Below are 57,671 nucleotides of genomic sequence, written 5' to 3'. Positions count from 1 at the left end.
AGTCGGGGGTTGTCCGGGTGGGCGCATGGGCGGCCACCTCGGCAAAGTAGTCCAGGACCCGGGCCTGATTGACGATGAGGTGCGGGAACTCGCTGATGCCGGTGGCGTCGTCGACGGCGCGGCCGCCGCGGACAATATTGTGTGGATTTTCGGTGTCGGGGCGCCAGAAGGCCATTTCGGTGATCCGGTAGGCCTCGGCAATGATCCGCTCGGCAAAGCCGAAGGCCTGGAACGTTTCCACGCTGCGGGCCTGGATCCCGTCAGCCTGGCCGATCTCCAGCCGCCCGCCGCGGCGTTCGACGATGCGGGTGGTGATGTCTGGAAACTGGGCCAGCTGGGCGGCGGCCAGCATTCCCGCCGGGCCGGAACCCACGATGAGCACATCCACTTCATCCGGAAGCTGCTCGGGCCGGTCGATGCCGGTCCCCGCCGCGGGCTGGATACGCGGGTCACCGGAAACATAGCCGTGGTGGTGGAACTGCACAAGTATCTCCTCACTTCATCGTGGGCGGCGTGTTCACCACCATTCAAAATTCGTTATTTGAACACACGGTTCTAATAACGCACACTAAGCATAAGGCGAGTGCGCCAGCTCACGCAAGGCAGCGGCCACGCACACCGGGAAGGCCGCGGATGACGATTCGGACAATTGATCCCGATAAATCAGCCTCAAATGTCCGTTTCGTCATCCTGGCCGCTGCCCATGCCGGGGCCGCCGCCTGTAGGCTTCCATCATGTTTCGCTACACCTTGCGGCAGGTACTCCACTTTGTCGCGATCGCCGACCACGGATCCATCCGGGCTGCCGCAGAGGCCACGCATGTGTCGCAGGCCGGGATGTCACTGGCCCTGACGGAGTTGGAAAAGGCGCTGGGCGTGCAGCTGGCGGTCCGGCAAAAGGCGAAGGGCATCACGCTGACCAGTGCCGGGCGGCGGTTCCTTTCCGACGCACGGATGCTGTTGCGTCAGGCGGACGAGCTGCAGGCCACCACGGTGGAGGCGCCCGGCACCCTCGCCGGCTCCTTGGACATCGGCTGCTACAGCACCCTGGCCGCCTTCTGGGTGCCGCCCATCACCGCCGGATTCGCCGCAGCCCATCCGCACATCACCCTCGCCATCACCGAGGGTCCGCCGCGGAGGCTTCAGCAGGACATGCTCGAGGGCAGGCTCGACGCCGTCCTGACCCACACCAGGCACATCGTTGAGGGCGCCGAGTTCCAGGCTGTCCGCGCCGGCCGGCCCTACGTATTGGTCGGTCCGGGGCACCGTTTGGCCGGACGCAAGGGCGTGCGGCTGGCTGAACTGGCGGACGACGACATGGTCCTGCTGGACATTCCCACCGTCCGCGACAACCAGCTGCCCAATCTGCGCGCGTCCGGACTGGACCCCAAAATCGCCTGGCGGTCCACCAGCTTCGAGGCGGTGCGTGGCATGGTGGCGCGTGGATTGGGCTACACGGTCCTGGTCCAGCGCCCGCCCCACGACATCAGCTACGAGGGCCTGCCTGTGGTCGTCCTGCCCATCGAGGGCCCCATCGGCCACAGCGACATCTGCTTCGCCTACCCGGCCCGGCAAAAGCCCAGCCGCAAGCTGCAGGCGCTCATCGACTACTGCGCCGCGTATTCCCCACCGGCCGGCCCATAAAAGGCTGGCGCGTTTTACGTGAACCTGGCCGGCGTGACCTCACCCGCCGGGCGTCCCATGAGAGAGGCTCCCATAGCCCAAGCCGGGCTCGCGAGGCTTGCGAGGCCGCGAACGGGCGGGACGGCACGACGGCGGCCGGCCACGTTCCAGGGGAGAGGTGGCCGGCCGCCGTCGTACTTCATACCGCGGTCAGCGCATGTCCCCGCTGAGGTCGCTGTCCCGGCCTTCCTTGGTCGCCAGCACACAGACGGCGGCCACCACAAAGGCAAGCACCCACGCCAGGCCCACCAGCCAGAGCGAACCGCCTGCCAGCAGGACCAGGCTGCTGGCGATCAGGGGCGTAAAGCCGGCGCCCAAGGTGGAGGAGGACTGGTAGGTCAGCGAGGCGCCGGTGTAGCGGATGCGTGTGGGGAAGAGTTCGGCCACGTACGCACCGAACGGCCCGAAGATGACGCCCTGGATGATGCCGTTGGCGAGGAACAGGCCAATCGCGAAGCCCAGCAGGGTGTGGGTCTGCAGGAGCCAGAGGATCGGGTAGGCCAGCACCGCGCCGGCAATCATGCCCGCCAACATCACGGGCCGGCGGCCGTACTTGTCGCTGAGCCGGGCCGCAAACCAGATGCCCACGATGGTCAGCGTGGCGCCGATGGCCTTGACGTTGAGCACGCCGGTCTGGTTGACGCCGTGGTCCACGGCGTAGGAGATGGCCCAGACCGTCATCAGGCCCTGCACGGTGTAGGAGCTCATGCCGGCCAGGGTGCCAAGGATGAGGTTCTTGGGGTACTTGGTGAAGACCTCCAGCAGCGGCACGCGCTTCTTTTCGGCCTTTTCCTCCAGTTCCAGGAACAGCGGGGTCTCGGCGACTTTCAGGCGGATCACCAGGCCCACGCCCACCAGCGCCAGGCTGACCAGGAACGGCACGCGCCAGCCCCAGGCGAGGAATTGCGCCTTCGGCATCAGGCTGAACGCGGACACCATCAAGGTGGCCATGACCGCGCCGGCCGGCCCGCCCATGTTGGCAAAGCTGGCGGCAAATCCGCGCCGCTTGGCCGGCGAGTGTTCGAGGGCCACCAGCATGGCGCCGCCCCATTCGCCGCCGACGGCGATGCCCTGGACCAGCCGCAGCACCACCAGCAGCACCGGGGCGGTCAGGCCGATCTGGGCCGTGCCGGGGAGCAGGCCGATGGCCGTGGTGCCCACGCCCATCATGACCATGGAGACGATCAGGCAGCCTTTGCGGCCCAGCCGGTCGCCGAAGTGGCCAAAGATGGCGCCGCCGAGCGGGCGGGCGGCGTACCCCACCGCGAGCGTGCCGAAGGACGCGAACAGGCCCACGGCGGGCGGGACGTTGGCGAAGAAGACCTTGTTGAACACCAGGCTGGCGGCCGTTGCGTACAGCACAAAGTCATAGAACTCGATGGCGCTGCCGATGAAACTCGAGGCCAGGATCCGCCGCATGGCGGTGGTGTTGAGGCTGTCTTCCCTGGCGGGCCGTCGTGTCGGGGAGCTCTTTGTGTGGGTTTCCATTGTCATCTCGAGGACACCATTTCTTCCATTATCCGCGTCGTTGCGGTGGTCTGGCCAAAGGGGATTGATTGCAGGTCGTCGGGGACGTGGTAGTCCCCGGGGAAGGCCTCCCCCGCCGCCTGCCACACTGACAGCGGGGTGGTGCCTGGTACCAAATGGTGCAGCGCCAGGGCCTTGGCGCCGGCCCGCGTTGCCAGCGCCACGGCCTCGGCGGCGCTGGTGTGCGACTTGCGGTGGTGGTCTGCCGACGCGCGGCCGGTGCCGTTGGCGGAACTTCCGTACGTCCGGTTGACCCAGTCGAAGTCGATGGCCTCGTGGAGCAGCAGGTCGGTGCCGCGGGCCAGCCGGACCAGGTTTTCGCAGGGCGCGGTGTCGCCGGAGATGGTGACGGAGCCGGCGGCGGTGTCGAAGCGGAAGGCGAAGGCCGGGGCTATGGGAGGGTGCTCCACCAGCGTTGCCGTGACCGTCACCAGCTCGTCGGAGTAGATTTCAAACGGTTCCATGCCCGACGGCGTGGGGTTGCCGTTGGGCGAGTAGCCCGCCTCCTTCGGGATGGTGATGTCCCGCGGCACAAAGTAGTCAAAGGGCGACGGCCGCAGACTGTCCAGGATCCTGTCATTCAGGTCGGTCGCGTAGGCGGCCATCAGGTGGTGGAACATGCCGGTGATGCCGGGGGTCGGGTTGTCCGGGAACACGGGGGCCGGCGGCACGGTGGCGCGCGGGGAAACCGGGGGCAGTTCGCCGCGGTCGCCGGGGCCGACCAGGTGGATCGCGTGCTGGTCGGGCCCGAAGGTGAACATGCCGAAGATGGCCAGCGAGCCCAGGTCGATGGTGTGGTCCGAGTGCAGGTGCGTGACGAAGATCCCGCGCAGCGAATTGACGGGCAGACCGGCCAGCATCATCTGCCGGCCCACCCCGTGCCCCGCGTCCACCAGGTAGGTGGCACCGCCAACGACGACGGCGGTTGCGATCCCCGAGCGCTTCCCGGCGTTTTCGCCGGTCCACCACCGGGGCCCGCCGGCGGTGCCGAGGGTGACCACCCGCGGTGTGGTCTCTGTTGACTGCCCGTTCATGCGCTACTCCTGCAACTATGCCGTGGATCACTTCCAGCACCCATCGTGCGCCAATTCCCAGCAGTTGAAAAACGGTTATAACTAGGCAACAAAACCGGTTTTGCTTAAGTTCGGGCACGTGTTCCCGGAAACCTCCCAGCCGGCGGCTGGAGAATGCAACCATGCTTGAGGACTTTTCACCGGATAGGACCATGCCCGCCCCCGTTGACGCCCGGCCCCGCACCCTGGTGTCTAAGGTGCCGGAGATTACGGCGTTGTTTTGGATCATCAAGGTGCTGACCACCGGGATGGGCGAGACCACCAGCGACTACCTGGCCCACACCCTCGATCCCGTGATTGCCGTGGGCATCGGCGCACTGTGCTTTGCCGGAGCCCTTGCCCTGCAGTTCTGCGTGAAGCGGTACATACCGTGGGTGTACTGGCTGGCCGTGGCCATGGTCAGCGTCTTTGGCACCATGGCGGCCGACGTGCTGCATGTTGGCCTCGGCGTCCCCTACCTGGTGTCCACCATTTTCTATGCCGCGGTGCTGGCCGCAGTGTTCCTGCTGTGGCACCGCATGGAACGGAACCTGTCCATCCACAGCATCCACACGCCCCGGCGCGAAATGTTTTACTGGGCCGCCGTGCTGGCCACCTTTGCCTTGGGTACCGCGGCAGGGGACCTCACTGCCGTCACGCTGCACCTCGGATATCTCGGATCCGGCGTGCTGTTCGCGGTCGTCATTGCCATTCCGGCGCTCGCGTACTGGAAGTTTGGGCTGAGGGCCATCCCCGCGTTCTGGGCGGCCTACATCGTCACCCGCCCGTTGGGTGCGTCCTTCGCCGACTGGATGGGCGTCTCCCATGAGCGCGGCGGCCTGGATTGGGGCACCGCCCAGGTCAGCATCGGCTGGGCCGCGGCCATCGCGGTGCTCGTGGCGGTGCTGGCCGCCAAGCAGCGCAGGCGGGCCGGCGTCCAGGAGGCTTAGTCGAGCCGCTGCGCAAACCCCTCGGCGGCGTCCAAAAGCCGCGGCACACCGGACTCCAGCACGGCACCCAGCCCGGGGCCGCCATCGCGCCTTTCGCCCTGCTTCCAGCGCGTGTAGATCGCCTCGCTGAAAATCGCGGCCTTCCACAGCGCCAGCGCCTGGTACCAGGGCAGCGCCGACAGGTCCAGCCCGAACGACTGGTTGTACCGCAGCGCCAGTTCCTCCCGCGTCAGGTAGCCGGGCTGCGCCGTCACTGCGGTCAGTTCCATGAAGGTCCCGGCCGATCCCGCCTGGGCGTAGGTGGCCGTCAGGTACCCCAGGTCCGCCAGCGGGTCGCCCAGTGTCGCCATCTCCCAGTCCAGCACGGCCTGCACCCGCACAGGCCCGCAGCGCCGGAACATCAGGTTCCCCATCCGGTAGTCGCCGTGGATCAGGGAGGTCCGCTGCGTCGCGGGCCGGTTGGCCTCCAGCCACCGCGCCAGCTGCCCCACTTGCGGCAGCTCCCGCGTGGCGCCCTGCTCCCACAGGCCGGCAAACCGCCTCAGCTGCCGGCCCAGGTAGCCCTCCGGCCGCCCGATCTCGGCAATCCCGCCGCGGCTGACATCCAGCGAATGCAGCCGCACCAGCATGTCCGCCACGGCCTCGCTGGTTTCACGCCGCTGCCCGGGCGGGTCCAGATGCGCCGGGACGGTGTCGGTGACGACGTCGCCGTCCAGGAAGTTCATGAGGTAGAACGGCACGCCCAGCACGTGGGTGTCCGCGCAGACGGCGAGGATCTTGGGCACGGGGATGCCCAGCGGCGCCAGCAGGTGCTGGATGCGGGCCTCGCGGACCATGTCGTGCGTCGACGGCGGCAGCGGCGGCCGCGGTCCGCGCCGAAGGACGACGTCGGCACCCCGCCTTTTGATCCGGAACGTCACGTTGGACTGTCCCCCGCCTATGCGGTGCCAGTGCAGGGGCCCGGCGCCGACCCCGGCCGCGTCCAGGTATTCCTCCACCCGGTCCACCACCAGCAGCGGTGGGATGTCCATCCGCTCCGCCTCGGCCGCCGTCCGGGCCACGTCCTGGATGCCTGTCACTGCTGCTCCCCGTCGTCAACGCGGGCCGCGCCCTGGAAAGGTTCGCCGGCCTCCACCTCGCGGCGTCTGGCGGAGGAGGCGCGGCGGGCGATGGCCCACTTGTGGGTCTCGGTGGCGCCGTCGTAGATCCGGAACGGGCGCACCTCGTTCAGGTACTGCGCCAGCGGGAGCCCGTCGGAGACGCCGTCTCCCCCGCACAGCTGCACGGCCCGGTCGATGACACGGTAGACGGCCTCGGAACAGTGCACCTTCGCCACGGAGGACAGCGCGGAACCGGCCTTCGCGTCGATTCCGAGCAGCATGGCACACTTGCCGATGATGGCGTCGGAGGTCTCCAGGTCGATCACGGACGCGGCGATCATCTCCTGCGCAATGCCCAGCTGCGAGATGTGGGCGCCGAAGATTTCACGGGTGCTGCTGCGGTCCAGGGCAATGTCCAGGGCGCGGCGGGCCAGCCCCAGCCACCGCATGCAATGGGTCAGCCGCGCCGGGCCGAGCCGCGCCTGGGCGTGCGCGAAGCCCAGGCCGGCCTTGCCCAGCACGGCGTTCTCGGGCACCCGGACGCCGTCGAAGTGCACATGCGGGTGGCCGCCGGGCAGGTACTTGTCCGTGGTGTGGATGGACGCCCCGACATGGACCCCAGGCGTGTCCATGGGCACTAGGAACATGGTGGCCCCGGCCGTCGCACCGCCGGCGTCCTTCCCGGCCTGCGCACCCCCGGCCGGCGCCGGCGATTCGGGCGTGCGGGCCATGACGATGGCGAAGCCGGCGAAGGTGGCGCCGCTGGTGAAGCGCTTGTGGCCGGTGATGACCCAGTGGTGCCCGTCCCGGACGGCCGTTGTGGCCAGTGCCGCCGGGTCCGATCCCGCCCCGGGGTGCGGTTCCGTCATGGCGAAGCAGGAGCTGACCGTCCCCGCAGCCAGGGGTGCCAGGTAGCGCCGCTTTTGGTCCGGGGTGCCGAGCAGGTTGAGCAGGTGCATGTTGCCTTCGTCCGGTGCCATGCAGTTCAGCGCGGCCGGCCCGATCGGGGAATAGCCCGCCTCCTGGAACACCGGCGAGCAATGTTCCAGGGCCAGCCCCTGCCCGCCAAACTCGCGTGGCATGTGCGGTGCATAGACGCCGGCGGCCCTGGCGGCCTCGCCCAGTTCCCGCCGAACGGTCAGGTTCAGCGCCTGCCCGGGGCGCGGCTCCAACGGGATGACAGTGCCTCGGATGAACTCGCGGGTGCGCTGGCGCAGCTCCTCGACCTGCTCCGGATAAACACCGGGATACGTTGTGCTGGTCACGCGCTGCTCCTTAGGGTCTGGCCGGGTCCGCCGGGTCTAGCCGAGTCCGCCGGCGTTGAGCAGGCCCCCGTCGAGTGTGAGCACCTGTCCTGTCACCCAGCCGGCGTCCGGGGAGGCGAGGAAGGCGACGGCGGAGGCGACGTCGTCGGGCGTTCCGAGCCTCTTCAGGGGGTAGGCGGCGGCCACTTCATCCTCGCGTCCTTCATACAGGGCGCGGGCAAAGCTGGTCTTGACCACGGCCGGCGCCACGGCGTTGACGCGGATTTCCGGCGCCAGTTCAATGGCCAGCGTGTGGCTCAGGTGGGAGACGGCGGCCTTGCTGATGCCGTACAGGCCGATGCCCGGGGCCGGGACTTCGCCGCTGGCGGAGGACACATTCACCACAGTGCCGCGGCGCTCCCGGAACGCCAGCCCCGGATGTGCCAGCACGGCCTGCGTCCACGCGAGGGTGGCGAGGACGTTGACGTCGAAGATTTTCCGCGCCGCGCCCATGTCCGCGGCTTCCAGCGGGCCGTACGCGGGGTTGATGCCGGCGTTGTTGACCAGGATGTCCAGGCCGCCCCAGACACGGACGACGCCGTCCAGCACCTCCGCGCGGTGCGCCGGGTCATCGGCGTGCCCGGCAAAGGTGATCGCGGTGCCTGCGGCAAACGTTGACGCGGCTTCCTTGAGCCGTTCCGCCCCGCGTGCGGTGATGGCCACCTTGGCCCCTTCGTCGGCAAGCCGCCGGGCGATGGCCAGGCCGATCCCCCTGCTGGCGCCCGTGACGATGGCCGTCTTGCCTTCCAACCGCCGGCAGTTGCCGCCCATGCTGTCCTCTCCACCGCCCGGACAGCTGCCGGGACGGACACTTGCCAGCTTGCTTTGGATCGCGGCCAAGGTCAAGGGGCCTGCTGGCGCGTCACCGCCCGGCCGCCCTGTTATGCGCAGCGGACCGCAACGCCCGTGCGCACAACACTGCCCGGCGCGTGGTTCACTGCCGGCCGGGCGCGGGACGGGTCACAGGCCGGGCGCGGGACGGGTCACCGCCCCTGGTGCGCGGCCAGGAACGTGTACACCTCGGTTTCGTCCACGCCCGGGAAGGCGCCCTGCGGCATCGCGGCGAGCAGGTGCGAGTTCGCCCGGGTCGACGGCCAGGCGTGGCCGGCCCACTGCGCGGACAGCTCCGCGGGCGGCCGGCGGCAGCAGTCCGGGTCCGGACAGCGGGACTGCGAGCGCTCGGTGGTGTCCCGCCCGCGGAACCATTTCACGTGTTCGTAGGGCACGCCGATGCTCAGCGAGTACTCCCCCGAGGAATGCCGTTCCGTGCGGGCCGTGCACCAGTACGTGCCCGCGGCCGTGTCCGTGTACTGGTTGAAGGCGCGGAACTTGTCCGGCACGTCGAACACCGCGCGGGACGTCCAGAACCGGCACACGGCCTGCCCCTCGATGGCGCCCGTGTGGTCGGCGGGGAAGTTCACGCCGTCGTTCTCGTAGGCCTTGTGGATGATGCCGGATTCGTGCACCTTTTGGAAGTGCGTGGTGATGCCCAAGTGCTCGGTGGCGAGGTTGGTGAAGCGGTGCGCGGCCGTCTCGTAGGACACGGCAAACGCATCGCGGATGTCCTCGATGGCCAGCTCCTTGGCGGACTTCGCCTCCTTCAGGAAGTCCACCGTGGCGTGCTCGGGCATGAGCAGGGCAGCCGCAAAGTAGTTCGTGTAGACCCTCTGCCGGAGGAAATCCGCGTAGTCGCGCGGCGTCTGGTGCCCCAGGACGTAGTGCCCCAGCGCCTGGAGGAGCACGGAGCGCGGGTCGTGGTCGGAGCGCTGGCCGTGCGTGAGGTAAATTCGGTGATTCTTCAAATCCGTCACCGAGCGGGTGGAATGGGGCAGGTCGCCCACATAGTGCAGGTCAAATCCCAGGTGCTCGGCAATGTCCGCGGCCACGTGGTGGGACAGCGGGCCGCGGTCATGGCCCACCTTCTCCAGCAGCTCCTGGGCCTGGCGCTCGATCTCCGGGTAGTAGTTGTTCCGGGCCTTCATCTCGCCGCGCAGCTCGGAGTTGGCCCGCCGCGCCTCCTCGGGCGTGGCCGACTGCTCATCCAGGCGCCGCTCAAGCTCATGCTGCAGCCCCACGAGCGATTCCAGGATTTCCATGGAAAGCCGCGAGCTGACGCGGACCGTGGGCAGTCCCAGCGACTGGTACAGGGGCCCGCGCTGGGCCCGTTCCAGCTCGATTTCCAGGGCCGCCCGCCGGCTGGGCGGCTCGGAGCCGAGTAGCTGGTCAAGCCCGACGTGGAGTGCCCCGGCCAGGTGCTGAAGCAGCGTCAGCTTGGGCTCCCGCTTCCCGTTTTCAATCAAGGACAACTGCGACGGCGCCGAGCCCACCTTGGCGCTCAGGTCATCAAGCGTCATGCCCAGCTTCTTGCGCAGATGGCGCACCCTGCGGCCCAGCGCGATCAGGTCCACCTCGCCGTCCGGCTCGGCCCCGCGGCCGTTTCGCGGTGTGCCGTCGCCCAGGTTCCAGTTCGCATTGTTCATTTCTTGAGAATACGGGAAGAAGTGCGAATCTTTCCAGCACTTTCCCCTAGAAAGCCCTTGAAAAGCCCTGAATAGTTGGTTTCACGAAGAAGGAACGTGGATCTCGGGTCTCGACAGGCTCAACCACCTAACGCAAAGGAGCGACCATCATGAGCGCAGCATTTGAACCCGCAAAGACGCCGGAAAAGTCCAACGCCGAGGCAGCCGCCGCCCTCGAACTCGAGTGGGCGGCCAACCCCCGCTGGGAGGGTGTGGAACGCTCCTACCCCGCGGCCGACGTCGTCAAGCTCCGCGGCCGGGTCCAGGAGGAGCACACCCTGGCCCGCCGCGGGTCCGAGAAGCTGTGGGACCAGCTGCGCAACGCCGGCACGGAAGGCTACACGAACGCCCTCGGCGCCCTGACCGGCAACCAGGCCGTCCAGCAGGTCAAGGCCGGGCTGAAGGCGATCTACCTTTCCGGCTGGCAGGTTGCCGCCGACGCCAACTCCAACGGCAACACCTACCCGGACCAGTCCCTTTACCCCGTGGACTCGGTGCCGAAGGTGGTCCGCCGCATCAACAACGCGCTCCTGCGGGCCGACCAGATCGAGTTCTCCGAGGGCAAGCAGAGCGTTGAGGACTGGCTGGTGCCGATCGTGGCCGACGCCGAGGCCGGCTTTGGCGGTCCCCTGAACGCCTACGAGCTCATGAAGTCGATGATCACCTCGGGTGCGGCCGGCGTGCACTGGGAAGACCAGCTCGCCAGCGAAAAGAAGTGCGGCCACCTGGGCGGCAAGGTCCTCATCCCCACGGCACAGCACGTCCGCACGCTCAACGCCGCACGCCTCGCCGCCGACGTCGCCGGCGTCCCCTCGGTCATCGTTGCCCGCACGGACGCCGAGGCAGCCACCCTGATCACCTCCGACGTCGACGAGCGCGACAAGCCGTTCCTGACCGGGGAGCGCACCGCGGAGGGCTTTTATACCGTGCGCAACGGGATCGAGCCGTGCATTGCCCGCGGCCTGGCCTACGCGCCGCACGCCGACCTCATCTGGATGGAAACCGGCACGCCGGACCTGGAGCACGCGAAGAAGTTTGCCGAAGGCATCCACGCACAGTTCCCCGACCAGATGCTCGCCTACAACTGCTCACCGTCGTTCAACTGGAAAAAGCACCTGGACGACGCCACCATCGCCAAGTTCCAACGCGAGCTCGGCGCCATGGGCTTCAAGTTCCAGTTCATCACCCTGGCTGGCTTCCACGCCCTGAACTACTCGATGTTCGACCTCGCCCACGGCTACGCCCGCAACGGGATGAGCGCCTACGTCGACCTGCAGGAGCGCGAATTCGGCTCCGAAGAACGCGGCTACACCGCAACCAAGCACCAGCGCGAAGTGGGCACAGGCTACTTCGACCTGGTGGCGAGCGCCCTGAACCCGAACAGCGGCACCCTCGCACTGGCAGGCTCCACCGAAGCCCAGCAGTTCCACTAACAGCCTTCCGTCTGTGGTGCAGATGTTGGACCGATTCCGCCGAAATCGCCGGATTTCGTCCACCTTCTGCAACACAGTTGAACCAGACTTGGAGCAAATCCCATGAACTCAACAAACAGCCTGAACGGATTCACGTTTAACGGCATCACTCTCACCGCGCCGCCCATCCACCGCCAGGAGGAAATCCTGACCCCCGAGGCACTGGACTTCATTGCCGCGCTGAACCGTTCGACGACGGCGCGCCGCCAGGAGCTGCTGCAGGCCCGCCAGACCCGCCGCCGCCAGATCCTCAGCGGCACCGACCCCCGCTACCTGCGTGAGACGTCCGGCATCCGCGAGGACCCGCGCTGGCGCGTTGCCCCGCCGGCGCCCGGGCTGGAGGACCGCCGCGTAGAGATCACCGGCCCCGTCGATGCAAAGATGGCCATCAACGCCTTGAACTCCGGCGCCAAGGTGTGGCTGGCCGACATGGAGGACTCCTCGACGCCCACGTGGGGCAACGTGATCCGCGGCCAGGTGAACCTTATCGACGCGCTGGAACGCCGCATCGACTTCACGACGCCCGAAGGCAAGGAATACCGCCTGAACCCGGCGGAGGAGCTGCCCACCATCGTGGTCCGCCCCCGCGGCTGGCACCTGCCGGAAAAGCACCTGCTCATCAACGGCAAGCCGATGGCCGGCGGGATCGTCGATTTCGGCTTGTTCTTCTTCCACAACGCCCGCCGGCTGATCGCCCAGGGCAAGGGACCGTACTTTTACCTGCCGAAGATCGAAAACCACCTCGAAGCCCGGCTGTGGAACGACATCTTCGTCCAGGCCCAGGACCTGCTCGGCATTCCGCAGGGCACCATCCGCGCCACGGTCCTGATCGAAACCATCACGGCCGCCTTCGAGATGGAGGAGATCCTCTACGAACTGCGCGACCACGCCGCCGGCCTGAACGCCGGCCGGTGGGACTACCTGTTCTCGGTCATCAAGAACTTCCGCACCCGCGGACCCCGCTTTGTGCTCCCGGACCGCAACCAGATCACCATGACGGCGCCGTTCATGCGCGCGTACACCGAGCAGCTGGTCCGCGCCTGCCACCGCCGCGGCGCCATGGCCATCGGCGGCATGTCCGCCTTCGTCCCCAACCGCCGCGACCCGGAAGCCAACGCCAACGCCATGGAGAAGGTCCGCGCGGACAAGACCCGCGAGGCCAACGACGGCTTCGACGGCTCCTGGGTGGCACACCCGGACCTGGTCCCCGTGGCCATGGAGGTCTTTGACGACATGCTGGGCTGGAACCCGAACCAGATCAGCCGCCTGCGCGACGACGTGGAGCTGGACGACCGCGCCCTGCTGGATGTGGCCGGCACCCAGGGCACCATCACCGAACAGGGCATCAGGGACAACATCTGGGTAGGCATCCAGTACATCGAATCCTGGCTGCGGGGCCACGGCGCTGTCGCCCTGAACAACCTCATGGAGGACGCCGCCACCGCGGAAATCTCCCGCTCGCAGATCTGGCAGTGGATCCACAGCCAGGCCATCACCGAACAGGGCGACCTCATTACCTACGACTGGGTGAAGGAAATGCTCGAAGAGGAGTTCGCCAGGATGCCCCGCTTCGACGCCGACAGGTTCGACGACGCCCTGGAGATCTTCGAGGCCGTTGCCCTGGGCGAGGAGTTCCCCACCTTCCTGACGCTCTCCGCCTACGCCAACTACCTGCATGAAACCCCCGCGCAGGAGACGTCCCGCAAGCGCGAGTTGGCCGCCGCATAGGAAGCGCATAAGTTTGGCTGGCCCCGCCGGATGCGTCGCCACTGCAGCCCGATGGTCGGGTTCCGGCGGGCCAGCCTTAATACCGCACCATTAAGAAAGTACGACGGCGGTTGGCGGGTTTCATGGGAAACCCGCCAACCGCCGTCGTACTTTTTGAGGTTCGAGATAACGACGCCTCCGCGGTGGCCCGGAGGCGTCGTTATCTCGAACCTCAACTCTTGGTTAGGTGGTTATCTCGAACTTCAACGAGGTGTCTAGGGGGTCCGCGGAATAACGGCCGCGCGGTGCCCGTTGCCGCCAGTATGAAGATTGAGATCTGGTCCGACGTCGCCTGCCCGTGGTGCTACATCGGCAAGCGCCGCTTTGAAACCGCGCTGAAGGCCTTCCCGCACAGGGATTCCGTGGAGGTGCAGTGGCGCAGCTACCAGCTGGACCCCACCCTCCCCGAGCACTACGACGGCACCGAGCTGAGCTACCTGGCCGGGCGCAAGGGCATGGACCCGGCCCAGGTTGCGGGCATGTTTGCCCACGTCACCGAGCAGGCGGCCGGGGAGGGCCTGGACTACAAGTTCGACGGCGTGGTGGTCGCCAACAGCTTCAACGCCCACCAGCTGCTGCACCTCGCTGCCGCACACGGGAAGGCCGACGCCGTCAAGGAAGCCCTGCTCTCAGCCCACTTTGAGCACGGTGAGGACATCGGCAGCCGCGAATTCCTGGTCCGTACCGGAGCGGCCGCCGGCCTGGACGCCGGCGAGATCAACGAGGCGCTGGACACGGACAAGTACGCCGACGACGTCCGCCATGACTTTGCCGAGGCCCGGGCGCTCGGCGTCAGCGGCGTCCCTTTCTTCGTCATCGATCGTAAGTACGGGATCTCCGGCGCCCAGCCGTCCGAACTGTTTGCGCAGGCCCTCGACGAGGCCTGGAAGGAAGCCAACCCGCTGACCATGGTGGCTGCTGCGGGCTCGGACGCCGGCGAGGTGTGCGGCCCGGACGGCTGCGCCGTCTAGCGCGGCGGCCCGGACGGCTGCGCCTCAAGCGGGTAGCCGACGATTGCGATCTTCCGTCCTGTTGGGTCCCAGCTCGGCACGTTCATGGTGCCCTGGCCGCCAAGGACTCGCGCCAGGTCACGGAGGGTGCCGTCGGCTTCGCGCAGGCGCACCAGGACCTCGACGTTCTCCGGGTCTCTGGTCATGTGTGCCTCCCTGATGGACTGCCCGGATGGACGACGGCGGCACCCGGGCGGGCGGGAAAGCCAACCCGGGTGCCGGCGTCCTTGGTCTCGATGCCCGGCGCGGGCGGCGTTACTTGACGGCGCCCGCGGTCAGGCCGGCCACGAAGTTCTTTTGCAGCAGCAGGAAGCCGATGACGATCGGAACGCTGACCACCACGGACGCGGCCATGATCTGGTTCCAGTACACGTTGGTCTGCGTCGAGTACAGCTGCAGGCCCACGGCCAGGGTGCGGTTCGCGTCGGTGGTCATGACGGAGGCAAACAGGACCTCGCCCCAGCTGGTCATGAAGCTGTAGATGGCCACCGCCACCAGGCCCGGCCGGGCGGCCGGCAGGATGACCGTCAACAGGGCGCGCATGGGGCCGCAGCCGTCCACCTTGGCGGCCTCGTCAAGTTCGCGCGGGATGCCGTCGAAGTAGCCGGCCAGCATCCAGATCGAGAACGGGAGCGAGAACGTCAGGTAGGTGATGATCAGGCCCAGCCGCGTGCCCACGAGCTGGACGCCGAAGTTCGTGTTGATGTTCACGAAGATCAGGAACAGCGGCAGCAGGAACAGCACACCGGGAAGCATCTGCGTGGAGAGGACCGTGGTGGAGAACACCGAGCGTCCGCGGAAGTTGTACCGGGAGATGGCGTAGGAGGCGAAAATGGCGATGATCAGGGACAGCACCGTGGCGACGCTGGAGACGATGACCGAGTTGACGAAGTAGCTGGCCAGCGGCACGGTCCGCCACATGTCGATGTAGGGCTGGATGGTCAGGGTCTTGGGCCACCAGGAAAAGGCGCCCTGGACGTCCTTCAACGGCTTCAGGCCGGAGATGACCATGACCCAGATGGGCACGATCGTGAAGATGCTCAGCAGCGTGATGCTGACGATCCTGAAGGTCTTGGCACCGGTGGTCTCATGCACGGTCTTTCCTCCGGTTCATGAAGAGTAGGTAGATTCCGCTGACCAGCAGCAGGAACAGCAGCAGCAGGACCGACATGGCCGCGCCGGAGCCGAAGTTCCAGGTCAGGAAGGAGGCGTTGTAGATGTGGAAGGAAATCAGGTCGCCGGCGGGGGGCTGGGAGCCGCCAAACAGCACGAACGGGGTGTTGAAGTCGTTGAACGTCCACAGGAACATGACCAGCAGCAGCACCATGTTCACGGGGCGCAGCATGGGCAAGGTGATGGCCGACCACTGGCGCAGCGGCTTCGCGCCGTCCACGGCGGAGGCTTCATACACGTCGTTGGGGATCGACTGCAGGCCGGCCATCAGCATGAGGAAGGCGAACGGCCAGAGCCGCCAGATGGCCACGATGACCACCGAGACGAACGCGTTGTCGCCGATCAGCCAGAACGGCTTGTCACCCGGCAGGCCCAGGTTGTCAAAAAGGAAGTGGTTCAGCGCGCCGTTGTCCTTTTGCAGCATGAACTTCCACGCGATGACGCCGGCGTACATGGGCAGCGCGTAGGGAATCAGGAACAGGGTGCGGAAGAATCCGCGCCCAAAGAAGGACTTCTGCAGCGCCACGGCGGCGGCCATGCCCAGCCCCCAGGAGATGGCGACCACCAGGACGGTGAAGGCTGCGGTGATCAGGAAGGACTTGAGCAGCCCGGATCCAACGGCGGAGTTGAAGTCGAGCGCGAGCTGGTAGTTCTTGAGCCCGGAGAACGGGGCGTTGCCCCAGTTGGCGATGTACATCTTGGTGAGCTTGAGAAAGCTGATCCAGATGCCGGTGGCCATCGGGATGACGTGGATGACCAGTTCAAAGAGGACGGCGGGGGCGAGCAGCGCGTAAGGCAGCCACCAGCCGGCCCGGCGGGTTTTGCGGTTCCCGCGTCTGGGCGCCTTGCCGGCGGCTCCGGACTTGCGGGTGGTGGTGGTGGCAGTCACTGCGGGCACGCACCTTTCTGGGAGGGGTTGATTTGCGAAGGGGCGGAGCCTGTGATGCGGGCCCCGCCCCTTCAATGCCGAGTGTGGTGACGGTGGTCAGCCGGCGGCTTCGACGGCCTGCTGTGCGGTGGTCAATGCCGCCTTGATGTCCGCCTTGGAAACGGTGCCGCCGGAGGCGACCTTGGCGAACATCTGGTTCATGGCCTTGCCCACGGTGCTTTCAAACTGGTCCTCGGCCGCCACCAGCGGGAGGGGCTTGGACTTGTTGGCGTAGATGTCCTCGAACGTCTTGGCAAGCGCCGTGTCGGTGGTGAAGCTCGGCGTGACGCCGGCCAGGACCGGCAGCGCGGCGAAGGACTTGTCGAGCGTGGCCTGGGTGGCCTCGCTGGTCATGAACTTCACAAACTGGAGGGCGGCGTCCTTGTTCTTCGTGTTCTTGAAGATGGACATGTTGATGCCGGCCACCATGGTGGCGATGTCCTTGCCGCCCTGCGGGGCGGGGAACGCGACGACGCCGAACTGGTCGGCCTTCATGCCCTGGGAGGCGATGGAGCTGTTGGCGTTGTTCTGGCTCAGGACCATGGCGGCCTTGCCGTTGGCAAAGTCGTTGATGGCCTGGGTGCCGTTGTCATACTGCGCGTTGCCGGGGTCGACGACCTTGTCCGTCTGCATCAGGTCAAGGTAGCGGGCGATGCCGTCGACGACGCCGTCCGAAGTGAACGTCGGCTTGCCCGAGGAATCGAAGAATTCCGCGCCGTTCTGTGCCGCGTTAATGAAGGCAAAGTGCGAGTTTTCGGTGTAGCTGCCTGCCGCCAGGGTCATGCCGTGGACGGATCCCTTGGTCAGCTTCTTGGCATCGGCGACCATTTCCTCCCACGTGGTGGGAGGGGTCAGGCCGGCATCCTTGAACATTGCCTTGTTGTAGTACAAGCCGTAGGCCAGCCCGTAGAGGGGCACCGAGGTGGGGTCCTGCCCCGGGACGCCGCCGGTGTCCATGGCTGTCTTGACGAACTTGTCCTTGCCCCCGATCGCGCTGAAGGCGGCGGAGTCAAACGGCATGAACGCACCGGTGGACTGCAGCGAAGCGGCCCACGTGTTGCCGATGTTCAGCACGTCGGGCGCCTGGCCCGAGGTGACGGCCGTCTGGATGCGGGTCTGGAGGTCGTTCCACCCGATGACTTCGAGGTTGACCTTGATGCCGGTCTGGTCCTGGAACTTCTGCAGCTCCGGGGTCAGGACCTGCTTGTCGTTGTCCAGGCTGGTCCCCTGGTTGCTTGCCCAGTAGGTGAGGGTCTTTCCGCCGCCGCTGGCGGAACTGCCGCCGCTGGTGCCCCCACTGCAGCCCGTGGCGGTAATGGCCAGCGCTGCGATTGCCGCCGCTGCGGCAAAAGTACGAATTTTCACTTTCGCGACTTCCTTGTCCTTGTTGTTGGAGGCCCAATCGTCGGCGCCAGAGCCGTCTGGGCGGGCCCGTTTCTCATCGTGAATCCAAACCTAGATGAACTTATGACGATGGTCAATCAAAAGTTAGGATGAGTTTTTTCAGCTATTGAATTGCAACCGGCAGATCTCCGTCGGCCAACCCTCCAAGACCGCGGCACCGCGCGCCGAAGACGCCGGAAACACGCGGTTTTTGGTGCCCCGAGGACCGGGAATTCCCTGTGACCAGAATAACTGAACCGGTTCAGCACAGGCGCATTGTTACCGCTTTGTTATGAGATTACGGGGCTGCCTGGACCGCTTCCCCGAGGCTTTCGCGCGCATGCAGCACGCCTGCGGGCATGGCGACGTTCGCCGCTTGGTGCCCGGCGATCGTCTCCAGCAGCAGGGCGGCGGAGCGGCGCCCCAGCTCCATCGTGTTCCGGGCCAGGGCGGCCACACTGGGCGAGCTGAGCTGGCACAGGATGGAGTCGTCCCAGCTGAGGACGGACACCTGGCCGGGAACGGACATCCCCAGGCGCTTGAGCGCCCGAAGCCCGCCCATGGCCATGAGGTCGTTGCCATACGCAATCGCGGTGGGAAAGTCCGGGGACCCCGGCGCCAGCCCGGCGACAACGGCGGTGGTGGCCTTAGCGCCGTCGTCCGCGGTGTAGTCCGAGGCGCTGAACACGGCCGTCATGCCCAGCCGGCTCGCATGGGAATGGATTCCCGCGCGGCGGGCGGCCTCATGCGTCAGCCCCAGCGGGCCGGACACATAGGCGATGTGCCGGTGTCCGCGGGCGTGGAAGGCCTCCACCACCGTCGCCGCGTCGGCACCCTGGTCCACCGTGGTGTGGGCGCCGAACGGCGTGGGACCGGCATCCCCGGCCGCCCCGACCAACACGTGCGGCAGCCGCAGCCCGGAGAGCAGCGGGGGCCGGGGATCGTCGCTGAAACTGTCAAAGACGATCACCCCGTCCACGCGCCGCTCCCCCGCCCACCGCCGGTACACGTCCAGGTCCAGGCGGGCCGGAGACGGGGTGACCATGCGCAGCATCAGGTTCATGTCGTGCTCGCTGAGGACGGACTCGATCCCGGCCAGGACGTTCATGTAGAACGATTCCGAGCCCACCTCCTCCGGGGAGCGCGCCAGCACGATTCCCACCGCGTCGCTGCGGGACTGCGAGAGCGCGCGGGCGCTGGAACTCGGGTACCAGCCAAGCTCGGCGGCGAGTGCCAGGACGCGGGCGCGGGTGGGTTCGCTGACACCGGGCTGGCCGTTCAGGGCGTAGGAGACCGAGGCCTTGGACATGCCGAGGCGTCCGGCCAGGCCAGCGATGGTCACTTTTCCGGCCGGGCCGCCCCCGCTCATGGCTGCTGCTGCTCCGCCAGGAGATGTTCGACGCCGGCCGGGGCCAGCACGTAGTCAATCACCATGCGGGCGGCGCCCAGGACGCCGGCGTGGTCCGCGGCCATGGACTGGACGATCCGCAGGCGCGCCGTGGCCAGCGGAAGGGAGCGCTGGTAGACGATCTCGCGCACGCCCGCCATCAGGTATTCGCCGGCGGAGGAGAGCCCGCCGCCAATGACGATGACGGACGGGTTGAGCAGGTTGACGCAGGCGGCCAGGACGTCCCCGACGTCGCGGCCGGCCTGGCGCATGGCCTGGATGGCGGCCAGGTTGCCGCGCCGGGCCAGTTCCAGCACGTCCTCGCCGGTTGCCGCCGGCACGCCGCCCGCGGCGAGGGCCGCGGCCACGGCCGGCCCCGACGCCATGGCCTCCAGGCAGCCGTGGTTTCCGCAGCGGCACAGCACGTCGCCGCCGCGCGGGACCCGGACGTGGCCGATGTCCCCGGCCGTCCCGTCCGCGCCGCGCTGCAGCAGCCCGCCGCTGATGATGCCGGCGCCGATGCCCGTGGCGACCTTGATGAAGAGCAGGTTGTCCGCCTCGGGCCAGTAGACCGCGCGCTCACCGAGCGCCATGATGTTGACGTCGTTGTCCACCAGCACGTTCGTCCTGAACCGCCGCTGCACGTACGCCGGAACGTCAAAGCCGTCCCATCCGGGCATGATGGGCGGGCTCGCCGGGCGGCCGGTGGAATGCTCCACGGGCCCCGGCAGGCCGATCCCGATCCCCACCAGCTCGCGCTCGTGCCGGCCCGCCTGGGCCAGGAGCTGCCCGGCGTGCTCCAGGACCGCGTCCAGCACGGCCACCGGCCCCGTGGAGATGTCGATGGATTCGCGCAGCTCCGCGAGCAGCTTGCCGCTGAGGTCGGTCAGGCCGATGAGCACATGGGTGGCGCCGACGTCGACCGCCAGGACCACGCGCGCCGTGGACTGAAAGGCAAAGCGCGACGGCGGGCGCCCGCCGGAGGAGACCGCCTCGCCGGCGGGGCCGATGAGGCCCGAGGTGGCCAGCGCGTCAATCCGCGCGGCAACGGTGGAGCGTGCCAGCCCCGTGATGTCCGCCAGCTCGGCCCTCGTCCTGGCGTGGCCGTCGCGCAGGAGCTGGAACACGTCCCCCGCGCGCGACGCCGCGACGCCGGCCGCACCGGCGGCGCTGTTGAAACCTGGCGATGGCGCAAGGGGCGTTGCTGGGGACTTGGGCATCCACAATAAATAACACACGGGCTTCTATCTGTCACAATTCGAATGAAAGTCAATTGGTGCCCAACTTTTGCTTGACGCTCGTCAAAAGTTCCCTTAGCTTGGAGTGAACACCATCTTTGACTTCGAGGAGACCCCCAGTGACGTATTCCCTGCAGCTGTACACCGTGCGCAAGCCCCTCGAGGACGACCTGCCCGGCACCATTGCCCGGGTGGCAGAACTCGGCTTCACGAAGGTGGAGCCGTACAACTTTGTGGCCACTGCCGACGCCTTGGCCGCCGCATTTGCCGAGAACGGCATCACCGCCCCGTCCGGCCACGCCCCCCTGCTCAAGGACGACCAGGACGAGATCTTCCGGGCCGCGAAGAAGCTGGGCATCACCACCGTCATCGACCCGTTCGTCCCCGCCGAACAGTGGCAGAACGCCAAGGACATCCAAAAGACCGCGGCCGGCTTGAACGCCGCGGCCAAGAAGGGCGCCGAGTACGGCATCCGCGTTGGCTACCACAACCATTCCTGGGAACTGGAGTCCACGATCAACGGCACCACGGCGCTGGAATACTTCGAGACCCTGCTGGACCCCGAACTGGTGCTGGAAGTGGACACCTACTGGGTCTCCGTGGGCGGCGCCAACGCCGTGGACGTGCTGACCAGCCTGGGCGAGCGCGTAAAGTTCATCCACATCAAGGACGGCCCGCTGACCACCGACACCAAGGCCCAGCTGCCCGCCGGGCAGGGCGAGGTCCCGGTCTGGGACGTCATTGGCGCGGCGAAGTCGCTGGAAGTCGGCGTCGTGGAGTTTGACGACTACGCCGGGGACATCTTTGACGGCATCGCCCAAAGCCTTGCCTTCCTCAACCGCGGAAAGGCATGACCCCCATGACTGCCACCCCCAAGAGCGGGCCGGTCGGCGTCGCCGTCATCGGCGCCGGTAACATCAGCAAGCAGTACCTGGACCACCTGACCACCTTCCCCGACCTCAAGGTCCTGGTCATCGCCGACCTCTTCGAGGAGGCGGCCGCGGCCCGCGCCGCGGAGTACGGCATCGGGACCTTCGGCGGCGTGGACGCAGCCCTGAACCATCCCGACGTCGAGATTGTGGTCAACCTGACCATCCCCGCCGCCCACGTCGAGGTCGCGACGGCGGCCGTGCGGGCGGGCAAGCACGTCTGGACCGAGAAGCCTTTTTCACTGGACCGGGAAAGCGGCCTGGGCCTGCTCAAGGAAGCCCAGGCCGCCGGCGTCCGGCTCGGTTGCGCCCCGGACACGTTCCTGGGAGCCGGCCTGCAGACCGCCCGACGGCTGATCGACGCGGGTGAAATCGGCACCCCGCTGACGGCGCTGACCATGTTCCAGTCGCCCGGCCCCGAATCCTGGCACCCGAACCCCGCGTTCCTGTTCCAGACCGGCGCCGGCCCCCTGTTCGACATGGCGCCGTACTACCTCACCACCCTGATCCAGGCGTTTGGCCCCATCGCCAAGGTGGCCGCCGTCGGCTCCACCGCCTTCCCGACCCGGACGATCGGTTCCGGGCCCAAGGCAGGGGAAGTGTTCGACGTCGAGGTCCCGACCCATGTCAGCGCGATAGCCCAGTTTGAGTCCGGCGCCTCCTCGCACAGCGTCTTCAGCTTCGAGTCCCCCCGCGCCCGCATGGGATTCGTGGAGATCACCGGGACCGAAGGCACCATCGCCCTGCCGGATCCGAACAACTTCGACGGCGACATCCGCCTGTGCAGGCGCGGCGAGGAGGACTGGACCGTCATTCCCTCCGAAGGGCCCGCAAACGGCCGCGGCATGGGCGTGCTGGACCTGGCCCGCTCCCTCCGCGCCGGCGTTCCCCACCGCGCGCCGGGGGAGCTTGCCTACCATGTCCTCGACGCCATGGTCTCGATCGCCGAATCCGTGGATGGCGGGGACTTCGTCACCGTCGAGAGCACGGCCGCGCCCTCCGATCCGCTCCCCGCGGACTGGAACCCCACCGAAGCAACCCTCTAGGAAGCCCACCATGACCTCCCACCAGGCCCCGGCCGGACCACGCCCGCTGGGCGTGGCGGCCATTGGCTACTCCTTCATGGGCCAGGCCCATTCCCATGCCTGGCGCACCGTGGCCAACCACTTTGACGTGCCGGCCTTTGAGCAGAAGGTCCTGGTGGGCCGGCACGCCGAAGCTGTGTCGGCGGCGGCCCGGAAGTATGGCTGGAGCGAATCCGCCACGGACTGGCGCTCGGTCCTGGAACGGGACGACATCGACATCGTCGACATCTGCGCCCCCGGCTGGCTGCACGCGGAAATCGCGACGGCGGCCCTGGCCGCGGGCAAGCACGTCCTGGTGGAGAAGCCGCTGGCCAATTCCCTGGCCGAATCCGAGGCCATGGTCCGCGCCGCCCAGGCCGCACGGCTGGCGGGCGTGCGGTCCATGGTGGGATTCAACTACCGCAGGCTTCCCGCGCTTTCGCTGGCCCGCCAGCTCATCGCGGACGGCAAGCTGGGCACCATCCGGCAGGTCCGCGCGTCGTACCTGCAGGACTGGCTGGTGGACGGCGGATCTCCCATGACCTGGCGGCTGCGCAAGGAAACCGCCGGCTCGGGCGCGCTGGGGGACATCGCCTCCCACGCCGTCGACCAGGTCCAATACCTCCTTGGCGACACCGTCACCGCCGTCTCCGGAAAGCTGCACACCTTTGTCACCGAGCGGCCCGGACCGGACGGCCCGGAACCCGTCACGGTCGACGACGCGGCCTGGGCCACGCTGTCCCTGGCCGGCGGCGCAGTGGCGGGAGTGGACGTGTCGCGCGTGGCCCTTGGGCAGAAGAACGCGCTCCGCGTGGAGGTTTATGGCACAACGGGGTCACTGACCTTCAACCTGGAAAACCCGAACGAGCTGTATTTCCTCGACGGCACCGATCCCATCGACGTTCAGGGCTTCCGGCGCATCCTCGTCACCGAACCCGGCCACCCGTATGTTTCGGGCTGGTGGCCGCAGGGGCACGTGCTGGGCTGGGAGCACAGCTTCACCCACCAGATCCGCGACTTCCTGCTGGCCATCGACGGCGGCACCGACCCGTCGCCGTCGTTCGAGGAAGGCTTCGGCGTGCAGCGCGTCCTGGCCGCGATCGAGGCCTCCTCCGCCGCCGGCGGCGCCACGGTCCCGGTGGTTGGGCCCGGTGGTCGAGCAGCGAGCCCTGCGAGCGCGTCGAGACCCGGCCCCCCGGTGGTCGAGCCTGCCCCGGTGGTTGGGCCCGCCGAAACCACCAGCACCGCCACATCCCCGTCCGCCACTGCCTCAAGGAGCTAAGCATGCCCCGTCCGTACACCTTGTTTACCGGCCAGTGGGCCGACCTGCCCTTCGAGGTAGTGGCCCGGCTAGCTTCCGAATGGGGCTACGACGGCTTGGAGATCGCCTGCTCCGGCGACCACCTTGACCCGTGGCGCTGGGATGAGCCCGGCTATGTCGAGGGCAAGCTCGCCGTGCTGGAGAAGTACGGGCTGAAGGTCTGGGCCATCTCCAACCACCTCAAGGGCCAGGCCGTGTGCGATGACCCCATCGACTTCCGCCACCAGGCAATCGTGGGCTCCAAGGTCTGGGGCGACGGCGACCCCGAGGGGGTGCGGGAGCGCGCGGCCGAGGAAATGAAGCTGACGGCCCGCCTCGCCCGGGCGTTGGGCGTGAAGACTGTGGTCGGCTTCACCGGCTCCTCGATCTGGCAGTATGTGGCCATGTTCCCGCCCGTCCCCGAATCCGTGATCGACGCCGGATACCAGGACTTCGCGGACCGCTGGAACCCGATCCTGGACGTCTTTGACGAGTGCGGCGTCCGCTTCGCCCACGAGGTCCATCCGTCGGAGATCGCCTACGACTACTGGACCACCGTGCGCACGCTGGAGGCCATCGGCCACCGGGAGGCGTTTGGCCTGAACTGGGACCCCTCCCACTTCATGTGGCAGGGCATCGACCCGGTCTCCTTCATCTGGGACTTCAAGGACCGGATTTACCACGTGGACTGCAAGGACACGAAGCTGCGCATGACAGGCCGCAACACCGTCATGGGCTCCCACCTGCCGTGGGGCGATCCGCGCCGCGGCTGGGACTTTGTCTCCGCCGGACGCGGGGACGTGCCCTGGGAGTCGGCGTTCCGCGCCCTGACGGCCATCGGCTACGACGGACCCATCTCTGTTGAATGGGAGGACGCCGGCATGGACCGCCTCCAAGGCGCGCCCGAGGCCCTGGCCGCACTGAAGAAGTTCAACTTCGCCCCGTCCGAGCTCTCCTTCGACGCGGCGTTCAGCAACCAGGACTGAGCTCCCGGCACTGGCAGCTCCGGCAGGTGCGCACGGCCGGCGCTAGACTCGAAGCCACTATGAGCATTCCGAAGAACGCGCCGGCATCCGTGCGCATTGACGCCTGGCTGTGGTCAATCCGCGTGTACAAGACGCGTTCCGTGGCCACCGCCGCCTGCCGTGCCGGCCACGTGAAGCTCAACGACGTCAACGCCAAGGCAGCCCACACCGTGGTCCCGGGCGACACCGTCCGGGTCCGTGAATCCGGCTGGGAACGGATCCTGGAGGTCCGGCGCCTGATCAACAAGCGCGTGGGTGCGGAGGCGGCATCGCACTGCTTCACAGACCACACTCCCCCTCGGCCGGTGCTTCCGGCGCTCGGACTGCCGCAGCGGGACCGCGGCGCCGGCCGCCCCACCAAGAAGGACCGCCGCGACATGGACAGGCTCCGCGGCCAGGACTGAAGTACGACGCCGGCACCCGGCCTTGCGCGGGCTCTCCGCAGCACCCGGCACCCCGCCTTGGGCGGTCCCCTCAGTCGTCCCAATGCCGGCATCAATGCGGGCCACCGACCAACCACGCGTTCCTACCTTGTAGGCTCCTCTCGCGGGGTGGCAGGATGAGGCCAACAGAACAAGAGAGGCCCGTGGTCACAATCATGAAGTCAGCCCTGTTTCTCGATTTCGACAATTTCTTCAGCGGCCTGATGTCAGCCGATCCCACGTCAGCCATGGAGCTGGCTAAAAGCCCGTCCCGGTGGCTGCATAAACTACGCACCATGTACGCCGACGGAGATGAACGTCGATGGCTGGTCCTACGCTGCTATATGAACCCTGCGGGTTCACTCCCGGACCCTGGCAAACCAGGCGAACGAGTCTATTTTTCCAAGCTCCGGCCTTTCTTCACCCAGGCGGGGGTTGAAGTAGTGGACTGTCCTGCCCTGACCAAAGGGTCAAAGAACGGTGCCGACATCCGCATCGTCATCGATGTGATGACCGCCCTGAGTAGTAACACCAGATATGACGAGTTCGTCCTCGCGTCAGCAGACGCCGATTTCACGCCACTCCTTCAAGTCTTGCGTGCGGATGACCGTCGCATAACAGTTATCGCAACCTCATCAACGGCAACGGCCTACGAATCCCTTGCCGACCGATTCCTCGATGAGCAGGACATCTTCGAGTTGTCCTCGATGGATCCTGAGACCGATGCGGAAATCAATGACGACCAGATTGCGCGGGAATTGGACGGCCACGCGCCGCCGACGGTCGACCTTGGCTCCGTCTTGAAAGCGAAGACCGGTTACGACGACTTCGCCCGGGAGGTCAGGTCCATTTATTCAAAAGCGAACGATCCCATCAATTTGGCGCGCTTGTCGTCGGACCTGAAGGCTGCATCCGGGGCAGGTCTGGAGGACGGTACCTGGTATGGGGCGCGTACCTTCGTTCGAGCGCTTCAGATGCTGGAACTTCCCAATGCGCAGTTTTCCCAGTACCACCTTTGGGATCCGACGCGCCATATCGAGCCACCCGCATCCATGTCCGCCCCGCGGCCCGCCCTGCCCGCCACGGTGATGCACTTCTCGGAAGTCACCGGAATGCCCACACTATCTTCGAGCCACTGGCCTGTGGTGTTTGAAACACTTGCCACCTATGCGGCGATGCACGTTTTCAACTTCACGGAAGCGTCCAAATGGTCCCGGGACCAGGTGGCGGGGCAGGGCCTGGAAATTCCACGCCGGGCCTTCTCATTTGTTGTTCGTGCATGTCGGGACGGGGGCGCCAACTTGAATGCCGATCCTTCTCCGGACGCCGCAGCCATAGCCCGCGCCTTCTTTATCAGCGTATTGCGTCAAGCGGAACTGGCAGGACTCGAGGTGGATGAGTCCGAGAAGCAGGAGTTGGCTGCGTGGCTCCACTGCGACAGCGGGGAATCCTAGAATCGGCCCTTTGCATCAGTTCCAAGCCGGGAGCCGGCGTCGTTCTTGAAGTACGACGCCGGCTCCCGGCCTTGTATGCCCGCCAGCACCTACCGCTTTTCCTGGACCGTCACTGTCCACGAGTCGACGTTGGCGGCGCGCACGTCAAGGTAGTACCTGCCCGCAGTTTTGTGCAGTGCCGTCGTGCTGGCCCCGGTCTTGCTGAGCATGACGAGCGGGATGCCCCCGTCCTTGGAAATGTCCTTGCCTTCCGGTTCCAGGTAGATCGCCGCAACCACCATGTCGGCGCCGCCCTTGAAGTCGTAGCTCAGCTGGGCCTCCGACCCCGTCAACTCAAAAACCTGGCTGGCGGAATCACTCGTCCCCAGCAGTGACTGGACGGTCGTCCACTTCTTGGCTGCCGGCGCGGCGGCCTTCGCGGGTGCCGGAGCCATTGCTGCCGGTGCCTTTGCGGGCGCCGCGGCGGCCGGGGCCGCGGGCGCCGCGGACGGATCAGCGGCCGTGCCCGCTCCGGAACCCGCGGCCCCGCCGGACACGGCGCCCGCCACGACCAGCACGGCGGTGACGATCCACGCCAGCACCCTGTGCTTGGCGTAGCCGGCCAGCAGGAGCCCCTGCTTGTCCCGCTGCCTGCCGGCAAGCGTGAGGATGAGGTCCACGAGCGTCCAGACGCCCAGTCCGCCCAGGGTGACGAGCTTGAGGATGCCGGTGCCCACCTTGCCCAGGTAGAACCTGTCGATGCCCAGGCCGCCCAGCAGGAGGGCGAGCACCCACGTGGTGACGAAGGACTTGGTGCCGACGCCGGCGTGGCCCAGCGGAGCGGGCTGCAGGGACGGGGCCCCGGGGTGGAGTGTGTGGGTCATGGTCGTTTCCTTTCGTTGACGCGGCGGGTGACGCCGCGTCGGATGTTCTGAGTGCCGCGGAGTGCGGCGGGCGGGTGAGGGCGGGGCCTACTGTTTGGTCCAGGTGCCACAGCTGGAGGACTTGAAGTCCTGCCCGGCGCTGAGCGTCACGGACGGACGCCCGCCGCCCGGGATGTCGTTTTCGATGATGTCGGAGCCGTTGCTGCCACCGGCCAGGATGGCCCAGTAGCAGTCGGAACCGACGGCCGCGGCGCTCACGTAGGTGCCCGGCGCGATATCCCGACCGACAGCCCAGGTGCCTTCGTCAATGGTGTTTTTGGCCTTTGCCTTCTCCGCCCCTGTGACGGCGTCCTCACGCTTCTTCACCGCGGCCTCGGCCTCCCCCACCTTCTTTTCGGCGGCACCCACGGCACTTTCCCGCCCCGAAACCGCGTCCTCGCGACCCTTGATTTGGCTTTGCAGGGTGGCATACTCGCCGTCCAGCTTCCGGTACGCGTCCCTGGAATTGCTGAGGGCTTCGTCCACGCCCGCCTTGCCCTGCGCCAGCTGCACATAGGCGTCGCTGGCGGTGGGGTCCGGGAGCGTGGTGCCGAACCAGGTGCCAGCGCCGAGGAGCACGACGGCGGCTCCCCCGACCGCGAGCGTCTTCAGTTTCCATGTGCGCCCGGCGGCGCCTTTTGTGGCCGGGCCGCCTTCGACTGGTGGCGCCGGATCGGTGGGTTGAGGGCTGGTGCTGATTTCCATGGTTGGTCCCCTAAGAAGCCTGTGAGTGATGAAAAGTGGGCGTGGAGTGGCCGTCCCCCAATGAATGGCCACCCCACGGTCGGGGGCGGCTCAGCCGTGCGGTGCGTCCCTGTGCGGGCTGTGCCCGGGATCGCGGACTGGCTCCGCCGTGGGCGCTTTCCCCGGTGAGGCAGCGGTCCCCTGCTGTCGAGGCGGCCGCTTGGCGCCGAACAACACCCCGTCGGTCAGGCCCAGCACGTGGCCGTAAGAGCTGAAGACGAGCCGGCCGGTTTCCTTGCCCGGACCTTCGTCCGGCTTGGTGCTTTCCACGGTGGTGCCCCCCAATGGGTGGTTGTCCTGCGTTGACAGAACCAAGCTAAGCCCCTCCAAGAGCGATCTCCGATGAAACCAGCTGATAAGGGGACTTATCAACATGTTGTCCCCAAGTTGTGGAATGCGACATAAGCTGTACACGCACCGAACATGCCGATCGAGGGGAGGCCGCGTGAACCAACAGGCAACGGCCCTCCGCATCTCGTTGGCGGAAATCGCGGCCCTGACGCAGGTGAAGCGCCCGGTGGTGTCGATGTGGCGCAGCCGCAGCAGGACCACCTCCACCCCGTTCCCCGAACCGGTCCGCGTCATCCGCGGCCAGCAGCTTTTTGACGCCGGCGAGGTGGGGGCCTGGCTCGAGTCAACCCGGCACGGCAACAATCCCCAGGCTGCGGCGGACATGGCTGCCTTCGCCCGGCGGGATTCCGCCCGGACGGATCCAGAAGCGGCGTTTGCCGCCCAGACCGCGCTCATCACGCTGCGCCGGCTGACGGGCGGTCCGCTGGCCGGCCTGGACCTTGACGACCTGCTTGACGCCGCCGACGAGGCCGACCCGGACGACGAGTTCCTCTACTCGGAAATCGAGGCCCTGGGCCGGACGGCCCCGGAGGCAGCGGCGCACGCCGACCAGCTGGTGGACGCCGCCTACTCCCCCGCCGCCGCACTGGAACAGCTCCTGGGCGGCCGCCACCGGGCCGGGCTGCGCGGCCAGGCGGATACTGCCCTCGCGCAACCGGCCGTCGAGCTGGCGGCGGGGACCGCCGTCGAACTGGCCGCGGGCAACGGGACCGGGAGGCCCGTGTTTGTCGATTCCACCCCCGGCGGCAGTGACCTGCTCACGGCCGTGCTGGACCGGCTGCCCGAAGATGCGGATCCCTTGATCCTGACGCGCGACGGGCGGGACCAGGCGTCGCGGACCGCCCTGCGCCGCCTGCTGGTCCACGGCGCGCGCCGCAGGCCGCTGGCCGTGTCGGATGGCGGCCAGTTCGCGGTCGGGGAACCGGCCGTCCATGTGGCGTCGTACCCGCCGCCCGGCGCCCCGGACCTGGCGGCGCCGGACATTCTGGCGGACATTGAGAACACCGTCCTGCAGATGGACGATTCGCAGCGCGGGGTTTTCATGGCTCCGGCGTCGGTGCTTACGGACGCCCTCGACGACGCGAGGGCCGCCGATGTGCGCTCGGACCTGCTCCGCTCGGGCCGGGTGCGCGCCATCGTCCGCCTCCCCGCCGGCCTGGTCCCCGCCAAGGCCCGCCAGTCGCTGGCCCTCTGGGTGCTCGGCCCCGCCCACGCGTCCGTGCCGATCGCCGAGCGCTGGACCATGGTCGCCGACCTCACCGACACCCCGTTGACCGCCGACGCCGTGCAGGACCTAGTGGGCGACCTCGCCGTTTCGCTGGGAACGGCGGGCCTGATCCGCTCCCACGCCATGCGCTTTGCCCGCACCGTGCCCACCTCCCGCCTGCTCGCCCGCCGCGGCGCGCTGGTCCGTCACGCCGCGGCCCGCCGCGACGGGCCCGCCGCTGCCGAGCAGGCGGTGCGGGCGGACCGGCTCCTCGCCCGGCTCAACGATCCCGCGGCGGCCCCGGCGCCCCTGTCCGTCGGGGTGTCGCTGGGCCACGGCACCCCCAACACCGAAATGGTTGACGTGCTGCTGTCGCAGGGCCACCTGCGCTACGTCCAGGGGGTGCGCCTCGCCGCCGGTCTGCCGCTGGCGGACGACGGCGGCGCCCGGGTCCTCGGGCCCGCGGACCTTGGGCGCGGCGCGGGGCAGGGACGCCGCGGCACGGCTGTCAGGAGGATCGACCGCCTGGTCCTGGCGGCCAACCACCCCAACGCGCGGCTGACCGAGCCCGGCGACGTCGTCTTCGCCACCGTCCCCACACCCGCGGCGGCCGTCGACGCCGGGGGCGGGGCCGTCGTCGAATATCCCGCCCGGGTGCTGCGGATCAGCGGCGCCGATCCCGGCGGGCTCATGCCGGAGCTGGTCGCCGCGGACATCAATGCCGCCGCCTCCAAGGACTGGCGGCACTGGGCGCTCCGGCTGGTGCCGCACGCCGCGGCACGGCAGCTGCAGCACGCCCTGGGACTCCTGGATCAGGAACGGGGCGCCGCCCAGCTCAGGCTCGACCGCCTCACCGAACTCACCACGCTCCTGCGCGACGGCGTCAGCGCCGGCGGGCTCGCCGTGGACGCTACGATCGATTTAACGTAAAAGGAAGATGTTCAATGCCCCCGAAGAAAAGCACCGCGAAGAACTTGGACGCCGCCCCGTCCACCATGAAGGAACTCAAGGACACCCTGTGGAAGGCCGCGGACAAGCTGCGCGGGTCCATGGATGCCTCACAGTACAAGGACGTCATCCTGGGGCTCGTGTTCCTGAAGTACGTCTCCGACGCCTTTGACGAGCGCCGCGAGCAGATCCGCGCCGAACTGGAGGCCGACGGCCTGAACGAGGAGCAGATCGGCCAGCTCATCGACGACGTCGACGAATACACCGGCCGCGGCGTGTTCTGGGTCCCGGCCCGCGCCCGCTGGACGTACCTGGCGCAGAACGCCAAGGGCACCCAGGCCACCCTGGACGAGCACGCCAAGAGCATCGGCGAGCTCATCGACGACGCCATGGCGTACGTGATGGGCTCGAACCCGTCGTTGGCGGCAACGCTGCCGATGATCTTCAACAAGGACAACGTGGACCAGCGCCGCCTGGGCGAGCTGCTGGACCTGTTCAACTCGGCCAAGTTCACCGGCCAGGGCGCCACGAAGGCCCGCGACCTCCTCGGCGAGGTCTACGAGTACTTCCTGGAGAAGTTCGCCCGCGCCGAGGGCAAACGCGGCGGCGAGTTCTACACCCCCGCCGGCGTGGTCCGCGTGCTCGTCGAGGTGCTGCGCCCGGACCACGGCCGCGTGTACGACCCCGCCTGTGGTTCGGGCGGCATGTTCGTCCAGGCCGAGAAGTTCCTGGAGGCCCACAACAAGGAGGGCTCGGAGATTTCCGTGTACGGCCAGGAGCTCAACGAGCGCACCTGGCGGATGGCGAAGATGAACCTGGCCATCCACGGGCTCAACGGCAACCTGGCCTCGCGCTGGGGCGACACCTTTGCCCGCGACCAGCACCCGGACATGCAGGCCGACTTCATCATGGCCAACCCGCCGTTCAACATCAAGGACTGGGCGCGTTCGGAGTCGGATCCCCGCTGGAAGTACGGCGTCCCGCCGGCCGGAAACGCGAACTATGCGTGGATCCAGCACATCATTTCCAAGCTGGCCCCGGGCGGCTCCGCCGGCGTGGTCATGGCCAACGGCTCCATGTCCTCGAACTCCGGCGGCGAGGGCGAGATCCGCGCCCAGCTCGTGGAGGCGGACCTCGTCTCCTGCATGGTGGCGCTGCCCACCCAGCTGTTCCGTTCCACCGGCATCCCCGTGTGCACGTGGTTCTTTGCGAAGGACAAGACTGCCGGCTCTGGCGGGTCTGTGGACAGGACCGGTCAGGTGCTGTTCATCGACGCCCGAAACCTGGGCCACATGGTCGACCGTGCCGAACGGGCCCTTTCCGACGAGGACATTGCCAAGATCGCGGGCACCTTCCACGCCTGGCGCGGCACCCCGCCCGTGGTCGAGCCATCCCCGCCGGTCGAGCCTCCGGTGGTCGAGCCTGTCGAGACCCTCCCGGTGGTCGAGCCTGTCGAGACCCTCCCGGTGGTCGAGCAGCGAGCTCTGCGAGCGCGTCGAGACCCGGAGGCCCAGAGCCCTGCCGAAACCCCCTACGCCGACGTCCCCGGCTTCTGCTACTCAGCCTCCCTCGCCGAGATCAAGGCCGCCGACTACGCCTTGACCCCGGGCCGCTACGTTGGCGCCGCCGACGTGGAGGACGACGGCGAGCCGATCGAGGAAAAGATTGCACGGCTCTCCGCCGAGCTCTTTGCCCAATTCGACGAGTCCGAGCGCCTTGCGGCGGTTGTGCGCGAGCAGCTGGGGAGGGTTTCATGAGCCTTCCAGATTCGTTCAATTACTTATTTGATATCACGCCCGAATGGCCTTTGAAACGGGTAGATGAGCTTTGCGATGTAACCCGAGGAGCCTCTCCACGTCCGATCCACGAATGGATAGTGCCGGAGGGGACACCATGGATCAAAATCGCTGACGCCACAGCAGATCCCTCGAGGTACATAACAAGGACGCGCGAATTTATCCGCCATGAGGGACGAAGTAAGAGTGTTGTAGTTCGTCCCGGCGATCTAATCCTGTCCAACAGCGCGACACCAGGCATTCCGAAAATCTTAGGAATCGAAGCCTGCATTCACGATGGCTGGCTACTGCTCCGAAATCTTCGAGGCATCGATCCTAAATTCTTCTACTATATATTTTTGAATGACAGAAAGCACTTGGCAGGTCAGGGGAACGGCTCTATCTTCACTAATTTGAAGACAGACATCGTCAAGGCCCATACTCTTCTGCTCCCCCCCTTGCAGGAGCAATGCGCCATCGCAGAAGTCCTGGGCGCCCTCGACGACAAGATCGCCGCCAACACCAAACTTGCTGACACAGCAACTGGCCTGATGACGACATTGTTGACGGCCTATCCAGCCACTGTGCCGATTTCCGAAATCGTTGAGCATCGCAAGACGTCGACCAATCCGGAGTCGATGCCTGTGGACAAAGTGGCTCACTTCAGTTTGCCTGCCTTCGACGTGGACCAAAGCCCGGAATTCTGCGAACCCTCAACCATCAAGAGCAATAAGTTCTTGATCGAGCGGCCGTCCGTTCTCATTTCTAAGCTAAACCCGCGCTTCCCAAGGGTCTGGGACGTCGCGACTATGCCAGATATCCCCTCGCTCGCGTCTACTGAGTTCCTGGTCTTGGAACCGAAGCAAGTGTCCACGGCAGTCATCTGGGCCATGCTTTCGCAGCCTTCATTCAGCGCTTCGCTTGAAACCCAAGTTGCAGGCACCTCTAGCAGCCATCAGCGGGTGAGACCCAGCGACTTGCTAGCAACATTGGTTCCAAGCCCAAGTTCAATACCCATTTCAGTGTTGGCACAAGTTACTGCAATTGGAGCAAGGGTGGCCACAACGCGAGCAGAAAACCGAACTCTCGGCGCCACCCGCGACGCGCTGCTTCCGCAGCTGATGTCCGGCAAACTCCGCGTCAAGGAAGCCCAAGCCCTTGTCGCTGCAGCGGTTTAAGGGCGGGGAACTGCCAATAGCCGTTGGCAGTGGACGGCCTGGACGTGGTTTCCAGGCCGGCTGACGGGATATGCCACCGAAAGCTCCTCTGTCGGCGCCAGAACCGCCCGCGACCGTTAGCGCCGTGCAAGCAGATGCAGACAGATAAGTGAGCACAGCTTACGAATACTACTTAAGAGAAGTCACTTTTCATAATGGATGGTGGACGGCAAACTAAAGAGGCAGTAATTTAGATCACGCGACGGCCAGACCGGCACTCCCCTAGAGGTACCGGATGGCGCCGTCCACTAAGGAGACCCGCGCATGGCAACAACCCCAAACCCACAGTCCGTCTGGCGGCGCAAGCCGATCGCCGAGATGGACATTGAGAGCGCAAAGAGCGGCCTGCTCAAATCCCTGGGTCTGTGGCAGCTGACCGCGATCGGCGTCGGCGGCATCATCGGCGTCGGCATCTTCTCGCTCGCCGGGCTCGTGGCCCACGGCGACCCGAGCCATCCCGGCGTCGGGCCGGCCGTGCTGATCTCCTTCCTCATCGCCGGGCTGGCCTCCGCCGCCGCCGCGCTGTCCTACGCGGAATTCGCGGGCATGATCCCACGGGCAGGCTCCGCCTACACCTACGGGTACGTGGCGCTGGGCGAGCTGACCGGCTGGTTCATCGGCTGGGACCTGCTGCTGGAGTACATCGCCATTGTCGCCGTCGTCGCCATCGGCATCTCCGGCTACATCAACGCCTTCCTCGGCGGTTTCGGCATGCACCTGCCACACGCCATATCCGCCACCGCGGAAGACGGCGGCCTGATCAACCTGCCCGCCATCCTCGTCTGCCTGCTGGTCACCTGGATCCTCAGCCGCGGCACCAAGGCGCTGGGCCGGTTCGAACTCGCGGCCGTGGCCATCAAGATTGTGCTGATCCTGTTCATCGTGGGGTTGGGCATGTTCTACGTCAACGCGCACAACTACAACCCGTTCATGCCCAGCGGCTTCGGCCCGGTCGTCACGGGCGCGGCCACCGTCTTCTTCGCCGTGTTCGGCTACGACGCCATGAGCACGGCGGCCGAGGAAGCCAAGGACGGCAAGAAGCACATGCCCAAGGCCATCATCATGTCCCTGGTGATCGCCATGCTGCTCTACGTCGCCGCGACCCTGGTGCTGACCGGCATGCAGAACTACAAGAACATCGACCCCACGGCCGGGTTCGCCTCCGCCTTCACCGGCGTCGGCCTGCCGGTCATAGCCAGCATCATCTCCGTTTTCGCCGTGCTGTCCATCCTGACCGTGATGCTGACCTTCCTGCTCGGCGTCAGCCGCGTCTGGTTCTCCATGAGCCGCGACGGGCTGCTGCCCAAGTGGTTCTCCAAGGTGGACCACCGCGGCACACCCAGGCGCGTCACGTGGATTGCCGGGCTGGGCTCAGCCTTCCTGGCCGGCGTCTTCCCCATCCGCCTGGTGGCCGACCTGACAAACATCGGCATTCTGGCCGCATTCGTGGTGGTCTGCATTTCCGTGATCGTGTTCCGCTACACCAAGCCGGATGCGCCGCGCACCTTCCGGCTGCCGTTCATGCCCGCCGTCCCCGCGGTGGGCGTGCTGTTCTCGCTGTTCCTGATCTGGCAGCTGTCCTGGGAAACCAAGCTTCGCTTCGTGGTGTGGCTGGCGATCGGCCTGGTCATCTACTTCACGTACAGCCGCAAGCACTCGCTGATGAACCCGGACAGCCCCCGGCACAGCGAACTCGACGCCGCCCCCGCCGTCGAACGGCCCGGTTCATAGTCCTTCCAGGCAATCAATAGCGACGAAACGTGGGCGGCGGATCGGCCTGTGGCTGTCGAAGGCCGATCCTTCTGACCAGCTCCAACGGGAACAGACCTATGGTCGTCGATATAGATTTAACGCCGTCATGGTGGCATGATGGATGAGAGGGCGCCGATGGCGCGAGGCAACACGTCGGGCGCGGCCGCCTTGGCGCACGAGACCTGACGGGGTGATGGGGAGGGGAGGACCATGATTCTTAAGGAAATTTCAGTTGAACGGTTCATTTTTACCTGCACCGGCTGTGGGCATGCCTGGGTGGCCGACTATGACGCCCAGCATGTGGAGGATGGCCACGGCCACGCGCGGGACTATTTCTTTCGCGACGGGGTTCAATGCCCCGATCCCACGGGTCCGGGTGAAACTATATGCCCACATTGTGGCCGGGCCTCGGTCCTGGTCCACCTCAGCGCCCGCCGGGCCAGTCCCGCAGTCACTGACAAGGCTCCAGAGGGTCCGGGGGAAATGCCCACCAGCGCCCGTACCGCTGCCCGGGCCAAGGCACCGCTGCTCCCCGGCGCACAATAATCGCCAGGCAACGTGTTCTCGGCATTGATCCCAGGGTGCCGCGGCCGGTGGGACGTGCCGTGCTGGAAGAATTTTTCTTGTCCACGGGCAACAGCCCAAGTTCCGTGAATCGGTTAGTGGCCTCCGGGGCCATGGATGAAGGCTTCGGCATGGTCGACAGCCTTTTTGAAGGCGTCATTGCGCAGGGTGATGTGGTCCTTGCGTGGGGATTGGATGTAATTGGTTATCCCAGGTCGTAGCAGCCAGATGTCCCCTGCCGGTGGCAGGTAGAGCACTGCGAACGAGCGGCGAATGTCGTCGTCGTCGGACCATACCGGGACGACGGCCAACGCGGCCCCGGTGTCGGCGTTGATCCACTGAGCCCGGGGCAACGGCTCTTCGTGGAGTTCCGGATCCAGGAACGGTGCGGTGCCCTTGCCCCAACGCTGCTCGAAGCGTTCCTGGAAAACCGGCAGCAAGGGAGAGTCGAAGCGGTGCCATGCACTCATTTATGTGTCCTTCCTACCGGGGTGGTTCCCACTGCAGCGGACCAGCGACGATGGGCGGCTGCCCATGCGTAGGTGCGCCCGGCTTGTACACGCGCGCCCCGTTGGACGGGCCGGGATGGAATGCCGCTGCGCCCGCTTTTGCCAGCTGGCCGCGGTCATAGCGGTCCCGCTGGACCGGGTCTGCCAGCACGGTGTAGGCGTCCATGATCTGCGCCAGCTGCTCACGCTCGCGGGACGCTTGCTCGGCTGTGGCCGGCGACGGGCGGGTGTCCGGATGGTGGCGGCGCATCAGGGACCTGTAGGCGCGGTGCACTTCTGCGCCGGTGGCCTCGGGACCCAAATGCAGCACAGCATAAAAGTCCGGCGAACCAGTCACGATTGCTCACACGTCCTCTCAGCCTCGTGGCCCCCTGCACCAACGCGAGGCGTCCATTGGTGGTTGAGGCGGTCCCCAGCCATGGGGGCCGGGGACCGCCGGTACGGGAAGGCAGGGACCAGCGGCCACTTTTCATTGCGCGTAAGGCGCTGTGGCGTGCCGTATGGCTACCGCCCCTTTTTTATGACAGCCGCTGCGCTGCCGTCCCGGTCTCGGGAAATGCCTTTGCCCCAGGGCAGTTTAGGCATTAATGGACTGGCGGTCACCGTCCTTCGTGATGGCCTGGCGGTCACCGGCCTTCGTGGTGATCGCGATCTTGCGCGGTTTGGCCTGCTCGGCCACCGGGATGCGCAAGGTCAGCACACCGGAGTCGTAACTGGCCTGGATGTTCTCCGTGTCCAGGTTCTCGCCCAGGACCAGCTGGCGGCTGAACACGCCCCGGGGCCGCTCGGCTGCGAGCATCTCCTTCTCCCCGTCCAGCGCCGGACGTTCGGCCCGCACGGTGACGACGTTGCGTTCCACATCCAGGTTAATGGACTCCGGGGCCACGCCCGGGAGGTCAAATTCAACCTCAAAGGTGTCCCCATCGCGCCACGCGTCCATCGGCATGGCTGCCGGTCGGGCTGCGGTTCCCAGCACCTGCTGGGCGAGCCGGTCGAGTTCACGGAACGGGTCTGTACGCATCAACATGGCTTATTCACTCCTTTACAACGCCATTTGATCTCAGTGTCGCTTGTTCGTGTGTTCAGTTCTCGCATGCCCGCCACGACCTATCGTGACTGACATAGATTTTTTATAACACGACAGGCATACTGATGCAAGGGGCATTTCTTCGCAAATCAGAAGACAATCAGGGAGCGAACTATCGTGGTACTCAATCCGAACACAGGTGGCGTGTATGCGATCTCCGTCGCGGCAGAACTTGTCGGCACAGGCCAGCAAAACCTCCGGCTCTACGAACGCAGGGGACTGCTGGAGCCGGGGCGCACCGAAGGCGGCACGCGGCGCTACAGCGAGGATGATCTGGTGACCCTGCGGCGGATCGCGGAACTGCTCGGGCAGGGGCTCAACCTCTCCGGCATCCGCCTCGTCCTGACCCTGGAAAACGAAAACCAGTCTTTGCGGTCACAACTCCTTGACCGGGCTGCCGACCCCGGAGCTACGCCACGGCAAACCCGGAACAAGACAGATGCAACTGAGCCGCGGTGACCTCATGTACGCATGGTGGTCACGGGCTGCCAGCGGAAAATTGTGGATCCTGCGATGGGCCGCACCACTGTGAGGCGATGCGGCCCTGCGCGCCAGATGGCCCCCCGTCGCCCCTGCCTGCTCTAATCGTTCATGTTGTCGGATCCCCCCGCTGATTCGAGACCCGGAAGGGTGAAAGGTTAAGCCTGGATTAGGCGGCAGGCCTTCTACTGGTCCAGGCCTTGATCGGAGTTCCCCTCCGGGTTCGTCGCATTCCCGGGCTCGTCCTCGAGCACCACGGGCCGCTCACTGTCCAGGCCAGGTTCGGGGTCCTGTTCATCCATGGCCCTGGCGTCGTCGGGGGCTATGGTCCCGTCGGCCAGGGCCGCTGCGTCCACGGGGTCCAACGGTTCGAATACCTCACTCATGACTGCCTCCTTGAAGGGATTTCAACTTAGAACATGAAAGGGCTTGGGTTGGTCCCGGGCCTCATGTAGCCGGTGCGAGGCCAGGCCCGTGCAGGCTCGCGGCCAAGATGTTGGCCATAGCCTTGAGGTGCTCCCTGCCGCGGCGGGGGAGCCCGTCGAGGTCGGAAAGCCTGTCTTCAGTGGCTGCGGAAAAAATCGTACTGACCCATGTCACGGCGCAGTCCTTGATCCGTTGGGCATCGGCGATGTCGGGCAGACAACGACGCAATATGGCAGCGGTGTCGCGTTCCAGATTCCGTTGGAGCCTGCGTAGTTGGGCACGTACCTTCGGGTGGGTATCAGCCTCGCGCCAGAGGATCACGCGCAGCACGGCAGATTTGTGGTCGCTGAGGTTCAAGGCATCCAACGTCCCGATCAGTCCGGCAGCAGGGTCCCCCGGAACAGCTAGTAGCTCGGCGTCCAGGTGGGTAGCCGGCAGCCGCTCGGCCATGAGAGCCACCAACACGTCGGCCTTGGCCGGGAAATAATAGAAGAGCAGCCCCTTCGCAACCCCGGCGGACCGGGCGATCGAGGCCGTGGACGTGGCGCTGAAACCGTGTTGGGCGATAAGGTCCTCAGCGGAATCCAGAATGAGCGCCCTGGCGTCCCCGCGTTGTTCGGGGTGTTCCCGAAACCGATTTGTGCCCACCGTCTCCTCCATTCCTCGTGCCCCGGGAACAGTTTTAGGGGCCTGTGGAACCAAGGCTCCTCAATCGTTCCCTGTTGGCATGGGGCTCCAGCCCCGGGAGGCCGGAGCCCTGTGGTAGGCGGACTTAGGCGGCTGCCGGACGGTGATGGTGCTGGTCTTCGCGTGCCTTCATGAGCGAGGGCAAAGCCCATGCCGTGACGACAATGGTGACAATGCCGCAAATCCAGGCAGTGACGGCGACCCCCGTCATGGCCGTGAAGGCAAGCACCCACGGAGAGATAAAGAGCAGCACGCCCAGGACTCCTTGGGCCCATTCCACCGACGGCATGCGCGGCATGGACAGATTGACCAGTCCCGCAATGATCGTGAGAATCCCCAATACGACCAGCGTCGTTGCGGCCTTGCCGTCACTCGTTGTCCAGATCGGTGCCAAGGCAGCATACAAGCCAGCCGCGACGGCCACCCAGTTCTGCCATTTGGTCCACTTTTTCATCGACCTCACCTTCCTCTAATAGGTCGTTGACATCTTCAGATTTACTCCTGATTGACCAACCGGTCAAGAGCTTTGGCCGTGACATCCTCACCCGCCAGGAAAAAGATGGATGGGCAAATGGTACCCAGCGGCAGTCGTCCGTGGTTCTACCACTTCCGGCTTGGCAGCTTTGTGGTGATTGTACTTAAGGCCGGCACGTTCGATCCCGGGCATTCCGGCCAGCTGGGCATGCACATGGCTGCCTTGGACGACTTGGTGCCCCACCCGGACGACAAGCCGACCATGGGCCTGCTGCTATGCAGAAGCAATAACAACGTGGTGGCCGCATACGCCCTGCGCGGTGACAGCGCACCGATTGGCGTGGCCGAATGGAAAACCCAAATCACGGCCTCCCTGCCGAAGGAGTTCAAATCCACGCTGCTGAGCGTCGAACTCCTGGAAGCGGAACTGGGCAACGGGTGCTGGCAGGCGAGAGGGCGGATCCGCCTTCAGGAAGGGCCGCCGAAATCGTCCTTCAGGATGCCCGCCCATGACGCTGATAACCCCTCCTACCGGCCCGCAACGGAGCAGGAAGCACCCCCTGCTGGTACCGTCAACATCAAGTCCAGACGCACGCGGGGAGAACAATCATGGCAGTGGCAGGCACCGGCTTTTCCGAGGCCGACTGGGAGGGCCTTGCCCTTGAGCAGCTGGCCGAGCCGCTGGGCTGGCGGCCCAAGCCCGGCGAGGAGATCGCGCCCGGCAGGGACGAGCGCGAATCGTGGTCGGAGCTGCTCATCCGCCCCCGCATTCTCGCCGCCCTGCAAAAGCTCAACCCCACGGTTCCCCTGCAGTACCTCAAGCAGGCGCTCGCGGAAATCACCGCCCCCACGTCCAATGACGCCATCACCGAAAACCAGCGCATCCACGCCTACCTGGTCCACGGCTACCGGCTCAGCTACATCGACAGCGACGGGTCCGACGTCAACGCCACCATCCACCTGCTCAGCGCCGACCCGGACCGGAACGACTGGCTTGCCGTCAACCAGGTCACCCTCGTGGCGGGGGACTACAAGCGCCGCTTCGACCTGGTCCTCTACTGCAACGGCATGCCCGTCAGCATCGTCGAGCTGAAGAAGGCCGGCAGCGCCCACGCCGACCTCGCCGCCGCCCACGCGCAGCTGCAAACCTACCTGCGCGAATTCCCCATGGCCTTCCGCTTCTGCGTCTTCACCCTCGCCAGCGACGGCATCCAGGCCAAGTACGGCACCCCTTTCACCCCGTTCAACCACTTCTCCCCCTGGAACGTCGACGACGACGGCGTCCCCGTTCCGCCGGGCTTCACCCTGGACGGGGAGGCTGTCACCGGCATGGAGACGGCCCTGATGGGCCTGTACAACCAGGACCGGTTCCTGCAGCTGCTCAACGATTTCACCGCCTTCGACGAAAACGCTGACGGGCTGAGCAAGCGCATCGCCAAGCCGCACCAGTACTTCGCCGTCACCAAGGCAGTGGGAAACACGGTCCAGGCGGTCGAATCCAACGGGAAGGCCGGCGTCGTCTGGCACACCCAGGGATCTGGCAAGTCCATGGAAATGGAGCTGTACACCAACCGCGTGATCCGCCACCCGCGGCTGAAAAACCCGACGGTGGTGGTCATCACGGACCGCAACGAACTCGACGGCCAGCTGTACGAGACGTTCGCGCAAAGCCAGCTGCTGCCCGAGAAGCCGCGCCAGGTCCGGCGCCGCTCGGAACTTCGCGATGAGCTGAGCAACCGCACCACCGGCGGCATCTACTTCACCACCCTGCAGAAGTTTGGCCGCAGCCAGGCCGAGAAGGAGGCCGGCACGGACCACCCGCTCCTCAGCGACCGGCGGAACATCATCGTGGTGGTGGACGAGGCCCACCGCAGCCACTACGACGACCTGGACGGCTACGCCCGGCACCTGCGCGACGCCCTGCCGCACGCAACACTCATCGCCTTCACCGGCACGCCGATCTCCTTCGAGGACCGCAACACCCGCGACGTCTTTGGCGACTACATCGACATCTACGACCTGACCCGGGCCGTGGACGACGGCGCCACCGTGCCCGTCTACTTCGAGCCGCGCCTGATCAAGGTGGGGCTGGCCGGGTCCGTGACCGAGGAGCAGCTGGACGCCGCGGCCGACGACGCGACCGTGGGCCTGGACATGACCGAACGCGCCCGCATCGAGGCGAGCGTCGCCGTCGTCAACGCCGTGTACGGCGCGCCGGAGCGCATCGCCGCCCTGGCCGGGGACCTGGTGGCGCACTGGGAGGGCCGCCGGGCCGTCATGCACAAGTTCATCGAGGGGCCCGGCAAGGCCATGATCGTGGCCGGCACCCGGGAGATCTGCGCCAGGCTGTATGCGGCGATCGTGGAACTGCGGCCCGGCTGGCACTCCGACGAGCTCGACGCCGGCAGGATCAAGGTGGTCTACTCCGGCGACGCGACGGACACGCCCCCGGTGTCCCTTCATGTGCGGCGCGATTCGCTGAACGCCGCCATCAAGGCCAGGCTCAAGAACCCCGACGACGAGCTGGAACTGGTGATCGTCAAGGACATGATGCTCACCGGCTTTGACGCCCCGCCGCTGCACACCCTGTACCTGGACCGGCCGCTGAAGGGCGCGCTGCTCATGCAGACCCTGGCCCGGGTGAACCGCACCTTCCGCGGCAAGGAGGACGGGCTGCTGGTGGCCTACGCGCCGCTGGCCGACAACCTCGCCAAGGCGCTGGGCGAATACACGCAGTCCGACCAGGCGAACAAGCCGGTGGGCAGGAACGTGGACGAGGCCATCGCCATGACCGTCACCCTGCTGGGGACCCTCGGGCAGCTGCTGGCCGGCTACGACTGGAAGTCCGTGCTGAACAGGGGTGGCCCGAAGGCCTGGATCAACGCCGCCACCGGGGCCACCGCCTACCTGCGCAGCCCGGCAACACCGGGGAACGCGCCGTCGGACGGGGAGGAAACCCTGGCCGCCAGGTACCGCCGCTACAGTGGTCAGCTCTCGCGGGCCTGGGCCCTGTGCTCGGGCTCGGCCGCCCTCGCCCAGCTGCGGCCCGAGGTGCAGATGTACGAGGAGATCCGCGTGTGGATGGCCAAGTACGATGCCGCCGACCGGCAGGCCTCGGGCGAGCCCATCCCCGAGGACATCCAGCGGCTGCTGGGCGAGCTGATCGCGGGGGCGACGCAGTCGGGCGAGGTGCTGGACATCTACTCGGCGGCCGGCATGCCCAAGCCGTCGCTGGACGACCTCACCCCCGAGTTCATCGCCAAGACGAAGGGCGCCCGGAACCCCCAGCTGGCCATCGAGGCGCTGCGGAAGCTGGTGTCCGAGGAGTCGGTGGCGACCACGCGGAACAACATTGTGCGCCAGCGTGCCTTCTCCGAACGCATCACCGAACTGATGCGCAAGTACACGAACCAGCAGCTCACGTCCGCCGAGGTTATTGCGGAGCTGGTGGCGATGGCGCAGGAAATCGCCAAGGAAGGCGACAGGGGCAAGTCCTTCGACCCGCCCCTGGACCGGGACGAGCTGGCCTACTACGATGCCGTCTCAGAGAACGAATCCGCCGTCGACGTCATGGGCACGGGGGTGCTGGCGGAAATCGCCCGCCAGCTGGTGGGCGTCATGCGCCGCGACATCCGCACCGACTGGACCGTGCGCGACGACGTCCGCGCCAAGCTGCGGTCCTCCATCAAGCGGCTTCTGGTCCGCAACGGCTACCCGCCGGACAAGCAGCCCGAGGCCATCAAGCTGGTCATGGAGCAGATGGAATCCATGGCGCCACGGTTTGCGGAGGCGCGGGGCTGACGCCGGAGGCCGAGGTGGGCGTAGGCGGCCGGGTCAAGAAAAAGGCCCCGTGTGTTTCGCAGGCCGGGGCCTGCGCCAGTCGCCGGCCCTGACGGCCCCTTGGCACTCGGGGATCGTCGCCGGCAATGCACCGCCGACTGCCATGGGGCATGGTGGTGGTACCACCAGTTCACGACAAACTGGACCTGTCACGCCCGGATAAACTCGGGCAGAGTGGCCCATGTCACAAGTTTGAGAAATTGTTTGACCGGGTAAAGCCTGTCAAGGGTTCTTTCTATCGGGTAGTTGCACACGCAACTGCACCCGCCGATGGGATAGATGACGGAGTGGGGCACGGCCCGGAAGAAATCGTAGCCAACGATGATCTTAGGAGAGCCATATGTCAGGTAATACTGCTGTGCCCCGATCCGTTCCAGAGACCGGCGCACTCACCATGAAGGCTGTTGTCGGGTTTCTCATCTTCGTCGAACTGACGAGTGGATTTGTGCAGGGGTTCTACATACCGCTCTTTGGAACCATGACCGTGCGCTGGGGAATCAATGATGCGGACATCACGTGGTTCATTTCGGTCTGGACTTTGTCTTCGGCAGTCAGCATTCCCATCCTGGCCAAGCTCGGAGACATGTTTGGCCACCGACGAATCCTGAGAATTGCGGTGTTCTTGGTGCTGCTGGGGGTTTGTTTCGTGGCGTTCTCACAAAACTATTCACTGGTGCTCATCGGGCGTGCGCTCACCGGCCCGCTCTCCGTGTGGCTGCCGCTGGAGATCGCCTTGATCCATGACAAGATCAGCGGCGACCAGGCACGTAAATCCGTGGGGTTGCTGATCTCATCCCTGACCATTGGCAGCCTGCTGGGTATGCTTGCCGCCGGGGCGCTCTCGTCCCTGCACCTGAATTTCACCGTGGTGCTTCTTGCACCGGCCGTTGTGACCGCGCTGTGCGCCGTGGTCGTCGTCTTCCTCGTGCCGGAGTCCTCGGTCAGGGCGAAGTCGAAGATCGATTTGGTTGGTTTCATCGGTTTGGGCATTTTCATGATCCTGTTGCTCGTTGGCCTGAGCGGAATCCAGAAGAACGGATTTGGATCTGTTCAGGTGCTGGCCCCCCTGGCAATTAGCCTGATGGTCTTGGGCTTGTGGATTGCCTGGGAATTGCGCCGTGAGCATCCGGCGATCAACCTTCGGTTGGTGGGTTCTCGGGCCATGTGGCCGCCATATTTGTCCTCATTCATGTTGGGAACCGTACTTCTCGGAACGCAGACCGTCACCACCACCTTCTTGGCAACGCGTCCGGACCGGTCGGGATTCGGCTTTGGCCTGGAACCGGGCAGAATCTCACTCATTTCCGCCGCTCTCACCCTGGTGGCGTGTGTCGGCGCAGCGATTTTCGCTTATGTGGCCCGGGGAATCGGGATTCGTGGCGTATTGATTTTGGGCGCCTGCATGGCGATGGCCGCCAACTTGCTGTTGATCTTCTTTCACGCAAGCTTTGCCATATTCATGGTCAACCAGGGATTGAACGGTCTGGGCTTTGGCATGATCCTCGGGGCCCTTCCGTCCATGGTTGCCGAACTCTCGCCACGGGACCAGACAGGAATCGCCACAGGCATCTACAACTCACTCAAGACCCTTGGCGGTGCGGTTGGCGGGGCCGTGTTCGGAGTCATCTTGGCCGCGACGATTCGACCTGGGTTGGGTGCCGCGCTGGGTGCCTACCAAACCGTATGGGGCGTCGGTATCGGCGCTCTGGCGATCAGCGTCATGGCCCTGATGTTCGTACCGAGCAGGCATCCTGAGCACACGGCCTCCGAAACCGACCAGACACCGGCGCCCCTGGAGAACGTGACCGCGAGAGTGTTGGAGGTGAGTTGATGGCACGGCAATCAGTCGCCCCTGAATCCACGGCATCCACCCAATAGAGCGTTCGCCGGCCCGGAACTCGTCTCCGGCCCGGCAAGAGCGTTTGTCGCAAGCAAGCCCAGTTTCAATGCCACCATCGAAAGGCCAGTCTTCATGGAAAACATCATCGTCTACCCCGCCCGCGTTGTCCGCACCATGGATCCAGCACGTCCCACGGCCGAAGCCGTGGCCGTGCGCGGGGATCGAATCCGTGCAGTGGGAAGCCTCAAGGAACTCATGGCGTATCCCGGGGCTGTGCTCGACGAACGTTATGCCGACAACGTGCTGTTGCCCGGCTTCATCGAGGCACATAGCCACGCGGGATCCGGCGCAGTATGGGCCAATACCTACGTGGGCCTGGTCGATCGTACCGATCCGCAAGGCCGGCGCTGGCCCGGGTGCCTGACGCTGGATGATGTTGTCGATCGGTTGATTGAGGCCGAGAAGCGGCTGGAGGACCCCGGGGTTCCGTTGCTCGCCTGGGGCCTTGACCCGATCTATTTCACGGGCCAGCGTTTGTCGGTCAGGGAGCTTGACCGGGTGTCGGCCACCCGCCCCATCCACATCAGTCACGTCAGCGGGCACCTCTGCTCAGTGAACTCCGCGGCCCTCCGCCTCTGCGGAATAGATGCGAGCACCAATGTCAGCGGCGTGGTCAAGGATGCGGCCGGCAACCCCACGGGAGAATTGCGAGAGTTTGCCGCCATGGCGCTGGTGGGGAAGCTGACCCAGGGCAGCGGGCTGATGGGCATTAGTGCTGCAGCCATGCGGGCCTTCGCCCAAGACGGGGTGAACACGGGCACCACCACACTGACCGATCTGGGGTCCATGACCTTGATGCAGGACGCCGGCGTCGAACTCTACCAACAAACAGTGGCCGGGGATTATCCGGCCCGGCTGAATGTGTTCCACTTCGGAGTCGGCGTGGGGCAAGTTACATTATCCTTGCCCGAAGCCGCGGAACGGTTGGTCAGCCTGCGGGATCTCTCCACTGACAAGTTGAAATTGGGCAATGTCAAACTCATGTTGGACGGCTCGATTCAGGGCTTCACCGCACGTTTGCAGGAACCAGGGTACCTGGACGGCCAGCCCAATGGCATTTGGGCGGTGACCCCGGAGGAATTCCTGGAGGCCTTCGAGACCTTCCACCGGGCAGGACTGCTGGTGCACGTGCACTGCAACGGGGACCAAACCACCCAGTTGTTCCTGGACACGCTTGAGGCAATCCTCACCAAGTACCCGCGACCGGACCACCGACACACCTGCACCCATTCGCAAATGAGCACGGCCGCCCAGTACCGCCGGATGGCGGCCCTGGGCGCCTGCGCCAATATCTTTGCCAACCACATTTGGGCCTGGGGCGACCAGCACATCGACATCACTGTTGGTCCGGACCGCGCCGCACGAATGAACGCCACCGCCACCGCCTTGCGTCACGGTGTGCCGTTCTCCCTTCACTCGGACACACCGGTGACCCCCCTGGGCCCGCTGCAGAGTGTGAAGCACGCGGCAACCAGGCTGACGGTTTCCGGGCGCATCATGGGTCAGGAAGAACGCATCAGCGTGCAGCAGGCACTGGAGGCCATCACCTTGGGAGGTGCCTTCATGCTGAAAATGGATCATGAAGTCGGCTCATTGGAAGCCGGAAAGTTTGCCGACATGGCGGTATTGGCCGAGGACCCGCTGGCGGTTCCGGCCGAGGAAGTGGGCAACATCAGGGTGCTGGGAACCGTCGTGGGAGGAACGCACCACGCCAGCAACGTCCGGGCCCAGGTGGAAGTCGGCGCGCGGTGAATGCACGCTTGTCAATCATCGGCGGCTACCTGGGGTCCGGCAAGTCAACGCTCGTCAATCGCCTCCTCGAGGGTGTGCTTCCGGGCCGGACCGCCGTGGTTGTCAATGATTTCGGTAGCGTGAACATCGACGCCGACCTGATTGCTTCCGCCGACGGCGACACCATCGAGCTGACCAATGGGTGCATTTGCTGCCAGCTCAATGATGACGTGGCCCGCACCATGTCTGCGCTGGCAGCACGCGAGGACCTGGACAACGTCTTGTGCGAGGTCAGCGGCGTGGGCAATCCCGGGGAACTGGCCAACTGGCGCGACTATCCGGGGTTCACCCCGGGGGTTGTGGCAGTGTGTGCGGATGCCACCACCGTGATGCGGCTGCTGCGCGATCCCTATGTCGGAGACACGGTGCAACGTCAGATGCATGCGGCAGAGGTGGTTCTGGTGACCAAGACGGATCTGACCACCGAACGGGAGATTGCCGCGGCCGGCCGCGCGTGCGAGGCAGCAGCCCCGCACGCGCGGCTGATTGTCCAAGACCCCCTGGATCCGTCAACAGCCGCAGCCCTGGCCTTCGCCCCGGCTGATGCCACGAGGCAGTGTCGGGGCGCCGGGACGCCGTCGGAGCCGGACCATCACGTAGATGCGCATGCCAGCACCACACTTGAATTTTCCGGGGCTGTCGCGGTCAAGATCGTGACAAGTATCCTGGCCGGGCAGGCTCAACGCCTTATCCGGGCCAAGGGGACATTGCAGGACATCGGCGGAGATTGGTATGAGGTGCAATTGTCTTCAGGACGTGTTGACGTGAGTCCGCGGGACGCCGGGGCCCCGGAGCCGAGATATCCGGGGATCGTCTTGATAGCCACCGGCCAAGACCCCCACAGATCCCTGCAAAAAGCGGAATTGGCTTTCGCTGGAGTGCGAGGTGTTCGTGGAACGGCAACCCGGTGAAGCAGCGAGGAAGTACTGCGGCCGTGTGGTTATGTGAGACCGTTTATTCCCGGCGGCGCCGGGTCCTAGATAAAATGAACTCCGACGTAGGCCAGCACGGCGATCAGCGCCCAGGACAGCAGCGCCGCGATGATGGCACGACCACTGGTGCTGATCAGAGAGCGGATGCGGACAGATGCCCCGAGTCCGAACAGCGCAGCTGCGAGGAGCAGGTCCTGGGCTGTCGCCGCCACGCCCAGTGCCTCTGCCGGCAGCAGATTCAGTCGCCTGAATCCACGGCCACATCACCGGCCGGGTCCACGCCGGCTTCCCGGACGGCAGCGGCCAGGCGGCGCCGGTGCGCGTAGCGCTTCGCCAAGGACACCCCGCTGACCATTGGGGCCAGCATAAGCACACGTGTCAGCTTGATGAGCAAGGCCCCCGCCAGGGCTGCGGGTCCGGCGGTCTGGGCCGTTGCAACCACCTGCCCGACGTCGTGAACACTGGCCCCCCAATGTCCAAACTGCACCGAGTTCAGGCCCAGCGGGACCTGCAGAAGCGGCAGCACACCGATGGCCAGTGTGCCGCACAGGGTGACAAGCGCAATGGGGACAACCGTGTCGCGGTGGTCCGTTTTGGTAACCCCGCTCATGGCACCGATTGCCGATGCGCCGCAAATGGAGAATCCGGTGGCCAAGAGGCGTCGCGGAACCGGGCCGTGTGCCGGCGGGCCATGTCCGCCGCCGTCTCGCCGTCCTCCGGGTAATAGCCGAAGTCGGCCGCGCCGTTGAGGGCCGGCTCGGGCGAGCCGCGGCTGACGCCCAGCTGCAGCCGGCCGTCGCTGATCAGGTCCGTGGCCGCCGCCTGCTCCGCCAGGTAGAGGGGGTTTTCATAACGCATGTCGATGACGCCGGTGCCGATTTCGATCCGGCTGGTGCGGGCGGCGATGGCGGCCATGAGCGGGAACGGGGACGCCTGCTGGCGTGCGAAGTGGTGCACGCGGAAGAACGCGCCGTCAATGCCGATCTCCTCGGCGGCGACGGCCAGCTCAATCCCCTGGTGCAGGGCCTCCCGGGCGGACGACGTCTGCGAGCCGCGGCCGGTGCCGTAGTGCCCAAAGGAAAGAAAGCCGATGCGCTTCACGCCGGTGGATTCCAGGCTGCGCACAACGCCGCCCCGCGGCGGCCTATTCCATGCGGTTGCATGGACAGCCCGTGCGGGGCGGCAGTCCGGGTCTCGACGCGCTCGCAGAGCTCGCTGCTCGACCACCGGCCGGTTTTAGCGCTTCTTGATGTGCGCCACCGGGTCGGCGTTCTCGCCGGCGGCGCCGCGTGCCTTCTTCTCGGCGCGCTTGGCCTTGATGGCGTGGCCCTTGTCCAGCTTCTTGTGCTCGTGGTGGTGTGCTTGTTTGTCAGGCATGGTGAACACTCCTTACGTCCATGAACAGGTTCGCTTCGGGCCGTGCGGTCCAAACCGTTCCCCTCTTGAACGTTACGCCGATTTCCCACCGTCCAACAGGGCCGGCATGCCGGCGCCCACGGTCAGGATTCCTGCCGCCAGGAATTCCACAGCGACGCGTAGGATCCGTCCAGCGCCAGCAGTTCGTCGTGCGAGCCCAGCTCCGTGATCCTGCCCTTGTCCACGACGGCGACCCGGTTGGCGTCGTGTGCGGTGTGCAGGCGGTGCGCGATCGCCACGACGGTGCGCCCCTCCAGCACTGCGCCTAGGGAAAACTCGAGGTCGCGGGCGGCTGCCGGGTCGATCAGCGAGGTGGCCTCGTCCAGCACCAGGGTGTGGGGGTCGGCCAGGATCAGCCGTGCCAGCGCCAGTTCCTGCGCCTGCCCCGGCGTCAGGGTGTGGGCGCCGGAGCCCACCTCGGTGGCCAGCCCGTCGGGGAGGGCGCGCGCCCACGCCAGGGAGCCGACGTCGGACAGGGCCTTTTCCAGCTCGGCGTCCGTTGCGCCGGACCTGCCCAGGCGCAGGTTGTCCGCCAGCGTGCCCACGAACACGTGGTGCTCCTGGGTCACCAGCGCCACCTCGCCGTGGAGCTCGTCCAGCGGGCGGTCCACCAGCGGCACCCCTCCCACCGAGACCGTGCCGTCCGTGGGCGGGTGGATGCCGGCGATCAGGCGGCCCAGCGTGGACTTGCCCGCGCCGGAGGGACCCACCATCGCCAGCCGCTCGCCCGGCCGCAGGGTGAGGTCGATCCCGTGCAGCACGTCGTGGCCCTCTCGGTAGGCGTAGCGGGCCCTGTCCACCACCAGGGTGTCGCCCACCGGCACCGCATCCGTGGCCGTGCGGTCCGCGTCGACGTTGCGGATGCCCACGATGCGGGCCAGCGACGACGCGCCCACCTGGATCTCGTCAATCCACATGATCAACATGTCCACGGGATCGATCAGCTGCATGGCATACAGCGCAACGGTGGCCACCATGCCGGCCGTGACGGTGCCCTGCGAGGCCAGCCAGCCGCCCCACAGCAGCACGCCGGCCACGGGGAGCCAGAAGGAAAATTCCGCCGCCGGGAACAACACCGTGCGCAGCCCCAGCGTGTATCTCTCCCGCTCAAAGCAGCCCCGCAGGGCCGCGTCGATGCGGCGGCGACGGTGCGCGCCCAGGCTGAGCGCGTCAACGGTGCGGGCGCCTTCAATGGTTTCGGTGATGGCCCCGTTGAGCACGGCGTAGCTTTCGCGCTCGGCAAGATAGCCGGCCGTGGCGCGCTTGAGGTACCAGCGCGTCGCGGGCACCAGAAGCGGCGCGCCCACCAGCAGGGCGACGGCCAGCACCGGGCTGGTGAAGACCGCCGCGGCCACGGTCAGGGCGATGGTCGCCAGCGAGACCAGCACCTGCGGCACGCCGAAGCGCACGGTGTGGGAGACGGCGTCGACGTCGTTCGTGGTCCGGGAGACGAGGTCGCCGGTGCCCGCCTTTTCCACCGTGGAGAGCGGCAGCGAGGTCACCTGCTCCATGAATTCCTCGCGGAGCTGGGCAAAGACCTTTTCGCCCAGCACCATGCCGGTGCGTTGCGCCCACCGGGACAGCAGCCCCTGCACCAGCACAAAGCCGGCCAGGCCCAGGGCCACCGCGGCCACGAAGCCGGGCGTCGTCCCGCGGGTGATGGCATCTACCAGCCGGCCCAGCAGGAACGGCCCGGCCAGCCCGGCGACGGCGGCGAGCACGTACAGGCCCACCACAAAGGTCAGCGGCCGCCGGTGCTGGCCCATGAGACGCAGCCCCTCGGCCCGGACCTTGGCGGAATCCGCCACGGGCAGCTGGGATTCATTCACCGCTGGGCCCCTTCTTCTACTGATTCCCGGTCTTCCTTGGGACGTTCGACGCCGTCCGTGGCGTTTGCGCCGGCACGTGCGGTGGCGCGGCTGGTTGTGTGGGTGCCGGCGTGGCCGTCCATCCCTTCCCCGCGGATCACCACCTGGCGGTAGGCCGGGACGGTGTCCAGCAGTTCCCGGTGCGTCCCCTGCGCCCGGACGGTGCTGCCTTCCAGGAACGTCACCGTGTCCATGGCGCCAAGCAGCAGCGGGCTGGCGGTCACCACCACCGTGGTGTTCCCCGCCGCACCGCGCTTGCGGCGCAGGGCCGTGGCAATGCGCCGTTCCGTGTGGGCGTCCACGGCGCTGGTCGGCTCGATGAGCACCAGCACCTCCGCATCGGTCAGCACGGCACGGGCCAGCGTCAGGCGCTGGCGCTGGCCGCCGGAGAAGCCGCGGCCCTTCTCCGTCACCTCATCGTCCAGGCCGTGTTCCAGGGCGTCAAAGACATCGGCTGCGCTGGCCACGTCGAGGGCGGCCTTGATCTCGGCGTCGCTGTGCCGCCCCTCCGGGTCCAGCTCCTCGCGCAGGGTTCCGGTGAACAGCTGGGGCTCGGCGTCGGAAACCACAATGCGCCGCCGCACCTCGCGCAGGGGCACCAGGTGCAGGGCGGCATCGCCCCAGCGCACCTGGGCCTCCCGCAGCACGGCGTCCTCAAACCTGCCCAGCCGCCGGGCCAGCGCGGCCGATTCCGCGGGGTCGGCGGAGACCACGGCGCTGAGCGTGCCGGGGACGGCCACCACGCCGGTGACCGTGTCAACCAGGGCCGACGGTGAGGATGGTCCTGGAACGGTGGTGCCGGCGTCGTGCACGGCGGATGGGGTGGACAGCACGTCAATGATGCGGCGTGCGCCGACGTGGGCGCGGATGAAGCGGGAGACGGCCTCGGCGGCGGTGCGGATGGGGGAAACCAGGAAGACCGCGTAGCCGTACAGCGCCACGAGCTGGCCCGGCTCGATCTGTCCGGACACGGCCTGCAGCGCACCGATCCATGTGAAGGCGACACTGAAGGCGCCGACCACCAGGACCTGGACGGCGTTGAGGTCGGCGAGTGAATGCGCCACCTTGTTGCCGGCCCGCTGCGTGTCCCGCGAGCGCTCCCGGTAGCGTTCCACGAAGATGTGCTCGCCGCCGATGCCGCGCAGGACGCGCAGCCCCGCCACGGTGTCGGCGCCGAGTGCCGTCATCTTCCCGGCAGCCTCCCGCTGTTCCTTTTGACGGCGCTGCAGCGGCCGGATCACGAACAGCAGCATGGCCCCGCACAGCGGGACGCCCAGCAGGACGACCAGTCCCAGCTGCCAGGATGAGAGAAAGACCAGATAGGTCACGAGCAGATAACCGACCACCGAGCCGGCCAGGCGGGCGCACAGGTCGTAGATTTCACCGATGCGCATCGCGTCCGACGCCGAGGTGGAGACCACCTCGCCCGTGGAGAACTTTTGCGGCAGGGCGTCGCCGCTGCGGGTGACCTTGTGGCCCACCAGCTGCGCGGACCGGTACGCGGCCTGCATCCAGCTGCTCACGGCCGTGCGGTGGCGCAGCGTCGCGAAGATGGACTGGAGCAGCGTCAGGCCAACCAGCAGGGCCACCCACAGCAGGAGCCTGCCGAAATTGCCGGACACGATGCCTTGATCCACGGCGCGGCCCAGCACAAACGGGGTCAGTGCCTGGCAGGCGGTCCAGACGGAGCCGTACACCACACCGGCCAGGAGCGTGCCGCGTTCGGCACGGGCCAGCCACCACAGGAAACGTGAGGGAGAACGGAGATCCGGGGAACCGGCGTCGGGATAGGGAAATGAACGCACAGGGGCCTTCTAGAAAAATGGGTGGGCGGCAGGCGGAACGGACGCGATCCAGCGCTCCTCGGGCGGGGCGCGATCAGCGATCAGTGGGGGCGGCTGCACTTCTATCTCACAATTACTTACCCTAACGCAAAATATCCTCCATGGGGAAGCCTTTTGGCGGCATCTTCGGTGCCTTCCTGTGCTTTTCGGGACGGCGGCGGCCGCCTGACCGGGCGCTGGACGGGCAGTCCGCGGCGCCATCTTCTAGAATCATGGGTAGGCACTTGCGGCAGAACAGCCGCGCAACACGGGAAGGGGGCACGGCTTTGGCCACAGACCACGCCTTGCGCCATGACCAGCTGGTGCAGACGGTGGCCCATCTCTACTACATGTCCGGCGCCACCCAGCTGGAGATTGCGTCCGCGCAGAACCTCTCCCGGGCCACGGTTTCGCGACTGCTCGCCGAGGCCAAGCGGCGCGGCGTGGTGCAGATCCGGATCGGCCCGCCCGTGGACCGCATGCCGGAGCTTGAGGCCCGCCTGCGGACCACGTTCAGGCTCAACGACTGCGTCATCTCCATGGACCGGCCGCGTTCCCTCTACGAAAAGAACAACCGGCTGGGCTACGTGGCCGCCCGCTATCTGGAAACCCACCTGGATGGCGTGCGCCAGCTGGGCGTGGCCGCCAGCCGGACGCTGTCTTCGGTGGCCAAGTCGCTGAGCCCCGGGGTCCACAGCGGGCTGACCGTGATCGACCTGCTCGCCTGCCCGTCGCGCCTGGACCGGTCCGGCGACGAGCGCATCCACGTCGGCGAGCACATCTGCCAGCAGCTGGGCGGGAACTTTGTCCCCGTGCCGGCAAACTTCCTGTATCGGGATCCCGCGGCCAGGACCAAGGCGCTGGAATCCCCGGACGTGGCCCATGGGCTGGAACTCGGGCCGAACAGCGACCTGGCCCTGATCGGCCTGGGCTCCATGCAGCGCTTCGACGGCACCGGCACCTACAGCCCCGTTTCGCCCGCCTCGCTGGCGGAACTGGCGGCTGCGGGCGCGGCGGCCCACCTCTGCGGCCACTTCTTCGACCATCAGGGCCGCGAGGTGGTTTCCGAAGTCACCGACCGGTTAATCGGCATCACGCTGGACGACCTGCTGAAGATACCGCGGCGCATGATGGTCACGGCCGGGCCGGCAAAGGTGGTCCCGCTGGCGGCGGCCATCCGCGGAGGCTATGTCAACGAGCTGGTCACGGACGAATCCACCGCGCGGGAGCTTCTGGCCACTGCACGCTAACGTCGGCAGCCGGGACGCTGAAGTTGTTCGGAATTCGCGTGGCGGCGAGTTCTGCCTCAGGGATTCCGGCGGGGCTAGCGAAACAGACCGCTGTAGGCGTTGAGTGCCAGCTGCCCGCCGAGGTGTGCATAGAGCACGTTGCTGGAGGCGGAAATGTCCCTGGATTTCACCAGGTCAATGAGTCCGGCCATCGACTTGCCCTCGTAGACGGGGTCAATGATCATGCCTTCCAGCGAAGCCGTGAGGCGGATGGCGTCGAGCGTGGACTGGACGGGGATGCCGTAAAAGTCCCCGGCCCAGCCTTCCCTGACGTCGATTTCCTCGTCGCGCAGCTCGCGGCCCAGTCCGATCAGTGCCGCGGTGTGCCGGGCAATCCGCCCCACTTGCGCCCGGGTCTTCTCGATGGTTGCGGAGGCGTCGATGCCGATCACGCGGCGCGGGCGCTCCTGGCCCGCGAACCCGGCGACCATGCCGGCGTGCGTGGAGCCGGTGACGGTGCAAACCACGATCGTGTCGAAGAAGATGCCCAGCTCCTTTTCCTGGGCCTCCACTTCATACGCCCAATTCGCGAAGCCCAATCCGCCGAGGGGGTGCTCGGAGGCGCCGGCCGGGATGGCGTACGGCTTGCCGCCGGCCGCCTCGACGTCCTTGATGGCCTGCTCCCAACTGCTGCGGATGCCGATGTCGAAGCCCGCCGCGTCGAGGCGGACATCGGCGCCCATGATCCGCGAGAGCTGGATGTTGCCCACGCGGTCGGAGAGCGGGTCCGGCCAGTCCACCCAGTTTTCCTGCACAAGGCGGGCCTTCATGCCGATCTTCGCGGCGACGGCCGCCACCTGCCGGGTGTGGTTGGACTGGTAGCCGCCAATGGACACGAGCGTGTCGGCACCCTGGGCGATGGCATCCGGGACGATGTATTCCAATTTGCGGGTCTTGTTGCCACCAAAGGCCAGCCCGCTGTTGCAGTCCTCCCGCTTGGCCCAGATCTTCGCGCCGCCCAGGTGCGCTGACAGGCGGGGCAGGTCGTGGATGGGGCTGGGGCCAAAAGTCAGTGGATAACGTTCAAAGTCGGTGATTGCCACGGCGTGTCCTCGATTGGTCGAAAGTGGTGCGGACCACGCCGCCGGTTTATTGTAATATATTGCATGCAGCACTTTGGTTTTGTCAAGGATCCCGGGATGGGCACGCCCTCCGCGATACCATGGATGCCATGCCCACCCCCGCGCCCCACGGCATCCACAAGCGCTCGCTCCTGCGGGATGACGTCTACGAGTCAATTCGCGACGCCATCGTTGACGGCACCTTTGGCCCTGGCGAGCGCCTGAGGGACCCTGAGCTGGAAAAGTGGCTGGGCGTCAGCCGCACCCCCATCCGCGAGGCGCTGCTCCGGCTGGAACGCGCCGGCCTGATCATTGCCAAGCCCGGACACGCCACCATCGTGGCGCCCCTGGATCCCGACTCCACCGCGAGCGCCCAGCAAGTGGTGGCGGCCATGCATGAACTGGCCGCCCGCCTGGCCGTCCCGTCGCTGGGCAGGGACCAGCTGGCCGCCATGACCGAGGCGAACGGGCGGTTCGCCCATGCCCTGGGGCACGACGACGTCGAACTTGCCCTGGCCTCCGACGACGACTTTCACGCCGTGTTCGTGGGGACCTGCGGAAACGACATGATCCCGGCCGTCCTGGACCAGGCGCTTCCGCTGCTGCGGCGCGTGGAGCGTCAGCGTTTCAGCTCGCACGCGGCCCGCCATTCGGTCACGGCGCACGCCGAAATCATCCGCCTGGCCGGCATGGGCGACGCCGACGGGGCGGCACTTGCCACCCGGGAAAACTGGCTCTCCCTGGGCACCGAAACCACCCCCTGACGGCCCTCCTGCAGATCCGGGGCCGCCTTCCCCGACGCTCCTGCAGATCCGGGGCCGCCTTCCCCGACGCTCCTGCAATGACTGCTGGAGCGTTCGCGAAACTGCTGCAAAATGTGAAGGAGCGTCCGACGGGTCCGCGGCGGTCCGGCCGCACCGGGATCCAAAATAGGATGGACCCATGACCGCAACACTCGTGGCCAAGGACCTTTCCGGAGGCCACGCCCACCGCACTTTGTTCAGCAACCTCAACTTCACCGTCGCCCCGGGCGACGTCATCGGCGTCGTCGGCGCCAACGGGGCCGGCAAGTCAACGCTCCTGCGCCTGCTGGCAGGGGCGGACAAGCCGCAGGCCGGCACCGTCAGCACGGCGCCGCAGGACGCATTCATCGGATGGCTGCCGCAGGAACACGAGCGCATCGCCGGCGAAACCGTCGCCGCCTACATCGGCCGCCGCACCGGGGCCGCCGCCGCTACCGAGGAAATGGAATCCTCCGCGGAGGCATTGGGTTCGGGCACTGCCGCCGACGACCGCTACGCCACCGCCCTGGACCACTGGCTGGCCTGCGGAGCCGCCGACCTCGACGAACGCATCCCCGCCGCGCTGGCCGAGCTGGGGCTGGACGTGGGCACGGACGCCCTGATGACCGGCCTGTCCGGCGGGCAAGCCGCCCGCGTGGCGCTGGCCGGGCTCCTGCTGAGCCGGTTCGACGTCGTGCTTCTGGACGAGCCCACCAACGACCTCGACCTTGCGGGGCTCGCCCGCCTGGAGGAGTTCGTGACGGGGCTGCGCGGCGGCGTGGTGCTGGTCTCCCACGACCGCGAGTTCCTCTCCCGCTGCGTCACCACCGTGGTGGAACTGGACCTGGCGCAGAACAAGGTGGCGGTGTACGACGGCGGATACGACTCCTTCCTGGAGGAGCGCGCCATCGCCAGGCGCCACGCCCGCGAGGCCTACGACGAGTTCGCCGGCAAGAAGGCGGACCTGGTAACACGGGCCCGGACGCAGCGCGAGTGGAGCTCGCAGGGCGTGCGCAACGCCATGAAAAAGAGCCCCGACAATGACAAGATCCGACGCCGCGCGGCAACCGAGTCCTCGGAAAAGCAGGCCCAGAAGGTCCGGCAGATGGAATCACGGATTGCCCGGCTGGACGAGGTGGAGGAGCCGCGCAAGGAGTGGG

General features: G+C 66.6%; 49 protein-coding genes and 3 pseudogenes (2 of these 52 cut by a window edge). 24 read left to right on the top strand and 28 right to left on the bottom strand.

Annotated elements, in window-relative coordinates; all coding sequences use genetic code 11:
• Positions 1–484: the 5' portion of an FAD-binding monooxygenase gene (locus DMB86_RS04160; RefSeq protein ID WP_113716677.1), read on the bottom strand. 1,415 nt of this gene lie to the left of the window's left edge; the window shows 484 of its 1,899 coding nt (coding positions 1–484); the start codon lies at positions 482–484; the stop codon falls past the left edge of the window.
• 250 nt (positions 485–734) lie between these two features.
• Between DMB86_RS04160 and DMB86_RS04155 the strand changes: the two genes are divergently transcribed.
• A complete protein-coding gene (locus DMB86_RS04155) occupies positions 735–1,643 on the top strand; it encodes a LysR family transcriptional regulator (protein WP_113716676.1) in 909 nt (302 codons plus the stop codon).
• A 189-nt stretch (positions 1,644–1,832) separates the two neighbouring features.
• On the opposite strand, the gene DMB86_RS04150 is transcribed toward DMB86_RS04155, so the two are convergent.
• Together DMB86_RS04150 and DMB86_RS04145 are read right to left on the bottom strand one after the other, a co-directional pair.
• Positions 1,833–3,170, bottom strand: a complete 1,338-nt coding sequence (locus tag DMB86_RS04150) for an MFS transporter (RefSeq protein WP_113716675.1) — start codon at positions 3,168–3,170, stop codon at positions 1,833–1,835.
• A gap of 2 nt (positions 3,171–3,172) precedes the next feature.
• Positions 3,173–4,243 carry an MBL fold metallo-hydrolase gene (locus tag DMB86_RS04145; protein WP_113716674.1) on the bottom strand — a complete coding sequence of 357 codons (1,071 nt, stop codon included), beginning with the start codon at positions 4,241–4,243 and terminating at the stop codon, positions 3,173–3,175.
• A 161-nt stretch (positions 4,244–4,404) separates the two neighbouring features.
• Here DMB86_RS04145 and DMB86_RS04140 point away from each other — a divergent pair, with 161 nt between their 5' ends.
• On the top strand, positions 4,405–5,211 hold the full coding sequence (locus DMB86_RS04140) for a COG4705 family protein (protein WP_227878590.1): 807 nt from the start codon (positions 4,405–4,407) through the stop codon (positions 5,209–5,211).
• Here the strand turns inward: DMB86_RS04140 and DMB86_RS04135 are convergent.
• The 4 genes from DMB86_RS04135 to DMB86_RS04120 form a co-directional block, all read right to left on the bottom strand.
• Positions 5,208–6,290 carry a phosphotransferase family protein gene (locus DMB86_RS04135; protein ID WP_227878589.1) on the bottom strand — a complete coding sequence of 361 codons (1,083 nt, stop codon included), beginning with the start codon at positions 6,288–6,290 and terminating at the stop codon, positions 5,208–5,210. The two genes, DMB86_RS04140 and DMB86_RS04135, sit on opposite strands and share 4 nt — an antisense overlap.
• On the bottom strand, positions 6,287–7,576 hold the full coding sequence (locus tag DMB86_RS04130) for an acyl-CoA dehydrogenase family protein (RefSeq protein WP_113716673.1): 1,290 nt from the start codon (positions 7,574–7,576) through the stop codon (positions 6,287–6,289). Before DMB86_RS04130 ends, DMB86_RS04135 begins: the two co-directional genes overlap by 4 nt.
• A 36-nt stretch (positions 7,577–7,612) precedes the next feature.
• Entirely contained in the window at positions 7,613–8,386 is a 774-nt protein-coding gene (locus tag DMB86_RS04125) for an SDR family oxidoreductase (RefSeq protein WP_113716672.1), read from the bottom strand.
• A 212-nt stretch (positions 8,387–8,598) separates the two neighbouring features.
• Positions 8,599–10,095 (bottom strand): helix-turn-helix transcriptional regulator, encoded by a 1,497-nt coding sequence (locus tag DMB86_RS04120; protein ID WP_113716671.1) that lies wholly within the window; start codon positions 10,093–10,095, stop codon positions 8,599–8,601.
• Positions 10,096–10,244: 149 nt separating this feature from the next.
• Between DMB86_RS04120 and aceA the strand changes: the two genes are divergently transcribed.
• The 3 genes from aceA to DMB86_RS04105 all read left to right on the top strand — a co-directional run bounded on the left by aceA (position 10,245) and on the right by DMB86_RS04105 (position 14,344).
• Positions 10,245–11,567, top strand: coding sequence for an isocitrate lyase (aceA, locus tag DMB86_RS04115; RefSeq protein ID WP_113716670.1), 1,323 nt, complete (start codon positions 10,245–10,247; stop codon positions 11,565–11,567).
• 102 nt (positions 11,568–11,669) lie between these two features.
• Complete coding sequence (gene aceB, locus DMB86_RS04110) at positions 11,670–13,334, top strand: malate synthase A (RefSeq protein ID WP_113716669.1); 1,665 nt, start codon at positions 11,670–11,672, stop codon at positions 13,332–13,334.
• 302 nt (positions 13,335–13,636) lie between these two features.
• Positions 13,637–14,344 (top strand): DsbA family oxidoreductase, encoded by a 708-nt coding sequence (locus DMB86_RS04105; RefSeq protein ID WP_113716668.1) that lies wholly within the window; start codon positions 13,637–13,639, stop codon positions 14,342–14,344.
• Here DMB86_RS04105 and DMB86_RS04100 read toward each other — a convergent pair.
• The 6 genes from DMB86_RS04100 to DMB86_RS04075 all read right to left on the bottom strand — a co-directional run bounded on the left by DMB86_RS04100 (position 14,341) and on the right by DMB86_RS04075 (position 20,474).
• Positions 14,341–14,529, bottom strand: a complete 189-nt coding sequence (locus tag DMB86_RS04100; protein WP_113716667.1) for a hypothetical protein — start codon at positions 14,527–14,529, stop codon at positions 14,341–14,343. The genes DMB86_RS04105 and DMB86_RS04100 overlap by 4 nt on opposite strands.
• 109 nt (positions 14,530–14,638) lie before the next feature.
• Positions 14,639–15,478 carry a carbohydrate ABC transporter permease gene (locus DMB86_RS04095; RefSeq protein WP_171814361.1) on the bottom strand — a complete coding sequence of 280 codons (840 nt, stop codon included), beginning with the start codon at positions 15,476–15,478 and terminating at the stop codon, positions 14,639–14,641.
• The gene (locus tag DMB86_RS04090; RefSeq protein WP_113716666.1) at positions 15,471–16,454 is read right to left on the bottom strand and encodes a carbohydrate ABC transporter permease; all 984 of its coding nucleotides are present in this window, start codon (positions 16,452–16,454) and stop codon (positions 15,471–15,473) included. Before DMB86_RS04090 ends, DMB86_RS04095 begins: the two co-directional genes overlap by 8 nt.
• An 87-nt stretch (positions 16,455–16,541) precedes the next feature.
• Positions 16,542–17,849: an ABC transporter substrate-binding protein gene (locus DMB86_RS04085; RefSeq protein ID WP_113716665.1), complete on the bottom strand. Its 1,308-nt coding sequence runs from the start codon at positions 17,847–17,849 to the stop codon at positions 16,542–16,544.
• Between the two features lie 316 nt (positions 17,850–18,165).
• Positions 18,166–19,236 (bottom strand): LacI family DNA-binding transcriptional regulator, encoded by a 1,071-nt coding sequence (locus DMB86_RS04080; protein ID WP_113716664.1) that lies wholly within the window; start codon positions 19,234–19,236, stop codon positions 18,166–18,168.
• Positions 19,233–20,474: an ROK family transcriptional regulator gene (locus tag DMB86_RS04075; RefSeq protein ID WP_113716663.1), complete on the bottom strand. Its 1,242-nt coding sequence runs from the start codon at positions 20,472–20,474 to the stop codon at positions 19,233–19,235. Before DMB86_RS04075 ends, DMB86_RS04080 begins: the two co-directional genes overlap by 4 nt.
• Positions 20,475–20,611: 137 nt before the next feature.
• On the opposite strand from DMB86_RS04075, the gene DMB86_RS04070 reads away from it, so the two are divergent.
• The 6 genes from DMB86_RS04070 to DMB86_RS04045 all read left to right on the top strand — a co-directional run bounded on the left by DMB86_RS04070 (position 20,612) and on the right by DMB86_RS04045 (position 26,686).
• Entirely contained in the window at positions 20,612–21,346 is a 735-nt protein-coding gene (locus DMB86_RS04070; RefSeq protein ID WP_113716662.1) for a sugar phosphate isomerase/epimerase family protein, read from the top strand.
• A gap of 5 nt (positions 21,347–21,351) precedes the next feature.
• Positions 21,352–22,467 (top strand): Gfo/Idh/MocA family protein, encoded by a 1,116-nt coding sequence (locus DMB86_RS04065; RefSeq protein ID WP_113716661.1) that lies wholly within the window; start codon positions 21,352–21,354, stop codon positions 22,465–22,467.
• A 10-nt stretch (positions 22,468–22,477) separates the two neighbouring features.
• Positions 22,478–23,767 (top strand): Gfo/Idh/MocA family protein, encoded by a 1,290-nt coding sequence (locus DMB86_RS04060; RefSeq protein ID WP_113716660.1) that lies wholly within the window; start codon positions 22,478–22,480, stop codon positions 23,765–23,767.
• Between the two features lie 2 nt (positions 23,768–23,769).
• The gene (locus tag DMB86_RS04055) at positions 23,770–24,771 is read left to right on the top strand and encodes a sugar phosphate isomerase/epimerase family protein (protein WP_113716659.1); all 1,002 of its coding nucleotides are present in this window, start codon (positions 23,770–23,772) and stop codon (positions 24,769–24,771) included.
• A 59-nt stretch (positions 24,772–24,830) separates the two neighbouring features.
• Positions 24,831–25,214 carry an RNA-binding S4 domain-containing protein gene (locus tag DMB86_RS04050; protein ID WP_113716658.1) on the top strand — a complete coding sequence of 128 codons (384 nt, stop codon included), beginning with the start codon at positions 24,831–24,833 and terminating at the stop codon, positions 25,212–25,214.
• Between the two features lie 182 nt (positions 25,215–25,396).
• On the top strand, positions 25,397–26,686 hold the full coding sequence (locus DMB86_RS04045) for an NYN domain-containing protein (protein WP_171814360.1): 1,290 nt from the start codon (positions 25,397–25,399) through the stop codon (positions 26,684–26,686).
• Positions 26,687–26,775: 89 nt separating this feature from the next.
• Here DMB86_RS04045 and DMB86_RS04040 read toward each other — a convergent pair whose 3' ends face one another.
• The 3 genes from DMB86_RS04040 to DMB86_RS04030 form a co-directional block, all read right to left on the bottom strand.
• Positions 26,776–27,549, bottom strand: coding sequence for a TM2 domain-containing protein (locus DMB86_RS04040; protein WP_113716656.1), 774 nt, complete (start codon positions 27,547–27,549; stop codon positions 26,776–26,778).
• A gap of 87 nt (positions 27,550–27,636) precedes the next feature.
• Positions 27,637–28,293 (bottom strand): hypothetical protein, encoded by a 657-nt coding sequence (locus DMB86_RS04035; RefSeq protein WP_113716655.1) that lies wholly within the window; start codon positions 28,291–28,293, stop codon positions 27,637–27,639.
• 90 nt (positions 28,294–28,383) lie between these two features.
• On the bottom strand, positions 28,384–28,647 hold the full coding sequence (locus DMB86_RS04030) for a hypothetical protein (RefSeq protein ID WP_129545456.1): 264 nt from the start codon (positions 28,645–28,647) through the stop codon (positions 28,384–28,386).
• A gap of 130 nt (positions 28,648–28,777) precedes the next feature.
• Between DMB86_RS04030 and DMB86_RS20505 the strand changes: the two genes are divergently transcribed.
• The 4 genes from DMB86_RS20505 to DMB86_RS04010 all read left to right on the top strand — a co-directional run bounded on the left by DMB86_RS20505 (position 28,778) and on the right by DMB86_RS04010 (position 35,561).
• Positions 28,778–30,820 carry a hypothetical protein gene (locus DMB86_RS20505; RefSeq protein ID WP_171814359.1) on the top strand — a complete coding sequence of 681 codons (2,043 nt, stop codon included), beginning with the start codon at positions 28,778–28,780 and terminating at the stop codon, positions 30,818–30,820.
• Positions 30,821–30,834: 14 nt separating this feature from the next.
• Positions 30,835–32,595 (top strand): class I SAM-dependent DNA methyltransferase, encoded by a 1,761-nt coding sequence (locus DMB86_RS04020; RefSeq protein WP_113716653.1) that lies wholly within the window; start codon positions 30,835–30,837, stop codon positions 32,593–32,595.
• Positions 32,592–33,791 (top strand): restriction endonuclease subunit S, encoded by a 1,200-nt coding sequence (locus DMB86_RS04015; RefSeq protein WP_113716652.1) that lies wholly within the window; start codon positions 32,592–32,594, stop codon positions 33,789–33,791. Before DMB86_RS04020 ends, DMB86_RS04015 begins: the two co-directional genes overlap by 4 nt.
• Positions 33,792–34,094: 303 nt before the next feature.
• The gene (locus tag DMB86_RS04010; RefSeq protein ID WP_113716651.1) at positions 34,095–35,561 is read left to right on the top strand and encodes an amino acid permease; all 1,467 of its coding nucleotides are present in this window, start codon (positions 34,095–34,097) and stop codon (positions 35,559–35,561) included.
• Between the two features lie 680 nt (positions 35,562–36,241).
• Here the strand turns inward: DMB86_RS04010 and DMB86_RS04005 are convergent.
• From DMB86_RS04005 to DMB86_RS03995, 3 genes are all read right to left on the bottom strand, one after another.
• Complete coding sequence (locus DMB86_RS04005; protein WP_113716650.1) at positions 36,242–36,616, bottom strand: hypothetical protein; 375 nt, start codon at positions 36,614–36,616, stop codon at positions 36,242–36,244.
• 13 nt (positions 36,617–36,629) lie between these two features.
• Entirely contained in the window at positions 36,630–36,992 is a 363-nt protein-coding gene (locus DMB86_RS04000; RefSeq protein WP_171814358.1) for a DnaJ domain-containing protein, read from the bottom strand.
• A 240-nt stretch (positions 36,993–37,232) separates the two neighbouring features.
• Positions 37,233–37,682: an Hsp20/alpha crystallin family protein gene (locus tag DMB86_RS03995; protein WP_113716648.1), complete on the bottom strand. Its 450-nt coding sequence runs from the start codon at positions 37,680–37,682 to the stop codon at positions 37,233–37,235.
• 177 nt (positions 37,683–37,859) lie between these two features.
• On the opposite strand from DMB86_RS03995, the gene DMB86_RS03990 reads away from it, so the two are divergent.
• Positions 37,860–38,201 carry a MerR family transcriptional regulator gene (locus DMB86_RS03990; RefSeq protein WP_227878588.1) on the top strand — a complete coding sequence of 114 codons (342 nt, stop codon included), beginning with the start codon at positions 37,860–37,862 and terminating at the stop codon, positions 38,199–38,201.
• A gap of 206 nt (positions 38,202–38,407) precedes the next feature.
• On the opposite strand, the gene DMB86_RS03985 is transcribed toward DMB86_RS03990, so the two are convergent.
• The 3 genes from DMB86_RS03985 to DMB86_RS03975 all read right to left on the bottom strand — a co-directional run bounded on the left by DMB86_RS03985 (position 38,408) and on the right by DMB86_RS03975 (position 39,789).
• The gene (locus DMB86_RS03985) at positions 38,408–38,608 is read right to left on the bottom strand and encodes a hypothetical protein (protein WP_113716646.1); all 201 of its coding nucleotides are present in this window, start codon (positions 38,606–38,608) and stop codon (positions 38,408–38,410) included.
• Positions 38,609–38,669: 61 nt separating this feature from the next.
• The gene (locus DMB86_RS03980; RefSeq protein WP_227878587.1) at positions 38,670–39,296 is read right to left on the bottom strand and encodes a TetR/AcrR family transcriptional regulator; all 627 of its coding nucleotides are present in this window, start codon (positions 39,294–39,296) and stop codon (positions 38,670–38,672) included.
• A gap of 124 nt (positions 39,297–39,420) precedes the next feature.
• A complete protein-coding gene (locus DMB86_RS03975; protein WP_113716644.1) occupies positions 39,421–39,789 on the bottom strand; it encodes an SPW repeat protein in 369 nt (122 codons plus the stop codon).
• 105 nt (positions 39,790–39,894) lie between these two features.
• Here DMB86_RS03975 and DMB86_RS03970 point away from each other — a divergent pair.
• From DMB86_RS03970 to DMB86_RS03950, 5 genes and pseudogenes are all read left to right on the top strand, one after another.
• Positions 39,895–40,149: pseudogene (locus DMB86_RS03970) on the top strand (PDDEXK nuclease domain-containing protein); the annotation flags it as partial.
• A gap of 269 nt (positions 40,150–40,418) precedes the next feature.
• Positions 40,419–43,610 (top strand): type I restriction endonuclease subunit R, encoded by a 3,192-nt coding sequence (locus DMB86_RS03965; RefSeq protein ID WP_113716643.1) that lies wholly within the window; start codon positions 40,419–40,421, stop codon positions 43,608–43,610.
• Positions 43,611–43,989: 379 nt separating this feature from the next.
• Positions 43,990–45,480 (top strand): MFS transporter, encoded by a 1,491-nt coding sequence (locus DMB86_RS03960; RefSeq protein WP_113716642.1) that lies wholly within the window; start codon positions 43,990–43,992, stop codon positions 45,478–45,480.
• A 141-nt stretch (positions 45,481–45,621) separates the two neighbouring features.
• Positions 45,622–47,301 carry an amidohydrolase gene (locus DMB86_RS03955; RefSeq protein ID WP_113716641.1) on the top strand — a complete coding sequence of 560 codons (1,680 nt, stop codon included), beginning with the start codon at positions 45,622–45,624 and terminating at the stop codon, positions 47,299–47,301.
• 8 nt (positions 47,302–47,309) lie between these two features.
• Positions 47,310–48,251 carry a CobW family GTP-binding protein gene (locus DMB86_RS03950; protein WP_171814357.1) on the top strand — a complete coding sequence of 314 codons (942 nt, stop codon included), beginning with the start codon at positions 47,310–47,312 and terminating at the stop codon, positions 48,249–48,251.
• A gap of 65 nt (positions 48,252–48,316) precedes the next feature.
• Here the strand turns inward: DMB86_RS03950 and DMB86_RS21585 are convergent.
• The 5 genes and pseudogenes from DMB86_RS21585 to DMB86_RS03930 all read right to left on the bottom strand — a co-directional run.
• Positions 48,317–48,930, bottom strand: a pseudogene (locus DMB86_RS21585) (putative sulfate exporter family transporter); the annotation flags it as partial.
• Positions 48,930–49,373: pseudogene (locus DMB86_RS03940) on the bottom strand (LLM class flavin-dependent oxidoreductase); the annotation flags it as partial. The pseudogenes DMB86_RS03940 and DMB86_RS21585, both read right to left, overlap by 1 nt.
• A 135-nt stretch (positions 49,374–49,508) precedes the next feature.
• Positions 49,509–49,649 carry a hypothetical protein gene (locus DMB86_RS20500; RefSeq protein WP_171814356.1) on the bottom strand — a complete coding sequence of 47 codons (141 nt, stop codon included), beginning with the start codon at positions 49,647–49,649 and terminating at the stop codon, positions 49,509–49,511.
• A gap of 122 nt (positions 49,650–49,771) precedes the next feature.
• Positions 49,772–51,454, bottom strand: coding sequence for an ABC transporter ATP-binding protein (locus DMB86_RS03935; RefSeq protein WP_113719326.1), 1,683 nt, complete (start codon positions 51,452–51,454; stop codon positions 49,772–49,774).
• Positions 51,455–51,513: 59 nt separating this feature from the next.
• The gene (locus DMB86_RS03930; protein ID WP_113716639.1) at positions 51,514–53,361 is read right to left on the bottom strand and encodes an ABC transporter ATP-binding protein; all 1,848 of its coding nucleotides are present in this window, start codon (positions 53,359–53,361) and stop codon (positions 51,514–51,516) included.
• A gap of 305 nt (positions 53,362–53,666) precedes the next feature.
• Between DMB86_RS03930 and DMB86_RS03925 the strand changes: the two genes are divergently transcribed.
• Positions 53,667–54,629 (top strand): sugar-binding transcriptional regulator, encoded by a 963-nt coding sequence (locus DMB86_RS03925; RefSeq protein WP_171814355.1) that lies wholly within the window; start codon positions 53,667–53,669, stop codon positions 54,627–54,629.
• 74 nt (positions 54,630–54,703) lie between these two features.
• Here DMB86_RS03925 and DMB86_RS03920 read toward each other — a convergent pair whose 3' ends face one another.
• Positions 54,704–55,711 (bottom strand): 1-aminocyclopropane-1-carboxylate deaminase, encoded by a 1,008-nt coding sequence (locus DMB86_RS03920; RefSeq protein WP_113716637.1) that lies wholly within the window; start codon positions 55,709–55,711, stop codon positions 54,704–54,706.
• A gap of 128 nt (positions 55,712–55,839) precedes the next feature.
• Between DMB86_RS03920 and DMB86_RS03915 the strand changes: the two genes are divergently transcribed.
• A complete protein-coding gene (locus DMB86_RS03915) occupies positions 55,840–56,493 on the top strand; it encodes a GntR family transcriptional regulator (RefSeq protein ID WP_113719325.1) in 654 nt (217 codons plus the stop codon).
• Positions 56,494–56,671: 178 nt separating this feature from the next.
• Positions 56,672–57,671: the 5' portion of a ribosomal protection-like ABC-F family protein gene (gene abc-f / locus DMB86_RS03910; RefSeq protein ID WP_113716636.1), read on the top strand. Its footprint extends 635 nt past the window's final position; the window shows 1,000 of its 1,635 coding nt (coding positions 1–1,000); it begins with the start codon at positions 56,672–56,674; its stop codon lies off the right edge, out of view.

The organism is Arthrobacter dokdonellae, from assembly GCF_003268655.1.
GTDB lineage: Bacteria > Actinomycetota > Actinomycetes > Actinomycetales > Micrococcaceae > Specibacter > Specibacter dokdonellae.
This window is presented reverse-complemented; position numbering and strand designations above follow the sequence as displayed.

Excerpts from the sequence above, each read along its gene's own strand:
- DMB86_RS04155 (WP_113716676.1), top strand. The coding sequence starts at position 735 with ATGTTTCGCTACACCTTGCGGCAGGTACTCCACTTTGTCGCGATCGCC.
- DMB86_RS04150 (WP_113716675.1), bottom strand. The coding sequence starts at position 3,170 with ATGGAAACCCACACAAAGAGCTCCCCGACACGACGGCCCGCCAGGGAA.
- DMB86_RS04145 (WP_113716674.1), bottom strand. The coding sequence starts at position 4,243 with ATGAACGGGCAGTCAACAGAGACCACACCGCGGGTGGTCACCCTCGGC.
- DMB86_RS04140 (WP_227878590.1), top strand. The coding sequence starts at position 4,405 with ATGCTTGAGGACTTTTCACCGGATAGGACCATGCCCGCCCCCGTTGAC.
- DMB86_RS04125 (WP_113716672.1), bottom strand. The coding sequence starts at position 8,386 with ATGGGCGGCAACTGCCGGCGGTTGGAAGGCAAGACGGCCATCGTCACG.
- DMB86_RS04120 (WP_113716671.1), bottom strand. The coding sequence starts at position 10,095 with ATGAACAATGCGAACTGGAACCTGGGCGACGGCACACCGCGAAACGGC.
- aceA (WP_113716670.1), top strand. The coding sequence starts at position 10,245 with ATGAGCGCAGCATTTGAACCCGCAAAGACGCCGGAAAAGTCCAACGCC.
- aceB (WP_113716669.1), top strand. The coding sequence starts at position 11,670 with ATGAACTCAACAAACAGCCTGAACGGATTCACGTTTAACGGCATCACT.
- DMB86_RS04105 (WP_113716668.1), top strand. The coding sequence starts at position 13,637 with ATGAAGATTGAGATCTGGTCCGACGTCGCCTGCCCGTGGTGCTACATC.
- DMB86_RS04100 (WP_113716667.1), bottom strand. The coding sequence starts at position 14,529 with ATGACCAGAGACCCGGAGAACGTCGAGGTCCTGGTGCGCCTGCGCGAA.
- DMB86_RS04080 (WP_113716664.1), bottom strand. The coding sequence starts at position 19,236 with ATGAGCGGGGGCGGCCCGGCCGGAAAAGTGACCATCGCTGGCCTGGCC.
- DMB86_RS04075 (WP_113716663.1), bottom strand. The coding sequence starts at position 20,474 with ATGCCCAAGTCCCCAGCAACGCCCCTTGCGCCATCGCCAGGTTTCAAC.
- DMB86_RS04065 (WP_113716661.1), top strand. The coding sequence starts at position 21,352 with ATGACTGCCACCCCCAAGAGCGGGCCGGTCGGCGTCGCCGTCATCGGC.
- DMB86_RS04060 (WP_113716660.1), top strand. The coding sequence starts at position 22,478 with ATGACCTCCCACCAGGCCCCGGCCGGACCACGCCCGCTGGGCGTGGCG.
- DMB86_RS04055 (WP_113716659.1), top strand. The coding sequence starts at position 23,770 with ATGCCCCGTCCGTACACCTTGTTTACCGGCCAGTGGGCCGACCTGCCC.
- DMB86_RS04050 (WP_113716658.1), top strand. The coding sequence starts at position 24,831 with ATGAGCATTCCGAAGAACGCGCCGGCATCCGTGCGCATTGACGCCTGG.
- DMB86_RS04040 (WP_113716656.1), bottom strand. The coding sequence starts at position 27,549 with ATGACCCACACACTCCACCCCGGGGCCCCGTCCCTGCAGCCCGCTCCG.
- DMB86_RS04035 (WP_113716655.1), bottom strand. The coding sequence starts at position 28,293 with ATGGAAATCAGCACCAGCCCTCAACCCACCGATCCGGCGCCACCAGTC.
- DMB86_RS04020 (WP_113716653.1), top strand. The coding sequence starts at position 30,835 with ATGCCCCCGAAGAAAAGCACCGCGAAGAACTTGGACGCCGCCCCGTCC.
- DMB86_RS04015 (WP_113716652.1), top strand. The coding sequence starts at position 32,592 with ATGAGCCTTCCAGATTCGTTCAATTACTTATTTGATATCACGCCCGAA.
- DMB86_RS04010 (WP_113716651.1), top strand. The coding sequence starts at position 34,095 with ATGGCAACAACCCCAAACCCACAGTCCGTCTGGCGGCGCAAGCCGATC.
- DMB86_RS04005 (WP_113716650.1), bottom strand. The coding sequence starts at position 36,616 with ATGAGTGCATGGCACCGCTTCGACTCTCCCTTGCTGCCGGTTTTCCAG.
- DMB86_RS03995 (WP_113716648.1), bottom strand. The coding sequence starts at position 37,682 with ATGTTGATGCGTACAGACCCGTTCCGTGAACTCGACCGGCTCGCCCAG.
- DMB86_RS03985 (WP_113716646.1), bottom strand. The coding sequence starts at position 38,608 with ATGAGTGAGGTATTCGAACCGTTGGACCCCGTGGACGCAGCGGCCCTG.
- DMB86_RS03975 (WP_113716644.1), bottom strand. The coding sequence starts at position 39,789 with ATGAAAAAGTGGACCAAATGGCAGAACTGGGTGGCCGTCGCGGCTGGC.
- DMB86_RS03965 (WP_113716643.1), top strand. The coding sequence starts at position 40,419 with ATGGCAGTGGCAGGCACCGGCTTTTCCGAGGCCGACTGGGAGGGCCTT.
- DMB86_RS03960 (WP_113716642.1), top strand. The coding sequence starts at position 43,990 with ATGTCAGGTAATACTGCTGTGCCCCGATCCGTTCCAGAGACCGGCGCA.
- DMB86_RS03955 (WP_113716641.1), top strand. The coding sequence starts at position 45,622 with ATGGAAAACATCATCGTCTACCCCGCCCGCGTTGTCCGCACCATGGAT.
- DMB86_RS20500 (WP_171814356.1), bottom strand. The coding sequence starts at position 49,649 with ATGCCTGACAAACAAGCACACCACCACGAGCACAAGAAGCTGGACAAG.
- DMB86_RS03935 (WP_113719326.1), bottom strand. The coding sequence starts at position 51,454 with ATGGGCCAGCACCGGCGGCCGCTGACCTTTGTGGTGGGCCTGTACGTG.
- DMB86_RS03915 (WP_113719325.1), top strand. The coding sequence starts at position 55,840 with ATGCCCACCCCCGCGCCCCACGGCATCCACAAGCGCTCGCTCCTGCGG.